This is a genomic window from Enterobacter sp. R-1.6.2, from assembly GCF_035064085.1.
Lineage (GTDB): Bacteria > Pseudomonadota > Gammaproteobacteria > Enterobacterales > Enterobacteriaceae > Enterobacter > Enterobacter asburiae_B.
Map to the genome: position 1 here is coordinate 1 of NZ_JASEYI010000028.1, position 56,687 is coordinate 56,687.

Here is a 56,687-nt window from a genome sequence, read left to right on the forward strand (position 1 = left end):
AAATCGTGGTGTGCCCATACGCTCCTCCTATGCTCAAACTATAGGGCAGGATCGTCTACCGGGGCGGGGTCAGTCCAAACTATAGGGCAGGATCGTCTACCGGGGCGGGGTCAGTCCATAAATGACTCTGAGGTGTCTGTTAAACGCGTGGCGATTCATCTTTTGTTTCCAAAGCAGGTTACATCCCCCAGCTAAGAACCATCATAGCAGGAACGGGGGCAGGTGGATTTTCTAACACCTGGTTGCTTGAAGCATCAACCAGAATGGTCGTATCAGGTATACAAAATCTCAATTATCATACATCGGCCTGTCTAAGGAGGCTGTGGAAACAATACAAGCATGACCATGCAATTCCCTCTTCTTCAACGGTGACAACCAGTGTTTATCAGTTCGCAATTTGCGAGGAAACAGGAAATATCGTTTCGTTCGCCTATCGCTCAGTCCATGATTTCGAATCAGAGCAATTACAATACGGAACAGGAGTAAAACCTGAGTGCCAAATCTTGGATGGGGATTTGTTGCAGACAATTCCTGTAATGATGAATGAACAAAGGGCTATACAGGCGACATACCCACACCCGGAACGGATCCATATTGGCGGTGAGATGATTGCGCATTATCTGACATCATCTATGTATCAATGCTTTAAGATTGGGGAATTTGAGGATTTCAGAACTCAGGGAGAGTATATATTGAGCAGGATTTAGGCAAAACGCGGTTCAGATAAAGTGCTTTTAACAGGCTTGCTGAACATTAAAAGGATATCTCTCAATTACGATGAATAGCTTGAATTCTAAAAATAGAAAAGTAGAGTTTAACTCTAAATACATAAAAACAAGAGTAAACGAACAGCCGCCGAAGCAGCCGCGCATGATGTTGATCGAGAAGCGGATCATCTCATACGCCGGGATACGGGCGTTACCGTACGCCGGGTGCGGCACGCGCTTGTACGGCAGCGCAAAGACGCTGTCCATCTCTTCGGTGGAGAGCGGGATCGCCGGCGGGTTGATCCAGATAAAGCGCTCGCCGTGCTTCTGCATCAGCGCGCGGGCGCAGCCCGGGTTGGTTTCATGGTGCAGAATACGGGACGCGTGCGCGTAGAGCACCTTGTCGGCTTTCACCTTCTCGTAGGACGGCAGCAGCACGTAGGTCTTTTCCCACGGTTTCGGGCGCGGCGGCTGCACAACGATTGACTTCGCTTCCGCTTTTTTCGGCTCAACCGGCTTGTTATCGGCACACGGCAGATCTTCACCGTACGGGTGCGGGATAGGGTCGATTTTGCCCGGCATATCAATGATGCGGGAATCCACCCCGCTCCAGCCCGGCAGCGCCTCTTTCACCATAATGGCGGTATTGCGCACGTCGCGGATGCTGCTCACCGGCTCACCCTGCGACAGACGGTGCGCCACTTCCACCAGCGGACGCTCGCCGTTACCGTAAATCAGCATGTCGGCTTTGGAATCCACCAGCACCGAGCGGCGAACGGTATCTGACCAGTAGTCGTAGTGTGCGGTGCGGCGCAGGCTCGCCTCGATGCCGCCCAGGATCACCGGGACGTCTTTCCAGGCTTCTTTACAGCGCTGGGTATAGACCAGGGTCGCGCGGTCGGGGCGTTTACCCGCCACGTTATCCGGCGTGTAGGCGTCGTCATGGCGCAGCTTGCGGTCGGCAGTATAGCGGTTGATCATCGAGTCCATGTTGCCTGCGGTCACGCCGAAGAACAGGTTCGGTTTACCCAGACGCATAAAGTCGTCTTTGCTGTTCCAGTCAGGCTGGGAGATGATCCCCACGCGGAAGCCCTGCGCCTCAAGCATACGGCCACAGATGGCCATGCCGAAGCTCGGATGGTCAACGTAGGCATCGCCCGTGACCAGAATGATGTCGCAGCTGTCCCAGCCCAGTTGGTCCATCTCTTCCCGGGACATCGGCAGGAATGGCGCCGGTCCAAAGCAGGCCGCCCAGTACTGGGGCCAGGAGAAGAGGTCACGATCCGGCTGGATCAGGGAAATTGCGCTCATAATGCTTCCGAAGAAAAAATAGACAAAAGGAGCGGGATTATACGCTGTTCATCCGCCAGATTTGAAGAAAAGGATGCAGGAAGCAGGCAGATATTCGTGGAAGTCGTTAAAATACGGCGCCCTGATAATTTTGAATCATAATATTCACTATATTTTCCGGTGAGTTGCCCCGGAACGTGTTATTGCGCGGAGCTCTGTCGTGAAGCCCAACGATTCGTTACATGTATCCCAGCTGCGGGTTGTCCTTCACCTCTGCGGTTTTCTGGTTCTGCTGTACAGCCTTTCCATGCTGCCGCCGATGGTGATCGCCCTGCTGAATAAAGAGCGGACCTACTTTGCCTTCCTGACCACCTTTTTAACCTTTTTTACTCTCGGAGGGCTAACCTGGCGGGCAACACGTCACGCCGGCATACAGCTTCGCACCCGCGACGGGTTTGTGATTATCGTGCTGTTCTGGCTGCTGTTTTCATTCATTAGCGCCATGCCGCTCTGGATGGATGACGGGCTACAGCTCTCCTTTGCCGACGCGCTCTTTGAAGGGGTTTCCGGGATCACCACCACCGGGGCAACGGTGATCGGGGACGTCAGCGCCCTGCCTAAGTCATACCTTTATTACCGCGCACAGCTGAATTTTATCGGCGGGTTAGGCGTCATCGTGCTGGCCGTCGCGGTCCTGCCGCTGCTGGGCATCGGCGGCATGAAGCTCTATCAGTCAGAGATGCCGGGGCCGTTCAAGGAGGAGCGTCTGACTCCCCGCCTTGCCGATACCGCGCGGACGCTGTGGGTGACCTACTTCGCGCTGGGCGTGGCATGCACCCTGGCCTACTGGCTGGCGGGAATGTCATTTTTTGACGCCCTCTGTCACGGGCTGTCGACCGTGTCGTTGGGCGGGTTCTCCACCCGCAGCGAGAGCATTGGGTTTTATGACAGCCACGCGATTGAGCTGGTCGCCGGGGCGTTTTCACTGCTCTCCGCGTTCAACTTCACTCTCTGGTACGTCGCCATTGTCAGACGCACCCTGAAACCGATTCGCCGCAGCCCGGAGGTTAAATTCTTTCTGAGCGCCGCCGCGGTGATTATTGTCATCACCGCCTGGCAGGTCTGGCATGCCGGGATGTACAACGCCACGGATAGCCTGGTGCACGCCTTCTTCCTTGCCAGCTCGATGATGACCGATAACGGCCTTTCGACCGCCGACTATGCCCAATGGCCCGCACACACTATCTTCCTGCTGTTGAGCGCCAGCTTTTTTGGCGGCTGCGTAGGCTCGACCTGCGGCGGGATCAAAGCCCTGCGTTTTCTCATTATGTTCAAGCAGAGTATTCAGGAGATGAACCAGCTGGCGCATCCGAGAGCGCTGCTGAGCATTAAGGTGGGCAAAAGCGTGGTGAATGAACGCGTCCTGCGCTCGGTATGGAGCTTCTTTTTTCTCTACGTCATGATCACGGGCTTTTTTGTCTGGTCGCTCAATCTGATGGGCTACGACCTGTTTACCTCATTCGCAACGGTTGCCGCCTGCATCAACAACATGGGGCTGGGGTTTGGCGAGACGGCGTCGACGTTTGGCACGTTAACCGAGGGGGCAAAAATGCTGATGTGTGCGGCGATGATCTTAGGGCGTCTGGAAATTTACCCGGTACTGATTCTGTTCTCGCGCTTTTTCTGGCGGGCATAAAACATTCCCGGCGAACCGGGAATGTTGGGGTTAAGGTGCGGGGTTGATCAGCATCTGCCCCACGGAGCCCCTGTCCATCATCTCCAGCGTCTGGCTGTGGAACAGGAACGGGAAGTGCGGCCACGAAGGCTGACCGTAATAGACAAGCAGTTCAACCTGGCCGTCCACCCAGACGGTATCTTTCCAGCCGCGATCTTCCGGGAACGGCATCGCGCCGTTGACGTTGCGGATCAGGAATGCCACCCCTTCAATATGGAACGACTGCGGCATATCTGAACGGACCGTCCAGCGCTCCCAGGTGCCCTGCTGCGCGGTAATGTCGATGCGGTTAACGTCCCACAGCGCGCCGTTGATGCCCGGGTCATCGCCCAGGCTGATATCACGGCTGCGCACCGGCGAGCCGCTCATGATCTCCTGCGGCAGCAGGCGCATTGGCAGGCTATCGGTCACCAGCGGCAGCAGGCCGGTCGGGCGCAGGGTCAGCACCAGAGTCGAGACAAGAATACTCGACGGTTCAAAGAACCCGCGAATGCGGTCCACAATGCTGGCCGCTTCACCGCAGGTGACAGACACTTCATCCCCATTGGTCATATCAATGAGAACTTCGCGACGTTCGCCCGGCGAGAGCGCCAGCTGTTTGACGGAAACCGGCGCCGGTAAAAAGCCCTGGTCGCCGGAGATCACGTGCAGCGGACGGCCATCGCTCATTTGCAGCTGATAGCGGCGCGAGTTGGACGCGTTGAGCAGGCGCAGGCGCACCCAGCCTCGCGAGACCTCGACATACGGGCTTTGCGCGCCGTTGACCAACAGCGTATCGCCGACGAAGCCACCGCTGCCCGGCTCGCTGTATTCCGGCGTACCGAAATTATCCAGACGCTTGTCCTGGATGATAACCGGGAAGTCATCCACGCCGTAGTGGTTCGGGATCGGCAGGGATTTGCTGACCTCATCTTCCACCAGCCACATTCCGGCCAGGCCATTATAAACCTGCTGCGCCGTGCGGTTAGGCGTGTTGGCGTGATACCACAGGGTGGCCGCGCTCTGGCGAATCGGCAGAACGGGCGCCCAGTCGGCGCTGGGAGACATCATTCGCGCCGCGCCGCCAATTAACGGGCCAGGCACCTGCAGGCCGCTGATGGTCATGGCGACATTTTCAGGGGTACGGTTACTGTAGATGAGCTTTACGTCATCGCCATTCCACACGCGTATGGTCGGCCCAAGGTAACGTCCGTTAATGCCCCAGACCGGCGCGCGCGTCCCCTGGGTAAAGGACCAGTGGCTACGCTGCAGCGTCAGGAAAAGCGGCTGACCGCGACGGGATTCAATTAATGGCGGAATGGGCAGCGGCTGTTGCTGCCCGGCGGCGCTGGCTGTCAGCGGCATCGCACCCGCACAAAGGGCGATCCCGGAAGCCTGAATAAACTGACGCCGACTGAGTGACATATAAGCTCCATCTGAAACGACTAACAACGCGGGAATTCGTTTTCCCTTCAACGCCGGATTAAATCTTACCGGCGGCTTCTCTCTCTGCGACTTCTTTGTCGAGCTGCGCAATATGCTGAGCCATCAGCTCACGGCAGTGCGCTGCCAGCTCGCGCACCTGGTCTTTACCGTATTTGCTGGTATCGACGGGTGGCAGCATTTCGACAATCACCAGCCCGTTATTCAGGCGGTTAAGATTAATCTTATTCGAAGTATTGGAAACGCACACAGGAATAATTGGAACACCTGCCGCAATTGCGGCATGAAACGCACCGGTTTTAAACGGCAGCAGGCCGCGGCCGCGGCTGCGCGTTCCTTCCGGGAACATCCAGATTGAGATTCTGCGCTTTTTAAAATGATTGACCACTTCCGCAATGGTGCTGTGCGCTTTCGCACGGTTGTTACGGTCGATCAGCAGGTTACCGGTCAGCCAGTACAGCTGGCCAAAAAACGGGATCCACAGCAGGCTTTTTTTCCCCACCGTCACGGTCGGTGGCAAAACGATATTTGCGGCGGTCACCATATCGTAATTGTTCTGATGGTTGGCGATATAGATGGCGTTACCGAAATTCTCCGCCCCTTCAGGCAGACGTTTTTCAACCTTCAGACCAAACAGCGGCGCAAGGCGACCGAACATATGGCCGAAGGTGGCAACATGCTTAGGATTACGCGGACTGAACAGGCAATAGATGCAGCCGAAAATACAGACCAGAATGCAGTAGATAACGGTAAGAATAAGACGAACAATATATAGCATAGCGACCTCTGAAGCCCCAACAGCTGACAATTATACTTCACCTGTGGCCAGGTAAGGACTTTATTACGAGCGCGTATTGTTAATCGCAACGCACGAATTAACAACGATTTTACGGGAAATTTTATTGAAACTCCCCCTCCGGGCAGAGGGGGATATCACGACATTACTCTTCGCTGTCACCCGCAGCGCTGCGTGCAGGAGAGTCAATCTCCACGCGGTCGATGCGCTGCAGGCCGCGCATCAGCGAGCCGCGGCGACCGCGCTCACCCACCACTTTCTGCAGCTCTTCCGGACGAAGCTTGATCTTACGCTTGCCGACGTGAATGGTCAGCGTGCTCTGCGGCGGCAGGAGGAAGAGGTGCGCCAGGCCATCTTCGCCTTTCGCGGCTTCCGCCGACGGGATGTTGATGATCTTGTTGCCCTTGCCTTTCGACAGCTCCGGCAGATCGCTGACCGGGAACATCAGCATACGTCCGGCGGTGGTGATCGCCAGCAGCATGTCGCTTTCGTTCTCGATCACCAGCGGCGCCATCACGTGGGCGTTGTCCGGCAGGCTTATCAGCGCCTTACCGGCACGGTTACGGGAGACCAGATCGTTAAAGGTACAGATAAAGCCGTAGCCCGCATCGGACGCCAGGAGCAGCTTCTGGTCATCGGCTTCCATCAGCATATGGTCAACCGTCGCCCCCGGCGGCAGCGTCAGCTTGCCGGTGAGCGGTTCGCCCTGCCCGCGCGCGGAAGGCAGCGTGATCGGGTCGATGGCGTAGCTGCGGCCGGTGGAGTCGATAAACGCCACCGGCTGGTTGCTCTTGCCTTTCACCGCCGCTTTGAAGCTGTCGCCCGCCTTGTAGCTCAGGCCCGGCGCGTCGATATCGTGGCCTTTGGCGCTGCGCACCCAGCCGCTCTGCGACAGAACAATCGTGACCGGCTCGGACGGCTGCATGTCGTGCTCGTTCATCGCCTTCGCTTCTTCGCGCTCGTGCAGCGGAGAACGACGGTCGTCGCCGAAGGCGTCGGCATCGGCCTGCAGCTCTTTCTTCAGCAGGGTATTCATCTTGCGCTCGGACGCGAGGATCGCCTGCAGCTGATCGCGCTCTTTTTCCAGCTCGTTCTGCTCGCCGCGGATCTTCATCTCTTCCAGTTTGGCGAGATGGCGCAGCTTCAGTTCGAGGATCGCTTCGGCCTGGGTTTCGCTGATGCCAAAGCGCGACATCAGCGCCGGCTTCGGCTCGTCCTCGGTACGGATGATCTCAATCACTTCGTCGATATTGAGGAACGCCACCAGCAAACCTTCGAGGATATGCAGGCGCTTAAGCACTTTCTCCAGACGATGGTTCAGACGACGGCGGACCGTATCGCGGCGGAACGTCAGCCATTCGGTGAGGATCTCCAGCAGGTTTTTCACCGCCGGGCGTCCGTCGAGGCCAATCATGTTCAGGTTGATGCGGTAGCTTTTTTCCAGATCGGTGGTGGCGAACAGGTGGTTCATCACCTGCTCCATGTCCACGCGGTTGGAGCGCGGCACGATCACCAGACGGGTCGGGTTCTCGTGGTCGGATTCGTCGCGCAGGTCGTCCACCATCGGCAGCTTTTTATTGCGCATCTGGGAGGCGATCTGCTCCAGCACTTTGGCACCGGAAACCTGGTGCGGCAGCGCGGTGATCACCACGGCGCCGTCCTCTTTATTCCACACCGCGCGCATGCGCACGGAGCCGCGACCGTTCTGGTAGATTTTGCGGATTTCCGCGCGCGAGGTGATGATCTCGGCTTCGGTCGGGAAATCTGGCCCCTGCACGATATCCAGCAGCTCGTCGAGCGTCGCTTTCGGCTGCTCAATCAGGGTAATAGCGGCTTTCGCCACTTCACGCAGGTTGTGCGGCGGAATGTCCGTCGCCATACCGACCGCGATACCGGTGGTGCCGTTCAGCAGAATGTTCGGCAGACGCGCGGGCAGCATCTTCGGCTCCTGCATCGTACCGTCGAAGTTCGGCACCCAGTCAACGGTTCCCTGACCCAGCTCGCCCAGCAGCACTTCGGCATATTTAGAGAGGCGGGATTCGGTATAACGCATCGCCGCGAAGGATTTCGGATCGTCCGGCGCCCCCCAGTTCCCCTGCCCGTCCACCAGCGGATAGCGGTAAGAGAACGGCTGCGCCATCAGCACCATCGCTTCATAACAGGCGCTGTCGCCGTGCGGATGGTATTTACCCAGTACGTCGCCGACGGTACGGGCGGATTTCTTGAACTTGGCGGTGGCGTTCAGCCCCAGTTCGGACATCGCATACACGATGCGGCGCTGAACGGGCTTCAGGCCATCCCCGATAAACGGCAACGCCCTGTCCATGATGACGTACATGGAGTAGTTCAGGTAGGCGTTTTCCGTGAATTCATGTAGCGCGAGGCGCTCTGCCATATCGCTCATTACGTGTGATTCCTCAACTCAGAAACCGAAGGGTTTCAGGCAATATTGCCGCAGATACTACCTCATCTGATGAATTGAGTCACAAAGAAAAAGGGCCGCACAGGCGGCCCTTTTCGGGTTATTTGTTCAGCTTAATAACCTGCTTCACGTCGATTTCAAACTCGTTCCAGTCTTTATCGACTTTACCCTGCAGTTCAACTTTATCCTGCGGAGTGACGGTCACGCCGTTCCAGCGCTTGTGGTCAATCTCAACTACGACCGTGCCGGATTCATCGCGGAAGGTGTAGCGGTCATCGGACAGGCGCTCGGTGATGTTCCCGCGCAGCTTCACCCAGGCATCGTCCTTCAGGTCTTTCACGTTTGCCGCGGTGGTGAGGTTGGCGTTGTTATCGACAAAACCGCCCTGCTGAGTTTGCGTCTGGGTCTGTGTGGCCGATGGGCCAGTAAAACCGCCCTGAGCAGCAAAGACCGGCGCGGTGGTCATCATCATGATGGCAGCAATTGCAGCGAATTTTTTCATCTTCATCTCTCCCTTTAATGTCGTTTCGCAGTCCATTTAACAGGGTAATCCTTAACAACTTCTTAAGGGAAAAATTTATTTATTATTGCTGTACAGCAGGCGCTTACAGAGGGTTTACTGACGACATCAAGGAGGGAACATGCGCATTTTACTGGTAGAAGACGACAGGTTAATCGGCGACGGTATCAAGGCGGGGTTGAGCAAAATGGGCTTTAGCGTGGACTGGTTTACCGACGGTAAAACCGGCCAGGCCGCGCTGTCCTCTGCACCCTACGATGCCGTGGTGCTGGATCTGACGCTGCCGGAAATTGACGGTCTGGACATTCTGCGCGCGTGGCGCGAGAGCGGGCGCAGCGAGCCGGTACTGATTCTGACGGCGCGGGATGCGCTTAACCAGCGCGTCGAAGGGCTACGTCTTGGCGCGGATGATTATCTCTGTAAGCCGTTCGCGCTGATCGAAGTGGGTGCCCGCCTCGAAGCGCTGGTCCGCCGCAGCCACGGCCAGGCGAGTAGCGAGCTGCGTCACGGGAAGGTCACGCTCGATCCGACCCGTCTCATCGCCACGCTGGACGGTGAGACGCTGACGCTCAAGCCGAAAGAGTTCGCGCTGCTGGAGCTGTTAATGCGTAACGCCGGTCGGGTGCTGCCGCGAAAGCTGATCGAGGAAAAACTCTATACCTGGGACGACGACGTCTCCAGCAACGCCATCGAGGTTCACGTCCATCATTTGCGCCGCAAGCTTGGGAGCGAGTTTATCCGCACCGTGCACGGCATCGGCTATACCCTGGGTGACGCATGAAACTGAGCCTGAAGCTGCGCCTGACGCTTCTCTTTTTACTTCTGTCTCTGACGGCCTGGTTTGCCGCCAGCCTGGTTGCCTGGCAGCAGACGACCCACAAGCTCGACAAGCTGTTCGATACCCAGCAGATGCTGTTTGCAAAACGGCTGCTGACGATGGATCTGGACGAGATCCGCGCCCCCGAACGCATGCGCGAGATCCCGAAAAAAGTGAAGCACGGTCGTCTGGACGACGACGCGCTGGCTTTCGCCATTTACGCCGTCGACGGCAAAATGCTCCTCAACGACGGTGAAAACGGACGCGATATTCCGTACCACTATCGCCGCGACGGGTTCGATAACGGGCAGCTGCAGGGCGACAACGACGAGTGGCGTTTTTTATGGCTAACCTCACCCGACGGGAAGTACCGCGTGGTGGTCGGCCAGGAGTGGGAGTACCGCCAGGAGATGGCGCTGGACGTGGTCAGCTCGCAGCTGACCCCCTGGCTGGTGGCGCTGCCCGTGATGTTGCTGCTGCTGATCGTCCTCCTGAGTCGGGAGCTGAAGCCGCTGAAAAAGCTGGCGCAGACCCTGCGCTCCCGCTCGCCGGATGCCACCGATAAACTGCCGACTGAGGGTGTCCCTACGGAAGTGCGCCCCCTGCTCGACTCGCTGAATCATCTCTTCGCGCGCACCCAGGAGATGATGACCCGCGAGCGCCGCTTTACGTCCGATGCCGCCCACGAGCTGCGCAGCCCGCTGGCGGCCCTGAAGGTGCAAACTGACGTGGCCCAGCTCTCTCATGACGATCCGCAGGCGCGGGAAAAGGCACTGATGCAGCTGCATGCGGGCATCGACCGCGCCTCCCGGCTGGTGGATCAACTCCTCACGCTGTCGCGTCTGGACTCGCTGGATAACCTTGACGATGTCGAACCGATTCCCCTGGCCGACTTGCTGCAGTCGGCCGTGCTGGATATCTGGCATCCGGCGCAGCAGGCGGGCATTGATATTCGCCTGAACATCCATGCACCAGAGGTGACACGCACGGGCCAGCAGCTGCTCCTGAGCCTGCTGGTGCGCAACCTGCTGGATAACGCGATTCGCTACAGTCCGCGCGGCAGCGTGGTGGACGTGACGCTGGACGCGCGTGGCTTTACCGTGCGCGACAACGGCCCAGGCATTTCACCTGACGCGCTGGCGCGCATCGGCGAGCGCTTTTATCGCCCGCCGGGTCAGGATGCCACGGGCAGCGGGCTGGGGTTATCCATTGTAAAACGCATCGCCGCCCTGCACGGGATGCGCGTTTCGCTGGGCAATGCCCATGAAGGCGGTTTTGAAGTGAAGGTCAGCTGGTAAGGGATTATTGCGTTTAACGCAAAAGACTTTGCACATTTTGCTCATTTTACCGCACCGTCCTCGCGCGTAGAATACTGGCCATACTCTCATCATCGAGGACAAATAATGAGCAATATCCTGATTATCAACGGTGCAAAAGAATTTGCGCACTCTAAAGGCCAGCTGAATGACACCCTGACCGAGGTCGCGGACGGTTTCCTGCGCGACGCCGGGCATGATGTTAAGGTCGTGCGTGCAGACAGCAACTACGACGTGAAGGCCGAAGTGCAGAACTTCCTGTGGGCTGACGTGGTGATCTGGCAGATGCCAGGCTGGTGGATGGGCGCGCCGTGGACCGTAAAAAAATACATGGACGACGTGTTCACAGAAGGTCACGGTTCGCTGTATGCCAGCGATGGCCGCACCCGCTCTGACGCCTCCAAAAAATACGGCTCGGGCGGCCTGATTCAGGGCAAAAAATATATGCTCTCCCTGACCTGGAACGCCCCGCTGGAAGCCTTCACCGATAAAGATCAGTTCTTCGAAGGCGTGGGTGTCGACGGCGCGTACCTGCCGTTTCACAAGGCTAACCAGTTCCTGGGCATGGATCCGCTGCCGACCTTTATCGTCAACGACGTGATTAAAATGCCTGACGTCCCGAGCTATATCGCAGAATATCGCAAGCATCTCGCGGAAATTTTTGCTTAACTGGTAGCCTGGAATTAAAGGAGTAGTAAACATGCTTACCGTAATCGCAGAAATCCGTACTCGTCCAGGTCAACATCACCGTCAGGCGGTGCTGGATCAGTTCGCGAAAATTATCCCGACCGTACTGAAAGAAGAAGGCTGCCACGGCTACGCGCCGATGGTGGATGCCGCCACTGACGCCAGCTTCCAGGCGACCGCGCCAGACTCGATCATCATGGTTGAGCAGTGGGAAACCGTCGCGCATCTTGAAGCGCACCTGCAGACCGCGCACATGAAAGCGTGGAGCGACGCGGTGAAGGGTGACGTGCTGGAAACCCACATCCGCATTCTGGAGCAAGGGGTTTAAGTTTCCCCTCCCCCGCCCTCTCCCGAAAGGAGAGGGAGAACAGATCCAGGCCCGGTGAGCGTCAGCGCTACCGGGCTTTGTTTTTAGGTGCTTTTCTTCCCCGGCTTTAACCCACGGTGTAACTCGTTGATGCGCTTCATCGACTTGATGGTGCGCTGCGGCTCGGTGGAGGCGACGGATAAAATGATCATCTCCAGACACAGCAGCACAGTGCCGTGGAGCGGGATTTTGCCTTTTTCGCCGCCGCGCGGAACGTGGATCACCACGCTGGCCTCCTTGCTGAAACGCGAATCGAGGGCGTTGGTCAGCAGGATGGTGGGAATGCCCAGCCGTTTTGCTTCACGCAGCGTGGTTTGCCCCTCCCGGTGCGCGGATTTCTGCGCCATCATCACCAGCACGTCGCCGCGCTGAAGCGCAATCAGCTGCTCGGCAAGCCCTATTCCGGTACGGTTAAGCGGCGTGGCGGGTAACCCCATACGACTGAACAGCCTGGCGGTGTACTCGGCCAGAATGCCGGAGGCGCCAATGCCAAATATGGCGACCTGCCTCGCCTGCGCCAGCAGAGAAACCGCCTGGGCCATCGCGTAGCGGTTGTGGGGTTCGGATAACACCTCGCAGGTGTGCTGATGCCCCTCCAGCACGAAATCAATGCTCGCGTTGACGTCGCTGGCGAGCGTATTCACCGTGGTGGACATCTTTTCGCTGGAGGTGACCACCGGACCAAACCACTGCTCCAGCGTTTGCTTGAGATCGCGCAGCCCGGCGAAACCCAGCGCCTGAATGGCGCGGACTACCGTGGCATCCGAGGTTTTCAACAGCGTCGCGATCTCCATTGCGGTCTGTTCCATCACCGCTTCGCGGTTGTCATGGATATAGCGTGCAACCTGCAGCAGACGAGGCGTCAGCTGATGCGCACGCGCGCGAAAGCGGTCGCCATAGACATCCACGCGCCCTTTCTCTTTGCGGATCACCGTGACGCCTCCGGCAGCGGACGCCCGGCAATCTGCGACTGCACCTGCGCGGCCATCAGCCCTAACGAGGCGTACGAATTCGAGATGGCCTCTTCACGCGAGATCAGCACGTAATGCCCGGTTCTGCAGGCATTCAGGAACTGACACCAGCCCGGCATGACCGCATCCATCGCCGCCAGCTCGTCCTGCGGTTTACCGCCCGTATCCCCGCGCCAGGTGGCGAAGACGAAATCGGCATCCAGCTCCGGCAGGCGCTCGGCGCTGACGTCGATGCGCCCTCCGTCCGGGATGGACTCAATCAGCGGCGGGAAGGTGAACCCGGCGTCGCGCAGCACGCGGCCCAGCGAGTGGTAGCTGTGCATGGCGTTAATCTTTCCCTGATTCGCCTGAATCACGGACACGGTCACCTTGCGGGTATCAATAGTCGCCTTCAGCGCCTTAATCTGCTCCTGATAGCGCCGCTCCAGAACCTTGAGCCGCGCCTGCGTTCCCGTCAGCTGAGCCAGCTTGCGGTAGATCTCCGGCGCGCCGCCGTCGAGATGATCGATGCTCACCGTCGGGGCAATTTTCGCCAGCTGTTCCACCGGGGTGTTGCGGGTCGGCTCGGTAACGATCAGGTCAGGCTTTGCGGCGGCGATGGCTTCAATGTCGATATCGGCCGTGCCGATAAATGTAATGTCGGAATTATCGAAGTCGACGCCGGTCAACATGCCGCTGGAGCGCAGAAAGTGGCTGCCGTCCGGCCGCGTGCGGCCATGGCTCGCCACCGGCGGCACGCCAAGCTCAATCAGCGGAATGGTGATATCCAGATCGTGTAAGGAGACAATCCGTTTCGGATGAACCGGCACCACCACTTTTCGGTTCAGATCGTCAGTAAACGTCTGCGTCGGCTCCGCCGCACCCACCGCGAACCCCACCAGCAACAGCATCGAAAATACTACGCGCATTTTAGTCCCCTAAAATCTGTCCCGACGCTGCCAGAGCAGCAGCAGGAAAAACGGTCCGCCAATCAATGAAATCACAATTCCCGCCGGCAGCTGCAGCGGGAGGAACGCCAGACGTCCGACGTTATCCGCCAGCAGCACCAGCAGCGCGCCCAGCACGGCGCTTCCCGTCAGGAGCGCGGTTTGCCCACCGCGCAGCAGCAGGCGCGCCATATGCGGGGCAATCAGCCCCACGAAACCTATACTGCCCACGCACGAGACGCAGGCCGCCGTCAGCACCACCGGGGCGAGAACCCGCAGCAGCGCCAGCCGGGTTATGCGCACGCCAAGGCCCGCTGCGGCCTGATTGCCGAGCAACGCCACGTCCGCTGCCCGCGCGGTAAACAGCAGCAGCGCAAACGCGGGGGCAGCCCAGAGCGCGGCTAACCCCACCAGCGTCCAGTTTGCCGCATGCAGGCTTCCCGCCAGCCACAGCATCGCCGTCTGTACGTCGCGCACGTCGGCGGTGGTGATAAAGACGCCCATTGCGGCGGCAAACGCCCACGACACGCCGATGCCGATCAGGATAAATCGCGGGCGCGAGATATCGCGCGCCAGGGCGATAACCAGCAGCGCGGTAAGCAGCCCACCGGCCATGCCGACCAGAGGACGCCAGGCCAGGCCCAGCGCCGGGAACTGAAAAATCAGCAGCAGTACCGCCGCGCTACAGCCCTCCTTCACGCCGATAAGCCCGGGATCGGCCAGACCATTGCGGGTGATGGACTGCATTGCCGCCCCCGCCATGCCGAGCATCGCGCCGCACAGCACCGCCATCAGCAGGCGCGGCAGGCGGATATCCATCACGATGTAGCGCGTCTCCGCCGTCAGGCTCTCAGGAGAAAACAGCGCGCGCCCGATGGCGGAGATGGGAACAGGCAGAGAACCGTGCGTCAGGCCAAAGCCCAGCAGGCTTAACGCCACCAGCGCTAAAAGCGTCAGGCACGCCAGCGCCCGCGGGCGAACCAGCGCCGATACACGGCCAATTCGGAGCGCGCGGAATCCGGCCCGGTTCATTTGAACATCCTCGACGCCATAAAGATGAATACGGGCGCGCCGACCAGGGCCGTCATGATGCCGGTTGCCAGCTCCCAGGGCGTAAACAGCGTGCGGGCGGCGATATCCGCCAGCAGCAGAACCAGCGCGCCACACAGGGCAGACAGCGGAACCATCACGCGTAAATCGACCGACACCAGACGGCGAATGAGCTGCGGCACGACCAGGCCGATAAAGCCAATCGGCCCGGCAATTGAGACGGCCGCGCCGCAGAGCAGCGCGATGGCCAGCAGGGCAAGCAGGCGGGTTTTAAGCAGCGACACGCCAAGCCCCTGCGCCATTCGGTCTCCCAGCGCCAGCATGTTGAGCGAGGGCGACAGCCCGATGGCGAGAACAAAACCGGCTGTTGCAGCCCAAAGGGCGCTCCGGAGCGTCTGCACGTTGATCCCGGCCAGGTCCCCTGCCAGCCATGTGCGCATGGCGAGCAGCGTCTGTTCATCGAGAATTAACACCGCGGCGGTAATCGACGAGGCAAACGCCGACATCGCCACGCCGCAAAGCGTGACCTTCATCGGCGTAAGCCCGGTGCGACCGGACGAGGAGAACATCAGCACCAGCAAAAACAGCGCGGCGGCACCGGCGGCGGCAACGAGCGGGCGCCCAAACGGCAGCGACAGCCCAAGCGCGCTGGTAATCACGACCGCCAGCGCGGCCCCGGCGTTGAGCCCCAGAATATGCGGCTCGCCGAGCGGGTTGCGGATCACGGACTGCAGCAGCACGCCCGCCACGCCGAGCGCGGCGCCCGTCACCATCGCGGCGCAGAGGCGCAGCAGTCTTAATTTGATAATGACGTTATGGTCGAAATTGCGCGGATCGAAATGGAAGAATGCCTCCACCACCGTCTGCGGGGCGATGAAGCGTGCGCCGATGCCCAGGTGCATAATCGCGCCCAGCGCCAGCAGCAGTGCGAAGATCGGAAAGGCCAGAGAGGAGCGCATCATGGCTGAACGGTACTCTGGCGAAACGGCATAAAGAACGGCTTGCCGGTCAACGGGTTTATGGACATATGCACGTCGACATCAAACACCGCTTTGATCAGCTCCGGCGTGCAGACATCGCCCTCATGCAATACGCCTTCAACTTTCCCCTGGCGTAAAAAGACCAGCGAATCGCCGTAGTTTACGGCGAAGTTGAGATCGTGCAGCACCACCACGACGGTACGTCCGTGCCGGCGGGTCAGGGTGTGCAGCAGTTCCAGAATCTCCACCTGATAGCGGAGATCGAGAAACGTCGTGGGCTCGTCAAGCAGGATATACGGCGTTTGCTGCGCCAGCGCCATGGCGATCCAGCAGCGCTGACGCTGGCCGCCGGATAAGCTTTCCACCGGCATATGGGCAAACTCCGCCGTGCCGGTCAGGCGCAGGGCCTCTTCCACCGCCAGCTCGTCCTCGTCGCTCCACTGGCGCATAAAGTTTTGCCAGGGAAAACGCCCGCGCGAGACCAGTTCAAAGACGGTCAGCCCTTCCGGGAGCAGCGGAGACTGCGGCAGGATACCCAGCTGGCGGGCGACGGCTTTGGTCGGCTGCTCGTGGATCGCCTTGCCGTCGAGAACTGCCGCGCCGCCAAGCGGCTGAAGCAAACGCGCAATGGTGCTCAGCAGCGTGGATTTTCCGCAGCCGTTCGCCCCTACCAGCACGGTCATTTTCTGCTGTGGGATCGCAAGGGAGATATCATCAACGATGATTTTTTTCTGATAGCCCGCAGAGAGGTTCTCCAGAACCAGTCCCGGTTTTTTTGTGTTGTGAGCCACGTGAATGCCAACGTAATAAAAAAGCGCAACAAATATAAATAAAAATCATTCTCTTTTGAGAGTTTGACGCTGCGCCATGTAGTAGTCAAGAGAAGAAACACCCTGATAAAACCAGGGATAAGCCTGAGGGGAAATGAACAAGAAATGACTTTCAAACCCATTTAATTCAATAAATTAATAATCTTCCCGCTGCGCTTATACGCCCGGCTAAACGTTGTAGTCGATTTTTTCTTTTTTCCATTTACTACTACATTCGCGCATGATTGAATGATTCTCAATTACATGTCCGATGCCCACCGTGGCTAACGGACAGACCGTAAAGGGCAATGACTCACACATTTTTCCGCGAAACGTCATTCGCGGGATATTTCGGGATAACAGATGTAATGGCTACGTTCACACCTTCACTCTCTGGGGTAAAAGGGCGCGCGCTCTTTTCACTGCTGTTTATGGCGCCGCTGGTGCAGGCAGCAGATAACACCGCGACTAAAGACGGCGAAACGCTTACCGTCACCGCCGATCCAAATACGACGGCGGAGGCCACGAATGGCTATCAGCCGTTGAATACCTCCACCGCGACGTTAACCAACATGCCGATGCTGGATATCCCGCAGGTGGTCAATACCGTCAGCGATAAAGTGCTGGAGGATCAGCATGCCACCACGCTGGACGAAGCGCTCTATAACGTCAGCAACGTGGTGCAGACCAACACCCTGGGCGGTACGCAGGATGCCTTTGTGCGCCGCGGGTTTGGCGCGAACCGCGACGGCTCGATCATGACCAACGGCCTGCGCACCGTGCTGCCGCGCAGCTTTAATGCCGCAACCGAGCGCGTGGAGGTGCTGAAAGGCCCGGCCTCGACGCTCTACGGCATTCTCGATCCGGGCGGCCTGATTAACGTCGTCACCAAACGCCCGGAGAAAACCTTCGGCGGTTCCCTTTCCGCTACCTCTTCCAGCTTTGGCGGCGGCACCGGACAGATCGATGTTACCGGCCCGATTGACGGCACGCGCCTGGCGTATCGCCTGACGGGCGAATATCAGGACGAGGATTACTGGCGTAATTTCGGCACCGAACGCAGCACCTTTATCGCTCCGTCGCTGACCTGGTTTGGAGACGACGCCACCGTGACCGTGCTCTATTCGCATCGCGACTATAAAACGCCGTTCGATCGCGGAACGATCTTCGATCTCAACACTAAAAAAGCCGTCGACGTCGATCGCAAAACCCGCTTCGACGAACCGTTTAACGTGACCGACGGCCAGTCCGATCTCGCTCAGCTCAACGCGGAGTATCGCCTTAACAGCCAGTGGACCGCGAAGTTCGACTACAGCTACAGCCAGGATAAATACAGCGATAACCAGGCCCGCGTGATGGCCTACGATTCAAAAACCGGCAACCTGACCCGCCGCGTGGATGCGACCCAGGGCTCGACCCAGCGTATGCACACGACGCGCGCGGATCTACAGGGAAACGTGGACATCGCGGGCTTTTACAATGAGATCCTGACCGGCGTGTCGTATGAGAATTACGATCTGCTGCGTACGGACATGATCCGCTGTAAGAACGTTAAGGATTTCAATATTTACCACCCGAGCTACGGCAGCCTCGGCAAGTGCACCACCGTCTCGGCATCCGACAGCGATCAAACCATTAAGCAGGAGGGCTACTCCGCCTACGCGCAGGACGCGCTGTATCTGACCGATAAGTGGATCGCCGTCGCCGGAATGCGCTATCAGTATTACACCCAGTACGCGGGCAAAGGCCGTCCGTTTAACGTGAACACCGACAGCCGCGACGACCAGTGGACGCCGAAGCTGGGTCTTGTTTATAAGCTCACCCCGGCGGTCTCGCTGTTTGCCAACTATTCCCAGACGTTTATGCCGCAGTCGTCCATTGCGAGCTACATCGGCGACCTGCCGCCGGAAACATCAAACGCGTATGAAATAGGCGCTAAGTTTGACCTGTTCGACGGCATTACCGCCAATATTGCGCTGTTTGATATCCACAAGCGCAACGTGCTGTACACCGAGAGCGTGGGTGATGAAACCGTCGCCAAAACAGCGGGCCGCGTGCGCTCGCAGGGCGTGGAGGTGGATCTCGCCGGGTCGCTGACCGAGAACACCAACATTATCGCCAGCTACGGCTATACCGACGCGAAGGTGCTGGAAGATCCGGACTATGCGGGCAAACCGCTGCCGAACGTGCCGCGCCATACCGGCTCCCTGTTCCTGACCTACGATATTCACAATGCGTTTGCCGGCAATACCCTGACGCTGGGCGGCGGCGGGCACGGCGTAAGCCGTCGCTCAGCAACCAACGGTGCGGATTATTATCTGCCGGGCTATTTCGTGGCGGACGCGTTTGCGGCGTACAAGATGAAGCTACAGTATCCGGTGACGCTGCAGGTAAACGTGAAAAACCTGTTTGATAAGACCTACTACACGTCGTCCATTGCGACCAACAACCTGGGCAACCAGATTGGCGATCCGCGCGAAGTGCAGTTTACGGTGAAGATGGAGTTTTGATGTAAAAAAGCCCGGTGGCGCTAATGCTTACCGGGCCTACGATCCATTCCCTCTCCCGGCGGGAGAGGGTTAGGGTGAGGGCATCAGGCCTCAATATCCGCCATATCGCCTTTCTCCTGCAGCCAGTTGCGTCGGTCTTCCGAACGTTTCTTGGCAAGGAGCATATCCATCATGGCGTTGGTTTGCTGCTCGTCTTCATCGCTGATCGTCAGCTGCACCAGACGGCGCGTGTTCGGATCCAGCGTCGTTTCGCGCAGCTGCATCGGGTTCATTTCGCCCAGCCCTTTAAAGCGCTGCACGTTCGGTTTGCCCTTCTTGCGCTTCAGCTGTTCCAGCACGCCCGCTTTCTCTTCTTCCGTCAGCGCGTAGTAAACCTCTTTGCCGAGGTCGATACGGTAGAGCGGCGGCAGCGCCACGTGGACGTGGCCGTTTTTCACCAGCGTTTTGAAGTGCTTCACGAACAGCGCGCACAGCAGCGTGGCGATGTGCAGCCCATCGGAATCCGCATCCGCGAGGATACAGACCTTGCCGTAACGCAGCTGGCTCAGATCGTCGCTGTCCGGATCGATGCCGATCGCCACCGAGATATCGTGCACTTCCTGCGAGGCCAGCACTTCATCAGAAGAGACCTCCCAGGTGTTCAGGATCTTACCCTTGAGCGGCATGATCGCCTGATATTCACGATCGCGCGCCTGCTTGGCCGATCCGCCCGCCGAGTCCCCTTCCACGAGGAACAGTTCGGTACGGTTGAGATCCTGCGCGGTACAGTCCGCCAGCTTGCCCGGCAGCGCAGGGCCGCTGGTCAGCTTTTTACGCACCACTTTCTTCGCGGCGCGCAGACGACGCTGAGCGCTGGAAATGGCCATTTCGGCCAGCATCTCTGCCGCCTGAACGTTCTGGTTCAGCCACAGGGTAAACGCATCTTTCACCACGCCGGAGACGAACGCCGCGCACTGACGTGACGACAGGCGCTCTTTGGTCTGACCGGCAAACTGCGGATCCTGCATCTTCACGGAGAGCACGTAGGCGCAGCGATCCCAGATATCTTCCGCCGACAGCTTCACGCCGCGCGGCAGGATGTTGCGGTATTCGCAGAACTCACGCATCGCGTCCAGCAGCCCCTGACGCAGGCCGTTGACGTGGGTACCGCCGAGCATGGTTGGGATCAGGTTAACGTAGCTTTCGGTCAGCAGTTCGCCGCCTTCCGGTAGCCACAGCAGCGCCCAGTCCACGGCTTCGGTATCGCCGCTAAAGTTACCGACAAACGGTTTTTCCGGCAGCGTTGGCAGGCCGTTTACCGCTTCGCACAGGTAGTCGTTCAGACCGTCGGCGTAGCACCAGGTTTGTGCGGTATTGTTAACGTGGTCTGTAAAGGTAATTTCCACGCCGGGGCACAGCACCGCTTTGGCTTTCAGCAGGTGCGTCAGGCGAGAAACGGAAAAACGCGGGCTGTCGAAGAAGCTTTCGTCAGGCCAGAAGTGGACGCTGGTGCCGGTGTTGCGTTTGCCGCACGTGCCGACAACCTGCAGATCCTGCACCTTATCGCCGTTTTCAAACGCGATGTTGTAAACCTGACCGTCGCGACGGACGTTCACTTCCACGCGTTTGGACAGGGCGTTTACCACGGAAATGCCCACGCCGTGCAGACCACCGGAGAACTGGTAGTTCTTGTTGGAGAACTTACCGCCCGCGTGCAGACGACAGAGGATCAGCTCAACGGCAGGCACGCCCTCTTCCGGATGGATATCCACCGGCATGCCGCGCCCGTCGTCGATGACTTCCAGCGACTGATCGGCGTGCAGAATGACGTCAACGCGTTTGGCATGGCCCGCCAGCGCTTCGTCAACACTGTTATCAATAACTTCCTGGCCCAGATGGTTTGGGCGCGTCGTATCGGTGTACATCCCCGGGCGGCGGCGAACCGGCTCAAGCCCGGTGAGGACCTCAATGGCATCAGCGTTATAGGTTTGCGTCATGATTTAAACTAGCAATTCGCATTGATTGTCAGTGGCTGTGCAGTCCAAGAAAATCGACAATCTGGGTGAAATGATTCTCAAAGCCCGTGAAAGCATGGTTTCCGCCCTCTTCTATAGTCTGGCGGCAGGAGGCGTAATACGCCACTGCCTGGCGGTAATCCAGCACTTCATCACCCGTCTGTTGTAGCAGCCAGATGAGATCCGGTGCCTCAAGCGGGTCGACCTGCATAACTTTGAGATCGTAAATATGGCGTGACTCTAGCACATATTGCTGCCCGGTGTAGGGGTTCTCGTTTTCGCCAAGAAAGTCCCTCAGCAGCTCAAATGGCCGTACCGCCGGATTAACCACAACGGCGGGCAGCATGAAGCATTGTGAGAGCCAGGTGGCGTAGTACCCGCCCAGCGATGAACCGACCACACCGAAGGTTTCGCCGCCGTGCGCAAGCACAATAGATTCCAGCATCTCCGCGGCCTCTGCCGGGTAAGGCGGCAGCTGCGGGATAATCATCTCAACGTCGGGGTGATGCTCGCTCAGCCACTGGCGAAACTGTGTCGCTTTTGCGGAGCGCGGCGAGCTGTTGAATCCATGCAGATAAAGGAGCGTAGACATCAATAGCCTTCTGAAGCGGTATCCGGGCGGAATTTTGCACCGGTCAAACGGCAGACTTCCGTGGTCAGCGTGCCGTCGGCATGCAGTTCCAGCCAGCGCCAGCCTGGCGCGATGGTGTCAAGCGTAAAGTTGGCGCAGTGCGGCTTAAACTGAACGCAGGTCGATGGCGTCGCCAGCATGCGGCGTCCGTTCCAGTCGAGATCCTGTTCCTGATGAATATGTCCACACAGCAGATTTTTCACCCGCGGGAACTTCGCCAGCACGCGATCCAGCGCCGCGGAGTTGCGCAGGCTGTGCTGATCGAGCCAGCTGCAGCCCGCCGGCAGAGGATGATGATGAAGCAACAGCAGCGTGTGACGTTCAGGTTCAGCAGCCAGTTTGGTCTCAAGCCAGTCGAGCTGAAACTCGCTTAACTCACCGTGCGGGACGCCAAACACCTGGCTATCAAGCAGCAGGATCTGCCACTGTTCACCCGCAAAAACACATTTCGCCGGAGAAATTCCCGCATCCTGAAGAGAGCTGTACATGGCGGGCTGGAAGTCATGGTTTCCTGGCAGCCAGACGCAAGGCACGCTAAAGCTCGCGATGCCTTCAGCAAAATGCTGGTAGGCCGCGGAGGACTGATCCTGCGCCAGATCGCCCGTTGCGACAATCAGATCGCATGCACGGTTTTCAGCGTGAATGGCGCAAAGTATCGCCTGATAACTCTCCCAGGTGTTGACCCCCAGTAGCGTTTCATGCTTTTCGGCAAAAAGGTGGGTATCGGTGATTTGTAATATCCTGACTGGCGCCCCACCAGCAACAGTCAGGTTCAACAGGCTTTCCAAATGGTGTCCTTAGGTAGGTTTATGACGCTAACAAACCGGAATCGCCATTGCTCCATGTGCTAAACAATATCTTAGCCAGTCGGCTAAAAACTGGTTAATTTGATGCTTTTCGTCGCGTTGATGCAACTTTTTATTCGGGTAATCATACCGCGCCTTGAAGCGAAAGATCTGCTGGCTTGAACACACTTCAGCGACCATCGCGTCGTGATAGAGACGCACCGTCATCGACGGCAGGCTCCAGTAGCTAATGCTGGGTGCCGTTTGCTCAATCTCCACCAGCGTAGTGTAGCGCGTTGATTCTGTTATCGTTAACCGATACTGCGCGTTGCTCACCTGATAGCTTACCGTTTCGCCGGGTGCGTCGTTTCGCGGCAGCAGGCGGCGCAACTGTGCGAAATTGGTTTCGCACAGGCGCATCATTTCTGGGAAGTCAGGTGTATAGCGCTTCATTTTTTCCACTCGTTTCGTAATGTCTGATAATGCAGCTGCAGCCATTGCAGGGCGATGACAGACGCTGCGTTGTCGATTTTCCCCTCTTCTACCCACTGATAAGCCTGTTCCCGGCTCACCACATGAACCCGAATATCTTCGTTTTCATCTGCCAGACCGTGGATCCCTTCCGCCGTCGTGGCGTCCACTTCGCCCACCATTATGGACAAGCGCTCGCTGGTACCGCCCGGGCTTGCCAGATAGCTCAGCACCGGTTTTGTACGGCCCACCACCAGTCCGGCCTCTTCCAGCGCCTCGCGACGGGCGACGTCTTCAACAGACTCACCTTCTTCGATCATCCCGGCCACCATCTCCAGCAGCCACGGGCTCTCACTGACGTCATAAGCGGCGATGCGGATCTGCTCCACCAGCACAACTTCGTCACGCACTGGGTCAAAGGGTAGCAAGACTGCCGCATGCCCGCGCTCAAAAATTTCGCGTCTGATTTCGCCGCTCATTTCCCCGTTAAACAGGCGATGCCTGAAACGGTAAAGATCCATTGAAAAAAAACCGCTATAAAGCGTTTCTCGTGCAATAATTTCTACATCGTTTTTGGCGAATGTCACGGGCAACTTTTCTGGTTTTTGCATGAGTCGAGTCCTGGTAGCAATGGTGATGAAATTGTGAATTTCAAGGCTGTTTGGCTGCCGTTTGTAAGGCTATATGGTAGATTGGTGCAAATTACCGCCAGATGGCACGTTACGCCAACCTTTTGGTATGGAAGATTCTGTTAGAATCGGCAATTATTTTTTAATTAGATCAGCGCTAATACTGCTTCACAACAAGGAATGCAAATGAAGAAATTGCTCCCCATCCTTATCGGCCTGAGCCTGACGGGCTTCAGTGCAATGAGCCAGGCGGAAAACCTGTTACAGGTCTACCAGCAGGCACGTCTGGGCAACCCTGATTTACGTAAATCAGCGGCCGATCGTGATGCTGCGTTTGAAAAGATTAACGAAGCGCGTAGCCCCTTGCTGCCACAGTTAGGTTTAGGTGCAGATTATACCTACAGCAACGGTTTCCGCGACGCTAACGGCGTAAACTCCAATGCTACCAGCGCCTCACTGCAATTGACACAGACGCTGTTTGATATGTCCAAATGGCGCGCCCTGACCCTGCAGGAAAAGAGCGCGGGTATCCAGGATGTGACCTATCAGACCGACCAGCAGACGCTGATCCTGAACACCGCCACGGCGTACTTCAACGTGCTGAGCGCGATTGACGCACTCTCCTACACCGAAGCGCAGAAACAGGCGATTTACCGCCAGTTAGATCAAACCACCCAGCGTTTCAACGTGGGCCTGGTCGCGATCACCGACGTGCAGAACGCCCGTTCACAGTACGATACCGTGCTGGCTAACGAAGTGACCGCGCGTAACAACCTCGACAACGCGCTGGAATCCCTGCGTCAGGTCACCGGGAATTACTATCCTGAGCTGGCGTCGCTGAACGTGGACAGCTTTAAAACGGATAAACCGCAGGCCGTTAACGCCCTGCTGAAAGAGGCGGAAAACCGCAACCTGAGTTTGCTGCAGGCGCGTCTGAGCCAGGACCTGGCCCGCGAGCAAATTCGTCAGGCGCAGGACGGCCATCTGCCAACCCTGAGCCTGAGCGCGTCTACCGGCGTCTCTGATACGTCCTATAGCGGCTCTAAAACCAATACGTCCCAGTATGACGACAGCAATATGGGTCAGAATAAAGTGGGTCTGAGCTTCTCCCTGCCGCTGTATCAGGGCGGTCAGGTCAACTCTCAGGTGAAACAGGCGCAGTACAACTTTGTTGGCGCGAGCGAGCAGCTGGAAAGCGCCCACCGCAACGTGGTGCAGACCGTACGTTCCTCCTTCAACAACGTGAACGCCTCGATCAGCAGCATCAACGCCTATAAACAGGCCGTTGTGTCTGCGCAGAGCTCCCTGGATGCGATGGAAGCGGGCTACTCGGTCGGTACGCGTACTATCGTTGACGTGCTCGACGCGACCACCACGCTGTACAACGCGAAACAGCAGCTCTCAAGCGCGCGTTACCAGTACCTGATTAACCAGCTGAACATCAAACAGGCTTTGGGTACGCTGAACGAGCAAGACCTGCAGATGCTGAACAGCGCGCTGGGCAAACCGGTCTCCACCTCTCCGGACAGCGTTGCGCCGGAGAACCCGGAGCAGGTTGCCGCGGTTGATAACTTCAACGCTAACAGCAGCACCCCTGCGGCACAGCCGGCCGCTGCGCGTACCACTACATCCGCCAGCAAAGGCAATAATCCGTTCCGTAACTAAGAGTGTCATCAGGCCCACTGCGGCCTGATGCCCTCCCCCCCGCCCCTCTCCCAAAGGGAGAGGGGCGCATCTGAATCACATCCGAACGTAAGCCAACGTAAAGATCCCCCTGATTCCGCCCCTCTTCGCTTCATTTTCAACCACTCATCCTCTATCCTGAGCGTTATTACCACTGGGTCCTGGAAGACAAACATGAAACGGACAAAATCCATAAATCACGCTTCGTTCCGCAAGAGCTGGAACGCGCGTCACCTCACCCCTGTTGCGCTGGCGGTCACGGCTGTCTTTATGCTGGCAGGCTGTGAGAAAAATGACGAAACGGTTTCGCTGTATCAAAACGCAGACGACTGCTCCGCCGCAACCGGCAAAGCCGCCGAATGTAAAACGGCTTACACCAGCGCGCTGAAAGAAGCGGAACGTACTGCACCGAAATATGCCTCACGTGAAGACTGCGTGGCGGAGTTTGGTGAAGGTCAGTGCCAGCAGGCACCGGCTCAGGCAGGCACAGCACCTGAAAATCAGGCGCAGGCGCAGTCCAGCGGCAGCTTCTGGATGCCGCTGATGGCAGGCTACATGATGGGTCGCCTGATGGGCGGCGGTGCGGGCTACCAGCAGCAGCCGCTGTTTAGCTCGAAAAACCCGGCCAGCCCGGCTTACGGTCAATATACCGATGCCAGCGGCAAAGGCTACGGCGCAGCGACCCCTGGCCGCACCGTGAACGTTCCGAAAACGGCGATGGCGCCGAAGCCTGCGACCACCAGCACCATCACCCGCGGCGGGTTTGGTGAATCTGTGGCGAAGCAGACCAGCATGCAGCGCAGTGCGACAGGCACCTCCTCTACTCGCTCAATGGGCGGCTGATCATGGAACGAGTCAGTATCACCGAGCGCCCGGACTGGCGCGAAAAAGCCACCGAGTACGGTTTTAACTTCCACACCATGTACGGCGAGCCGTACTGGTGTGAAGACGCCTATTACAAGCTCACGCTGGCTCAGGTGGAAAAACTGGAAGAGGTGACGGCCGAGTTGCACCAGATGTGCCTGAAGGTCGTGGAAAAGGTCATCGACAGCGACGAGCTGATGGCAAAGTTCCGCATTCCGAAGCACACATGGGGCTTTGTGCGCCAGTCGTGGAAAACGAATCAGCCTTCGCTTTACTCTCGCATGGATCTGGCGTGGGACGGCAAAGGTGAACCGAAGCTTCTGGAAAACAACGCCGATACGCCAACCTCTCTGTATGAAGCGGCGTTCTTCCAGTGGATCTGGCTGGAAGACCAGGCCAATGCCGGAAACCTGCCGGAAGGCAGCGACCAGTTTAACAGCCTGCAGGAAAAGCTGATTGAGCGTTTTGCCGAGCTGCGTGAACAGCATGGCTTTAACCTGCTCCATCTCGCCTGCTGCCGCGACACGGAAGAAGACCGTGGCACGGTTCAATATCTGCAGGACTGCGCCGCCGAAGCGGAAGTGGCGACCGAGTTCCTCTATATCGAGGATATCGGCTTGGGTGAAAAAGGTCAGTTTACGGATATGCAGGACCAGGTGATAAGCAACCTGTTCAAGCTCTACCCGTGGGAATACATGCTGCGCGAGATGTTCTCCACCAAGCTGGAAGATGCTGGCGTACGCTGGCTGGAGCCGGCCTGGAAGAGCATCATCTCTAACAAAGCCCTGCTGCCGATGCTCTGGGAGATGTTCCCGAACCACCCGAACCTGCTGCCAGCCTATTTTGCGGAAGATGATTACCCGCAAATGGAAAAATACGTTGTTAAGCCGATCTTCTCCCGCGAAGGCGCAAACGTCTCGATTATCGAAAACGGCAAGACGCTGGAAGCGGTTGAAGGGCCATACGGCGAAGAAGGGATGATCGTCCAGGAGTTCTATCAGCTGCCGAAATTTGGCGACAGCTATACGCTGATTGGCAGCTGGCTTATCAACGATCAACCGGCCGGGATTGGCATTCGCGAAGATCGCGCGCTGATCACGCAGGATCTTTCACGCTTTTATCCGCACATTTTTGTCGAATAGGCCGCAGCCTGATGCCCTCACCCCGCCCCTCTCCCACAGGGAGAGGGTGCAAACACTAAAAACGGCAACCTGAGGTTGCCGTTTTGCTTTTATTATCCCACCTGCACCGACAGCATACTCAGACTGCCCATCTCAATACCGTCGACCGGGATCGTCACCGGTTCCTGACCATCCCACGCGCCAAGAACGTACAGCAGCGGCAGGAAGTGTTCCGGCGTCGGGTTAGAGAGCGAACCGCCATCATGATCCAGATAGTTCACCAGCGGATGCTCCTCGGCCGGGCCTTGCCAGGTCAGGTTCGCTTTGACGTAGTCGTTAAAAGAGGTTGCCCACGGGTACGGCGTGTTCTCACCGTGCCAGCGTGCGGTACGCAGGTTATGCACCACGTTGCCGCTCGCCACCAGCATGATGCCTTTATCACGCAGGGTTGCCAGCTTACGCCCCATCTCCAGATGCCAGGCCGCCGGTTTAGTGCTGTCGATGCTCAACTGCACCATCGGGATATCCGCGTCAGGATACATTTTAATCAGCACTCCCCAGGAGCCATGGTCAAAGCCCCAGGCTTCTTTATCCAGCGTCACAGGGACAGGTGCCAGCAACTCTACCAGCTTTTGCGCCAGCTCAGGCGAGCCGGGGGCCGGATAATGCGTGTCGTACAGCGCCTGCGGGAAGCCGCCAAAATCATGAATGGTTTTTGGCGCTTCCATGGCGGTCACGCCCGTCCCGCGGGTAAACCAGTGCGCAGACACCACCACGATCGCTTTCGGACGCGGCAACGTCTCGCCCAGATGACGCCAGGCGCGGGTATAGACGTTGTCTTCCAGAACATTCATAGGGCTACCGTGGCCTAAAAACAGGGCTGGCATACGGGAAGAAGTCATGGTGATATCCTTACAGAAGGTGTCAATTTAATGGTGCTACATTACGCGCAATCCGGCAAAGATGAACGCAGATAAGCGTGAAGATCATCATCAGGAAATTTGAATGTAAGGAATGTGTAAAGCCGGGTTTTCACCCTCGCTTTGCCAGAAATGAATCATTTATATTAATGAGAATGATTATCATAAGGAGCAATGCATGTCAGTCCCCCTGATCCTGACCATACTGGCGGGCGCCGCGACCTTTATCGGTGCGCTCCTCGGCGTGCTCGGCCAAAAGCCCTCTAACCGCGTACTGGCCTTCTCACTGGGCTTTGCTGCCGGGATCATGCTGCTCATCTCCCTGATGGAGATGCTGCCTGCCGCATTGGGCACGGAAGGCATGTCTCCGCTGCTGGGCTACGGCATGTTTGTCTTTGGCCTGCTGGGATACTTTGCCCTCGATCGGATGCTACCGCACGCGCATCCGCAGGATTTAATGCAGAAAAACGTGACGCCCATGCCGCGCAATATCAAGCGTACCGCCGTGCTGTTAACGCTTGGCATCAGCCTGCACAACTTCCCGGAAGGGGTCGCTACCTACGTGACGGCCAGCAGCAATCTTGAGATGGGCTTTGGCATCGCGCTGGCGGTCGCCTTACACAATATTCCTGAAGGACTGGCCGTCGCCGGACCCGTGTATGCCGCAACGGGATCGAAACGCACCGCGGTGTTCTGGGCGGGCATTTCCGGGATGGCCGAAATCCTTGGCGGCGTACTGGCCTGGCTGATCCTTGGTAGCCTGGTCTCTCCGGTGGTGATGGCGGCGATTATGGCCGCGGTAGCCGGGATCATGGTTGCGCTTTCGGTGGATGAACTGATGCCGCTGGCGAAGGAGATCGATCCTAACAACAACCCCAGCTATGGCGTGCTGTGCGGAATGTCGGTGATGGGATTAAGTCTGGTTCTGCTGCAGACCGCAGGAATCGGGTAAAAAAACGCCGGGATATCCCGGCGTTTTTATTTTCAGCTGGCTTTGCGCTCTTGCGCCTGGCGATACTCAACCAGATCTTCAATCGTGACCACCGGCATGTTGTGCAGGCGGGCAAAGGTAATGCATTCCGGCGCGCGCGCCATGGTGCCGTCATCGTTGGTCAGTTCGCACAGCACGCCAGCAGGTTTGAAGCCAGCCAGCGTCACCAGGTCGATCGTCGCTTCGGTGTGACCACCGCGGGTCAACACGCCGCCCGCCTGCGCACGCAGTGGGAAGACGTGGCCTGGACGGTGCAGATCGGATGGCTTCGCACCATCAGCAATCGCTGCACGTACGGTGGTCAGACGGTCAGCCGCAGACACACCTGTGGTCACGCCATGCGCCGCTTCAATGGTCACGGTAAAACCGGTACCAAAGGCGCTGGTGTTGTTTTCGACCATCATCGGCAGATCGAGCTGCTTACGACGATCTTCATTAATACACAGGCATACGATGCCGCTGCCGTGACGGATGGTCAGCGCCATCTGTTCAACGGTCATGTTTTCGGCGGCGAAAATCATGTCGCCTTCGTTTTCACGGTTTTCATCGTCAAGCACCATCACACCGCGGCCTTCGCGCAGTGCATCCAGTGCATGTTCAACACGTTGAGTTGAAGTGCCAAAAGAGGAAAGTAGCGTCTGATTCATGGTAAAAAAACCTCATTAACATTATGGTTACCAGAATCAGGGCAGTCTTAGGAGCGCCGTATAAGCGGCAAAAAGATAACGTGAGCGGGCCCATGCCCGACTTGATCGTTACTCTCTCCCATCCGGACTCTAACCGTCGGCCCCGGAATTACACCGGATCTGCTGACCTTTGAGTATTCACCCAAAGCGCTCGCGGGCTTTCAGCGTCACGCTGATTTACCGCCGGTGGGGAATTTCGCCCCGCCCTGAGAATAAGCGAGATAACTATAACGCTATTGATTATCCTGGGCAATGCATAAGCATCAAACAATTTTGTTTACCCCGGGCATGACGCGCTACAATGGACACTAACACTTTTCCATCAAGGGAAACGCCAATGATTGACCCGAAAAAAATTGAGCAGATCGCGCGTCAGGTTCATGAATCTATGCCAAAAGGCATTCGTGAATTTGGTGATGACGTAGAAAAGAAAATCCGCCAGACGCTGCAGGCGCAGTTGGTTCGCCTTGATTTAGTCAGCCGCGAAGAGTTTGACGTGCAGACCCAGGTTCTGCTGCGCACCCGCGAGAAGCTGGCGCTGCTGGAACAGCGTCTGAGCGAGCTGGAAAACCGCCATGCGCCGGAAGAAGTGAAGCCGGCACCGGCCATTCCACCGGTGGATGACCAGGAGTAAGTGCGGCCTGATGCCCTCACCCCAGCCCTCTCCCACAGGGAGAGGGAGAAAAAAACGGGCCAGCTGGCCCGTTTTTTACTGACTGTCTTTCTGGATCTTCTTGATGATGTTGGTGGTTGAGCACCCGTCCTCAAAGTTGAGCACCATCACCTCGCCGCCGTTGGCCCAGACCTCTTCGCTACCCGCGATTTGCTCCGGCTTGTAATCCCCACCTTTTACCAGCAGGTCCGGCAGAATTCCGGCAATCAGGCGCTGCGGGGTATCTTCTTCAAACGACACCACCCAGTCCACCGCTTCCAGCGCGCCGAGCACAATCATGCGCTGCTCGAGCGGGTTCACCGGACGCGTTTCGCCCTTCAGGCGTTTCGTCGATGCATCGCTGTTAACCGCCACAATCAGGCGATCGCCCAGCTTGCGCGCGTTCGCCAGATACGAAACGTGGCCCGCGTGCAGAATGTCGAACACGCCGTTGGTCATCACCACTTTTTCACCACGCTTGCGCGCGGCGGCGACGGCCACCTTCAGCTCGTCTTCGGTCATGACGCCAAAACCGGTATCCGCACGACCGCGCACCGCGTTTTCCAGCTCGATTGGCGAAACGGTTGAGGTCCCGAGCTTACCGACGACCACGCCCGCCGCGGCGTTAGCGAAGTAGCACGCCTCTTCCAGCGAGTTTCCTGCTGCCAGCGTCGCTGCCAGCACGCCGATCACCGTATCACCGGCACCGGTCACGTCGTACACTTCCTGCGCCTGGGTTGGCATATGCAGCGGCGCTTTGCCCGGCTGCAGCAGCGTCATCCCCTGCTCGGAGCGGGTCACCAGCAGCGCGGACAGCTCGAAATCGGCAATGATCTTCATGCCGCGCTCAACCAGTTCGTCCTCGGTTTTGCACTTACCCGCCACCGCTTCAAACTCGGAGAGGTTTGGCGTCAGCAGCGTCGCGCCGCGATAGCGCTCAAAATCGGTCCCTTTCGGGTCGATCAGCACCGGCACGCTGGCTTTACGCGCCAGCTGAATCATCGTTTGCACGCTCGCCAGCGCGCCTTTGGCGTAGTCGGAAAGCACCAGCGCGCCAATATTGCCCAGCGCCTGGTTGATACGCTCGTGCAGCGGCTCAGGATCAACGCCTTCGAACCCTTCTTCAAAGTCGAGGCGGATCAGCTGCTGGTTGCGCGACAGCACGCGCAGTTTCGTAATCGTTGGGTGGGTCGGAACAGAGACGAAGTCGCACTTCACGTTCACGTCCGCCAGCGACTTGCTCAGCGCGCGCGCCGCATCGTCGATGCCGGTCAAGCCCACCAGACGCGACTGCGCGCCCAGAGAGGCAATGTTCATCGCCACGTTTGCCGCGCCGCCGGGACGCTCTTCAATGGTGTCGACCTTAACCACCGGTACCGGTGCTTCCGGAGAGATGCGGCTGGTAGGCCCATACCAGTAGCGATCCAGCATCACATCCCCAACAACCATTACCCCAGCACGTTCAAACTCTGGCAGTGTTACTTTCATTCCTGACTCCAGAAAGATTCACAATTTGCGCGCGATAATATCACACTTGATTTGTTACGCACGGTTCCACCAGCCACTTCTGCCAGCTGGCCGTAACCTGAGCACGTTCATGAGCAAAACAGTCCAGCGCCACGTGCCCCGGTTGCTCCTGCAGCGCCAGGTGATGAAGCTCATCGCGAAGCGTCGTGTAGGCGCGGGTTAAAGCCTGCGCCTCCTGCTCGTCCATGATGTCGTTTTGCGCCAGCAGCTCCAGAATGCGCACGTTATCGGACCAGCGCGTCAGCTTCGGCTTATCGTGGGCGTGCAGCAGCACCAGATACTGGGTAATGAACTCAATATCGGTAATCCCGCCCTCGTCGGCTTTAATATCAAAGCGATCGCGGTGTTTATTGCCGAGATGCGCGCGCATTTTCTCGCGCATTTCGCGCACTTCAGTTTGTAATGTGGCGCCCTCTCGCACCGTCGTCAGAACGTCCTTACGGATGACGTCAAACTGCGTTTTGAGCTGCGGATCGCCGTACACCACGCGAGCGCGCACCAGCGCCTGATGCTCCCACGTCCAGGCTTCATTCTTCTGGTAATCGGCGAAGGACTCCGTCGAGGTCACCAGCATGCCCGCCGCGCCGGACGGACGCAGGCGCGCATCCACTTCATACAAAATGCCCGACGAGGTGCGGGTACTGAACAGGTGCATGATGCGCTGCGCCAGGCGAAGGTAGAACTGGCGCCCGTCAATTTCACGCTCGCCGTCGGTCATTACGTCAACCGGGCAGTCGTGCAGGAAGATTAAATCCAGATCGGAGCTATAGCCCAGCTCCCAGCCGCCAAGCTTGCCGTACCCCACGACCGCAAAGCCGCGTCCTTCACGTTCGGCCAGATGTTTCGGCTGGCCGTAGCGCGCCACCATCTGCACCCACGCCTGATGGACCACCGCGTCGATGATCGCCTCTGCAAGCCAGGTTAAGTGATCGCTCACTTTCATCACCGGCAGCGTTCCGGCGATGTCAGCCGCCGCCACGCGCAGCATCTGCGCCTGCTTAAACTGGCGCAGCGCCTCCAGCTGTTGCTCTTCGTCCTCTTCCGGCACGCGCAGCAGATACTGACGCAGCTCGTCCCGGTAGGCATCCGTCGCCGTGGGCTGATACAGCGTGTTTGGGTCGAGCAGCTCATCCAGCAGCAGCGGGTAACGCGCCAGCTTGTTGGCCACCATCGGCGACGCGGCGCAGAGCGTAATCAGGTGCTTCAGCGCCCCCGGAAACTCGCTCAGGAGTTCCAGATAGGTGGTACGCGTGATGATCCCGCTCAGCAGCGGCATCATGCGCGACAGCGGCACCGGCGCGTCCGCCCGCGAGCAGACCTCGCTCAGCAGGTGCGGCATCAGGTGATCCAGCACCTGACGGCCGCGCGGGCCGATGGCGCGTTTGTTCAGCTCAAGACGAAAATCAGCGATCAGCGCCACCACGCGATGGCGCGCGTCGTCGGTTAAGTGCGTCAGCACCGGCGTAGTGTCATCTTCCTGGAGCGCATCCTGCCACAGCTCGCGCCAGTGCTCGGAAAGGGCATCGTCCGGTGATTCACTTTCGTCATCACCGATCAGCTCGTTAAAGATGCGGCGCACGCCTGCCATATGGGCATCCAGCCGTTCGGTTAACGCCGCCCAGTCGTCCACGCGCATGCCCCAGGCCAGGCGCGCCCGGTTAAGGTCATCGCCCGGCAGGGTCTGGGTCTGTTCGTCGTTGATGCTTTGCAGCAGGTTTTCCAGACGGCGCAGGAAAAGATAGGCCTCGCGCAGGGTTTGCGCGTCGCCGTCCGGCAGCAGGTGCAGCTGCTCGATGGCGCTCAGCGTCGGTAACAGCGAGCGGGACTGCAGGGACGGCTCACGGCCACCGCGAATAAGCTGGAAGACCTGAACGATAAATTCGATTTCGCGGATGCCGCCCGCGCCGAGCTTGATGTTGTCTTTCAGCCCTCGACGGCGCACCTCACGGGCGATCATCCCTTTCATATTACGCAGGGACTGGATCACGCTGAAGTCGATATAGCGACGGAACACGAACGGGCGCAGCATGGCGCGCAGCTCGTTGGCGTAAGCGTCGTCGCTGTCGCCCATGATCCGCGCTTTAACCATCGCATAGCGCTCCCAGTCGCGCCCCTGCTCCTGGTAGTAATCCTCCAGCGCGGCAAAGCTCAGCACCAGCGGTCCGCTGTCGCCAAACGGGCGCAGGCGCATGTCCACGCGGTAAACAAAACCGTCCTGCGTCGGCTGATCCAGTGCCTTAATCAGACGCTGACCGAGGCGGGTAAAGAACTGGGCGTTGTCCAGCTCGCGACGGCCGCCGCGCGTGGAGCCGTTCTCGGGCCAGGCAAAAATCAGGTCGATGTCGGAGGAGAAGTTCAGCTCGCAGCCGCCCAGCTTGCCCATCCCCAGAATCAACAGCGGCTGAGGAACCCCTTCCTCGCTGCACGGCGTGCCCCACTCTTTACAGCAGGCGGCGTAGAGCCAGTCGCGCGCGGCGACAATCAGCGTTTGCGCCAGCTCGCTTAGCTGCTGCAGCGTGCTCTCTTCGCTCACCAGCTCCAGCGCCTGAGCCCAGGCAATGCGCACCATCACCCGACGGCGGAACTGGCGCAGGACGCGCATCAGCGTGGCTTCATCCGCAACGTCTTCGAGTGCGGTTTGCAGCCAGCCGGCGTAATGCCGCCACTCGTCCGCCTGCGGCGGCGCGTTCTCAAGCTCTGCCAGCCAGTCCGGGTTGGCGGTGATGCTTTCCTGCACAAAATCACTGAAGGCGAGCACGCTCTTCGCCTGCTCGCTTAACGATGACGCCGGTAATGACTCAGGCAGACGTTCGCAAACGGTCTGCCACTGCTGCTGTAACGGTGAAGAAAGCGGCATTATAGGGGTTCCTTGCCAGAGTTAACGTTTTCCGCTGTGCAGCCAGAACGGCTCCTGCGAAATGGCCTCATTACGGAAATGCTCAATCTCAATATGCTGGCGGGTTTCAATGGCATGCTTCAGACCCTGCCAGTTCTCCAGCCAGGCCTGCGCCTTCACGCCGTCATAGGCACCGGACAGCAGCACCATGCTGTCGATGTTGCGCGACAGACGGGGAAGCTGATCGCCATACTGGTCGCCCAGCGGGTAAGCAAACGTAGTCTTCAGTTCGGCGGCATGACGGGAAAGATGAATATCCGCGAAACGCTTAAAGTTTTCCGCGATTTTGGCCTCTGCTTTCGCATCCAGGAAGGCGCGCCAGCCGCGCGTCACCAGGAACTCGGTCAGCGCCAGTTTTGCCGTCGCGGCTTGCGGGCTGTAGATCGCCGTTTGCGCCGATACGTCGGAGAGCATCAGCGTTTCGGTTTGCGTCAGCAGGTCACGTAAGTGAGCGCTCGCTTTGCGAGGGACAATACCGCCGAACAGCGTCAGGGTATGGCGTACCAGGGCAATCGCCGCCAGCACGTGGGATTTCGCGTTTTTCACATTTCGCACCCACAGCTCTTCATGGTACTGCCACTGAGAAAGCGCCAGCTCCAGCGCGGCTTCCAGGCCCTGTTCAACGCTGGCTTTCGGCGCAACGTGCAGGATGGTCGTCTCTTTCAGCACGCGCGGCGCATTTCCGGCGGCCAGATGGTAACCCCGCGCGGCTTTACTCAGGCTTCCCTGACGTAACCCGGACTGGTTCACCAGCCTGCGCGCCAGCTTCAGCACGTCATTTACGTTCCCTTCCAGCAGCTCAAGCTCGAGTTCGCAAATCGGTTCCTGGAACTCACCCGCCTTCACTTCCCCCAGATCGAGGGCGATTTCGATGCGGCTTTTGCCTTCCGTCACCAGCCATTTTTCGCGCCAGAAATCAGTGCTGAACAGCGGCTGTACCTGCTCCGCCAGCGTGGAAGGCAGCTCGCCTTCCGGCCAGACTTCCGCCGGGAAACGGTCCAGCTCAAGTTCTGGCTTACTGATGTCGATATTGTATTCCGGGCGCTGGTGTAAACCGCCGACCACGCGGCCGGCAATTTTCATCGTCATCTCGTAGCGCCCGCTCGCGCCGCGGATGCGCAGCCCCATATCGTGGCGGCGAAGCCAGTTGTCTGGCGTTTCGTAATAGATATTAAGCAGTTGTACCGGTGCATGGTGTTCGCCGGAAAGCGTATGCAGATGCTGGCGGAGTGCGTCAACGCTGTCTTTTTCGACGATAAACTTTAATTCGATTTCTTGTGCCATAGCCTTGTACTTTTGCGTGCGTCACAGACGCGTCAATGAGGGCGAACTTCCTCGCCATTTGTTTGTCAGTACATAGTATTTTGCGCCAAATTGCCATGCAATGAGCAATTTGTCGGGCGTAAATGTATAGAGTCGTGACACAGATGATTCTGATTGCTGACGAATGCTTTGCGTAGAGACACTGTTGCCACTACTATCGTTCCACTATTTATGAAAATAACGACTAATGATGCTTAAATTACGCCTGATTGGACTTACTTTACTCGCTTTTAGCGCCGCAACCGCAGTGCACGCTGAAGAGAAGCGTTACGTTTCTGACGAACTGAACACCTGGGTACGCAGTGGCCCCGGAGATAATTATCGCCTCGTGGGCACGGTGAATGCCGGCGAGGAAGTCACCCTGTTACAGACCAACGCGGACACCAATTACGGTCAGGTGCGCGACAGTACCGGTCGCACTTCCTGGATCCCGCTGAAAGAGCTGAGCACCGTGCCAAGCCTGCGCACGCGCGTTCCCGATCTGGAAAACCAGGTGAAGACCCTGACCGACAAGCTGAACAACATCGACGGCACCTGGAACCAGCGCACCGCTGAAATGCAGCAGAAAGTGGCGCAAAGCGACGGGGTGATTAACGGTCTGAAAGAAGAGAACCAGAAACTGAAAAACGAGCTGATTGTCGCGCAGAAGAAGGTGAATGCCGCCAATCTGCAGCTCGACGACAAACAGCGCACCATTATCATGCAGTGGTTTATGTATGGCGGCGGCGTGCTGGGCGTGGGTCTGGTACTGGGTCTGGTGCTGCCGCATCTGATCCCAAGCCGTAAGCGTAAAGACCGCTGGATGAACTAATTCGTCTTCTCTGCCAGACTTACGTATTATTCTGGAAAAGAGAAAACGGGAGAGTTGGGCGTGAAGAGTTATCTGGTCGGTGGTGCGGTACGTGATGCGTTGTTAGGTCTGCCGGTCAAAGATAAAGACTGGGTTGTGGTTGGCGCCACCCCTGAAGAGATGCTCGACGCGGGCTACCAGCAGGTAGGCCGCGATTTTCCCGTGTTTCTGCACCCGAAAAGCCGTGAAGAGTATGCCCTGGCGCGTACCGAGCGGAAATCGGGCTCGGGCTATACGGGCTTCACCTGCTATGCCGCGCCGGACGTGACGCTGGAGCAAGATCTCCTGCGCCGCGATCTCACCATCAACGCGCTGGCGCAGGACGAGCACGGGCAGATCGTTGACGCCTATGGCGGTCAGAACGATCTGCGCAACCGTCTTTTACGTCACGTCTCCCCGGCGTTTTCTGAAGATCCGCTCCGCGTGCTGCGCGTGGCGCGCTTTGCCGCGCGTTACGCCCATCTCAGTTTCCGTATTGCCGATGAGACAATGGCGCTGATGACCGCCATGACCGAGGCGGGCGAGCTTGAACACCTGACGCCAGAGCGCGTCTGGAAAGAGACGGAAAATGCGCTCACCACGCGCAACCCGCAGGTCTTTTTCCAGGTCCTGCGCGACTGCGGCGCGCTGAAGGTGCTGTTCCCGGAAATAGACGCGCTGTTTGGCGTGCCTGCCCCGGCAAAATGGCACCCGGAAATTGATACCGGCGTACACACGCTGATGACCCTGAGCATGGCGGCCATGCTCAGCCCTGACGTGGACGTGCGCTTTTCCACCCTGTGCCACGATCTCGGCAAAGGCTTAACGCCAAAAGAATTCTGGCCTCGCCACCACGGGCACGGCCCGGCGGGGGTGAAGCTGGTCGAGGGGCTGTGCCAGCGTCTGCGCGTGCCGAACGAGATCCGCGATCTGGCGAAACTGGTGGCCGAGTTCCACGATCTGATCCACACCTTCCCTATCCTGAAACCGGCCACCATCGTTAAACTTTTCGATAACATCGACGCCTGGCGCAAACCCCAGCGCGTCGAGCAAATCGCGCTCACCAGCGAAGCTGACGTGCGCGGTCGTACCGGTTTTGAAGCGTGCGATTACCCGCAGGGACGCTTACTGCGCAAAGCCTGGGACGTAGCGAAAGCGGTGCCCACGAAGGACGTTGTCGAAGCGGGATTCAAAGGGCCGGAAATTCGCGAAGAGCTCACGAAACGGCGAATTCAGGCGGTGTCGGACTGGAAGGAAAAGCATTGCCCTCAGCCGAAAGACTGAGGGCCATCGGTCAGAAGAAGACCACGTACACCGCAGCCGCCACGATAAAGCGATAGATCGCGAACGGAATAAACGAGATACGCTTAATCAGCTGCAGGAAGGTTTTAATGGCAATCAGCGCCACGATAAACGCGGTGATGAAGCCGACGGCGAACATCGGAATGTCGCCAGCCGTCAGGAAGTGATAGCTCTTATAGACGTCGAGTACGGTGGCGCCCATCATCATCGGCACCGCCAGCAGGAACGAGAACTCTGACGCGGCGTAACGGCTTACGCCCATCAGCATCCCGCCGGAGATGGTTGCGCCTGAACGCGAGAAGCCCGGCCACAGCGCCAGACACTGGAAGCAGCCAATGATAAACGCCTGACGATACGTCATATCGTCCAGACCTTCCGCCCGCGGCGTTTTTGGCTTCAGCACTTCCGCAGCGATGAGCAGGAAGCCCCCCACCACCAGCGCGTACATTACGTTAATCGGGTTAAACAGCGATTTGATGGCGTCGTGGAACACCAGGCCCAGCACCACCGCAGGGATCATCCCAAGCAGAATATGGATCAGTGACAGACGACCTTTACTGGCCCCCTCGTGCTGAGGCGGACGGCCAAAATGGATGCCGATCAGGCCAAACAGGCGACGCCAGAACATTACGACCACCGCCAGAATAGACCCCAGCTGGATCACCACTTCAAACGTTTTTGCGGTATCGCCTTCAAAGCCCAGCAGATGGCCAACGATAATCATATGGCCCGTACTGGAGACCGGCAAAAACTCCGTCAATCCTTCGACCACACCCAGTATTGCCGCCACCAGCAGCGAGTGCATATCGCTCATCTATAAACCCCTAAAAAGATATAAAAAAACGGTCGCCCCAACGGCTACCGTGAAAGATACAGCTTTAAGACCGGTATAACCTAAAATGGTTTAGCAATTATGACGTTAATTCTTGCCTTTCAGATTTGTGCCACGCTCAATAATGACGCCAACGTTGGCGGCGCGCGCCACCGCTCCCGGCTTGCTCAGCTTGATGCGCACCCACGGTGAGTTGAATTTTTTCAGCAGCAATTCTGCAACTTCTTCCGCCACCCGTTCGACCAGCGCAAAACGTTGCCCTTCAACGTGGGCGATGACCGCTTCACTGATATCGGCATAGCTCAGACAGTCGTTCACGTCATCGCTTTTTGCCGATTTGCGGTTATCCCATCCCATTTCGATATCGAACACCAGCTTCTGCTCGATGGTCTGTTCCCAGTCGTAAACACCAATTGTGGTGATTACCGAAAGTTGCTCTATAAATACAATATCCATCACGACCTGCCTGCTTTTTGGCTAAACCGGATACCACTTCCGGCGAATTATGCGTATTATCCACAGATGCTGAGAATACAGATACATTTTCAAAACGGAACAGCGTTATGAGTGCAATCGCGCCTGGAATGATCCTCCTCGCCTATCTTTGCGGCTCAATCTCCAGCGCCATTCTGGTCTGCCGCATTGCCGGGTTACCTGACCCGCGTGAAAATGGTTCCGGGAATCCGGGGGCGACCAACGTACTACGAATTGGCGGCAAGGGAGCAGCCGTAGCGGTTTTGATTTTTGATGTTCTGAAAGGGATGCTGCCCGTCTGGGGCGCCTATGCGTTGGGCGTTACGCCGTTCTGGCTGGGGCTCATTGCTATTGCTGCCTGCGTTGGCCATATCTGGCCCATTTTCTTTGGTTTTAAAGGCGGAAAAGGCGTTGCGACGGCCTTCGGTGCGATTGCACCTATCGGCTGGGATCTCACCGGCGTCATGGCCGGAACCTGGCTTCTGACCATTCTTCTGAGCGGCTACTCGTCGCTGGGCGCCATCGTCAGCGCGCTGATCGCCCCGTTCTACGTCTGGTGGTTCAAACCCCAGTTCACCTTCCCGGTGTCGATGCTCTCCTGTCTTATCCTGCTGCGTCATCACGACAATATCCAGCGCCTGTGGCGTCGTCAGGAGACCAAAATATGGACGAAGCTCAAGAGAAAGAAAAAAGACGCTCCGAAGGGTTAGTTATGCCTTATAGCCAAATGTGATTTTGGTCACCTTCTGCCTGTGGTAACTGTTAGAGACACAACACAACCACACAAAAAGAAAAATGGCAGAAATCACAGAACCAACTCCCCTTTCAACGGCAGGAAGCACCCCGGATGGCGACATCCAGTGGGTGCGCAGCGCGTCGGATGTATCACGCCTCGTTAATGACGGTTCTCAGGGCCGGACAAACGCCCGTATCGTGGTCGGAATCGCTTTGGGCGGCATTTTTCTCGATGCCTACGATCTGGGCGCGCTGGCGTTCGGCATTAAAGACATCACCCGCGAATTTAACCTGACGCCCGCCGGTACCGGCATGGTGGCCTCGGCCATTACCTTTGGCGCCATTGTCGGGGCGCTGCTCGGCGGTTACCTCACGGATAAAATCGGGCGCTACCGCGTTTTTATGGCTGATATGGTGTTCTTCGTGGTGGCAGCGATCGCCTGTGCGCTGGCCCCGAACGAATATGTGCTCGCGGGCGCCCGCTTTGTGATGGGGCTGGGGGTCGGGATCGACCTTCCCGTGGCGATGGCGTTTTTAAGCGAGTTCGCCAGGCTGAAAGGGCCCGGAAATAAGGCCTCCAGCGTCGCGATGTGGTGCCCCACCTGGTATGCCGCCATCAGCATCTCTTACCTGCTGGTGCTTTTCTTCTACGCCGTGCTGCCGGAGAGCCACAGCGACTGGCTGTGGCGTTTGATTCTCGGCTTTGGCGCGGTGCCCGCGCTGGTGATTATCGCCATCCGCAGCCGCTATATGAGCGAATCTCCGGTCTGGGCGGCGAATCAGGGCAACCTGAAAGAGGCGGCGTCGATTTTACGCCAGTCGTATAACATCAATGCCCACGTGCCGCAGGACGCGCTCGGCCAGCCCGCACCTGTCGTGAATAAAGCGAAATGGTCAAATTATCTGAACCTGTTCCGCGGCATCTACTTGCGCCGCACGACGCTCGCTACGCTGCTTTCCGTCGTCTCGTCGTTTGCCTATAACGCCGTGGCGTTTGGTCTGCCGGTGATCATCTCCAGCTTCTTTGTCCAGTCGATGCTCACCACCATTCTCATTTCTCTGGCGCTTAACCTGCTGTTTGCCTTCGTCGGCGGACTGCTGGCGGTACGCTACGTACCACGCTTCGGCGCCTGGCGGATGTCGCTTGCGGGTTATGCCTGCCAGCTTGTCGCATTGCTTGGCCTGGCGCTGATTGGCCGACCGGAAGGTGTCTCTGAAGGCGTGCTTGCTGTGGCGATGCTGGCGCTGTTCCTGTTCGGTCAGGGCTTCGGCCCGGGCGCGCATACCATGACGTTCGCCTCCCTGAGCTACCCGACCTCGCTGCGCGGCGTGGGCGTGGGCCTCAACCAGACGCTGATGCGCAGCAGCTCGACGCTGTCGCTGTTTCTGTTCCCGCTGCTGGTGGCGTCGCTGGATACCGCCGTCTTCTGGGTGATTGCGCTGGCGCCGTTTATCGGCCTGGCGTCGCTGCTGGCGATCCGCTGGGAGCCGTCCGGGTATGACGTGGATGCGGAGGACTACCGGTAACGACACATCACTTCGGTGGGTTCACCCCGCCGAAGGGTTCTTACAAATCGTCGAGCAGCGTCCGGGAGAGTTTTTTTAGCGTCTCAAGCTCATCGTCATTCATCCGCATGCTGCAGCGAATATGGTCCGGCAAAGCCATCACCCGTTTCTTCAGGTCTTTGGCCTTATCGGTCAGTACGACATTTTTCATCCTTTCATCACCTACAACCGCGATACGGTTGAGAAATCCTTTTGCCTCAAGCTTTTGTACAAGCGGGGTCAATGTGCCCGAATCAAAAAACGTCTTATCGCTGAGATCGCGAAGTGGGATGTTGTCTTTCTCATAAAGCGCCATCAAAACAACGAATTGCGGATAGGTCAAATCCATCTCTTGCAGTAAAGGGCGATACTGGCGAACGAACGCGTTGGTGACCGAGTACAGCGAGAAGCAAAGTAAGTCGTCTAGCGTTTTGTTTTCTTTCATTTTTCTATCAACTCCGAATCGGTTTCCTGAAAAAATTATAAATAATGTTTGACTAAAAGTATCTTGCACGCAAGTATTATACCAACAACTAAGTAGCGCGCTATTTAGTTATCTCATCCAATCAAATACGCTTAAAGAGGCACTACCATGAAAACACTAACCGCCATCCTGGTTTCTTCCGTCTTCGCGTCAGCCGCGGCATCCGCACAAACCACCAATACCCCAGCCCCGACCGCAGGCGTACAGGCATTTCTGAATGTTTTGAATTCCGGCAAGGGTAAGCCAATGGAACAGATGACCCCGCAGGAGGCCCGCCAGGTACTGATTGGCGCACAGCAAGGCGCAAAACTGCCGCCCGCTCAGGTCTCTGAAAAAACGATCCAGGTAAATGGCCAGGCGATAAAACTGAAAATAGTGAAACCTGAAAACGCCAGCGGCACGCTCCCCGCCTTTATGTTCTTTCACGGCGGCGGTTGGGTGCTGGGTGACTTCCCTACCCACGAACGCTTAATCCGCGACCTCGTTCGCGCTTCGGGTGCCGCTGCGGTTTACGTCGATTACACTCCGTCACCTGAGGCCCATTTCCCGGTAGCAATTAATCAGGCCTATGAAGCGACAAAATGGGTCGCCGGGCACGGTCAGGAAATTGGCGTGGACGGTAGCCGTCTGGGTCTGGTGGGTAACAGCGTGGGCGGCAACATGGTGGCTTCGGTGGCGCTGCAGGCCAAACAGTTCAATGGGCCAAAAATTCGCTACAACGTCATGCTCTGGCCGGTTACCGATGCGAACTTTGATACTGCCTCGTATAACCAGTTCGAAAATGGCTATTTCCTGTCGAAAAACATGATGAAATGGTTCTGGGATAACTACACCACCAGCGCTGCCGATCGCAACAATATTCTTGCCTCTCCGCTTCGCGCCAGCACCGCGCAGTTGAAAGGCTTCCCCGAAACGCTGATCCAGACAGCTGAGCTGGACGTTCTGCGGGATGAAGGTGAAGCATTCGGGCGTAAACTGGATGCGGCTGGCGTCCCGGTGACCGTCACGCGCTATAACGGTATGATCCACGACTACGGCCTGCTTAACCCGCTGAGCCAGGAGCCAACGGTGAAAGTTGCCCTTGAGCAGGCAGGTGCAGCGTTGCATGAACACCTGAAGTAGGATCGTCATTGCTTATACAGAGCACGGCCCAGGCCGTGCTTTTTTATTTCTCCTGCCCGCCCATCCATAAGCGACTCGTATGACAGGCTTCATTTCCGCCAGGGCATACTGAAACGTATCCCGATGGTGTGGAAATGGATGCAGCATGTTAGCAGCTCAGGTCACTGATAATACGTATAAAGGCTGGCAGGCGTCGCTTGCCCTGCAGTTTTGTCACACCCCTGAGAAAACCCTCCTGTACTCTGCCCACCACGTCGGGCCGCTCACCGTTCAACGTCCGTTTTACCCCGAAGGGGAAACCTGCCACCTTTACCTGCTGCACCCGCCAGGCGGGATCGTGGGCGGCGATACGCTGGACATTTCCGTTCGGCTGGATGCCAAAAGCCACGCGCTCATCACCATGCCCGGGGCCAGCAAGTTCTATCGCAGCAGCGGCCCGCAGGCGCGTCTGAACCAGCATTTTTACCTCGATGAAGATTCCACGCTGGAGTGGCTGCCGCAGGACACCATTATCTTCCCCGGCGCGAATGCCGCGCTGCGCTCCGTCTTCCACCTGAAGGCCTCCAGCACGCTGCTTGCGTGGGAGCTGTACTGCCTGGGTCGCCCGGTGATAAGCGAGACCTTCAGCCACGGCGCGCTGGAGAGCCGCCTTGAAATCTGGGTTGAAGACGAGCCGCGCCTGATTGAGCGTCAGCATCTTAGCGACGGCGATCTCACGCCCGTCGCCGGGCGTCCATGGCTCGGCACGCTGCTGTTCTACCCGGCCAAAGAAGAACATCTCGACGCGGTGCGCGAACGGCTCGCGCCGCTGGAAAATTATGCAGGTGCAACGCTCGCTGACGATCTGCTGTCGGTGCGTTTTCTCTCCGACGACAACCTGATTTGCCAGCGGGTGATGCGCGACATCTGGCAGTCGCTTCGCCCGCTTCTCACCACCAAAAACGCCTGTTCGCCGCGTATCTGGCAGACATAAGAGAAACGTTATGGAACTGACCCCCAGAGAAAAAGACAAGCTGTTGCTGTTCACCGCCGCGCTGGTTGCCGAACGCCGCCTCGCGCGCGGGGTAAAGCTCAATTACCCGGAATCGGTCGCGCTGATCAGCGCCTTCATTATGGAAGGCGCGCGCGATGGCGAAACCGTCGCCTCGCTGATGGAGGCGGGCCGCCACGTCCTGAGGCGCGACCAGGTAATGGAGGGCGTCCCGGAGATGATCCAGGATATTCAGGTCGAAGCCACCTTCCCGGACGGATCGAAGCTCGTCACCGTCCACAACCCGATCGTCTAAGGAGCGCGTGATGATCCCAGGTGAATACCAGATCCAGCCCGGAACGATTGCCCTCAACGTCGGGCGTGAAACCCAACGTGTGGTTGTCGAAAACCACGGCGACAGGCCGATCCAGGTCGGATCGCACTATCACTTTTACGAGGTCAACCCGGCGCTGAAGTTCGATCGGGAAGCCACCAAAGGCTTCCGACTGAACATCCCGGCGGGCACCGCCGTGCGCTTTGAGCCCGGCCAGAAGCGGGAGGTGACGCTGGTTCAGGTCACGGGGGCGCAGCGCATTTTCGGCTTTCGCGGCGAGGTGATGGGCGAGGTGAAACATGGCTGAGATTTCGCGCCGGGCGTATGCCGATATGTTCGGCCCCACCACCGGAGATAAAGTGCGGCTTGCCGACAGCGAGCTGTGGATCGAAGTGGAAGACGATCTCACGGTCTACGGCGAAGAGGTCAAATTCGGCGGCGGAAAGGTGATCCGCGACGGCATGGGCCAGGGGCAGATGACCGCTGACGGCTGCGTGGATCTGGTTCTTACCAACGCGCTAATCGTCGATCACTGGGGGATCGTAAAAGCCGATATCGGCGTCAAGGACGGGCGGATCTTCGCCGTCGGCAAAGCCGGGAACCCGGACATTCAGCCCGGCGTGACGATCCCGATTGGCGCGGCAACGGAAGTCATTGCCGCCGAGGGGAAGATCGTTACCGCCGGCGGGATCGACACCCACATCCACTGGATCTGCCCGCAGCAGGCGGAAGAGGCGCTGGTTTCCGGCGTCACCACCATGATCGGCGGCGGCACCGGACCGGCGGCGGGCACCAACGCCACCACCTGCACGCCGGGGCCGTGGTATATCGCCCGCATGCTGCAGGCTGCCGATACGCTGCCGGTGAATATTGGCCTGCTCGGCAAAGGTAACGGTTCCAGCCCGGACGCCCTGCGCGAGCAGATTGCCGCGGGCGCCATCGGGCTGAAGATCCACGAAGACTGGGGCGCGACGCCTGCCGCCATCAACTGCTCGCTGGAAGTCGCGGAAGAAATGGATATTCAGGTGGCGCTGCACAGCGACACGCTGAACGAGTCCGGTTTTGTCGAAGACACGCTGGCGGCTATCGCCGGGCGCACCATCCACACTTTCCACACCGAAGGCGCGGGCGGCGGCCACGCGCCGGATATCATCACCGCCTGCGCGCACCCAAATATTCTGCCCTCCTCCACCAACCCGACGCTGCCCTACACGGTCAATACCATCGACGAGCATCTCGACATGCTGATGGTCTGCCACCACCTCGATCCGGATATCGCCGAGGACGTAGCGTTTGCCGAATCCCGCATTCGTCGTGAAACCATCGCCGCTGAAGACGTGCTGCACGACATCGGCGCGTTCTCGCTCACCTCGTCAGATTCGCAGGCCATGGGCCGCGTCGGGGAAGTGATTATCCGCACCTGGCAGGTGGCGCACCGCATGAAGGTCCAGCGCGGCGCCCTGCCGGAAGAGACCGGCGATAACGACAACTTCCGCGTAAAGCGCTATGTCGCCAAATACACCATTAACCCGGCGCTCACCCACGGCATCGCCCATGAAGTCGGTTCGATTGAGGCGGGCAAGCTGGCGGATCTCGTGGTCTGGTCTCCGGCGTTCTTCGGCGTCAAACCCGCCACCATCGTCAAGGGCGGGATGATCGCCTGCGCGCCGATGGGCGATATCAACGCCTCGATCCCTACGCCGCAGCCGGTGCATTACCGCCCGATGTTTGGCGCGCTGGGCGCCGCGCGCCACGCTACCCGACTGACGTTTATCTCGCAGGCCGCCAGTACGAACGGCATCCCGCAGCAGCTCAACCTGCAGAGCGCCACCGCGGTGGTGAAAGGCTGCCGGACGGTGAAAAAGGCGGACATGATCCACAACGGCCTGCAGCCGAATATCACCGTCGACTCGCAAACCTACGAGGTGCGCGTCGACGGCGAACTGATAACCAGCGAACCGGCTGACGTTCTGCCGATGGCGCAACGCTATTTCCTGTTTTAAGGAGTGATGATGATCTATTTAACCCAACGCCTGGACCACGCGCATCCGATTACCGCCAGCGTTACGCTGCCGATTGACGTGCGGGTGAAAAGCCGCGCCCGCGTAGCGCTGAACGACGGCCGCGAAGCCGGGCTGATGCTGCCGCGCGGCCTGCTGCTGCGCGGGGGCGACCTGCTGACGACCGACGACGGCAGCGAGGTCATCGAAGTGATCGCCGCCCCGGAGTCGGTTTCCGTGGTGCGCTGCGTCGATCCGTTCCTGCTCGCCCGCGCCTGCTACCACCTGGGCAACCGCCACGTGCCGCTGCAGATCATGCCCGGCGAGCTGCGCTATCACCACGACCACGTTCTCGACGACATGCTGCGCCAGTTCGGGCTGGAAGTGGCCTACGCCAGCCTGCCGTTTGAACCGGAAGCGGGTGCTTACGCCAGCGATGCCCACAGCCACAGCCATTCTCACGCTCATTCACATTAAGGATCCATCATGCGCAAGTATTTACCGCTGTTACTGCTGGCTTTTTCCGTTCCCGCGCTCGCGCATCCCGGCCACGGCACGGACAGCTTCCAGGCAGGATTTCTTCATCCGCTGACCGGGCTCGATCACCTGCTGATGCTGGCGGGCGCAGGCGTACTCTCGGCGCTGAGCGGTCGCAAACTCCTGCTGCCGTTTGCCACCCTCGGGATGATGCTTGTCGGCGCCATTGCGGGCAGCCTGCTCGGCGGCTTCAGCGGTATGGAGATGCTGATTATCGCCTCGCTGGCGGTATCCGGCGTGATGATGTTTAAAACTGAAAACCGTCTGCTGCTGGCGGTACCTGCCCTGGCGATGTTCCACGGCTGGGCGCACGGCGTGGAGATGTCCGGCCACAGCTTCTGGCTCTTCACCAGCGGCTTTATGCTCGCCAGCGCCACGGTGCTGTGCGCCAGCTTTGCCGCGGGGCTGCTGCTGCGCCGTCACGACGGCCTGCGTAAAACCTTCGGCGGCGGGCTGATTGTCTCCGCCCTGCTGGCGCTGATGAGCTGATGGAGCACGCCCGCCAGAGGCTGCGCCTGATGCAGCTCTCCAGCAGCAGCCTGCCGGTCGGGTCGTTTACCTGGTCGCAGGGGCTGGAGTGGGCCGTTGAGGCAGGCTGGGTCACCGACGCCGACGCGTTCAAACGCTGGCAAATCCAGCAGATGGAGCAGAGCTTTTTCTGCGTCGATCTGCCGCTGTTTATCCGTCTTTATCAGGCCTGCGAGCAACGCTCTCTTACAAATGCAAAACGCTGGACGGCATACCTTCTCGCCTGCCGGGAAACGCGCGAGCTGCGCGAAGAGGAGCGCAACCGTGGAGCGGCGTTTACGCGGCTGATTAAGAGCTGGGAACCTGACTGTCCGCACGAATGGCTGCCGCTGTTTATGCAAAGCCAGCTCTGCGGCATGGCCTGGCTCGGCGTGCGCTGGGGCATTAGCGCGCGCGAGCTGGCGCTCAGCCTCGGCTACAGCTGGATGGAGAGTGCTGTGATGGCGGGCGTCAAGCTGGTGCCGTTTGGGCAACAGGCCGCGCAGCAGCTGATTATCGAACTGGGCGACCATTACGCCGCCGGACTTGAACAGGCATTTTTGCGTAACGACGACGCGCTGGGGGCAGCAACGCCGCTGTCCGCCATCGCCTCCGCGCGCCACGAAACCCAATATTCACGACTATTCCGTTCCTGAGGAGTCAACATGGCTGATTACAAACATCCCCTGCGCGTAGGCGTGGGCGGCCCGGTAGGATCGGGCAAAACCGCGCTACTGGAAGCGCTCTGCAAGGCGATGCGCGATGCCTATCATCTTGCGGTGGTGACCAACGATATCTACACCAAAGAGGATCAGCGCATCCTCACCGAGGCGGGCGCGCTGGAGCCGGAGCGCATCGTGGGCGTGGAGACGGGCGGCTGCCCGCATACTGCCATTCGTGAAGATGCGTCGATGAACCTGGCGGCGGTGGAAGCGTTAAGCGAGAAGTTCGGCAATCTGGATCTGATCTTCGTTGAAAGCGGCGGCGATAACCTGAGCGCGACGTTCAGCCCGGAGCTGGCGGATCTGACCATCTACGTGATCGACGTGGCCGAAGGGGAAAAAATCCCGCGCAAGGGCGGGCCGGGGATCACCAAATCCGATTTTCTGGTGATCAACAAAACCGACCTCGCGCCGTACGTCGGTGCGTCGCTGGAGGTGATGGAGCGCGACACCAACCGCATGCGCGGCGAGCGCCCGTGGACCTTTACCAACCTGAAGGCGGGTGACGGGTTAGCGACGATTATTGCGTTTCTGGAAGAGAAAGGGATGTTGCGGGTTTAGGGCCATAATACCCTCTCCCTGTGGGAGAGGGTTAGGGTGAGGGATTACGCCTCCGGCAGTTCCGCCAGCGGCCAGCGCGGACGCACGGACACGCTGAGGTCGGACGTTGCGCCCGCGTTCAGGCGCACCATTCCGGCGTAAGCGATCATCGCGCCGTTGTCGGTGCAGAATTCCGGACGGGCATAGAACACTTCCCCGCGACGCTTTTGCATCATCTCGGCGAGCTTCGCGCGCAGCGTGCGGTTAGCGCTCACGCCACCCGCCATCACCAGACGCTTAAAGCCGGTCTGATCCAGCGCGCGCTTGCACTTGATCATCAGCGTGTCCACCACCGCATCTTCGAACGCGCGGGCGATATCGGCGCGGGTCTGCTCGCTGTCATCGTTATTGCGAATCGTATTCGCCGCGAAGGTTTTCAGCCCGGAGAAGCTGAAATCCAGCCCTGGACGGTCGGTCATCGGACGCGGGAAGACAAAGCGCCCTTCCGTTCCCTGCGACGCCATTTTTGACAGCATCGGGCCGCCCGGATAATCCAGCCCCAGCAGCTTGGCGGTTTTATCGAACGCTTCACCGGCGGCGTCGTCGATCGACTCGCCCAGCAGCTCGTACTTGCCAATCCCCGTTACGCTAATCAGCTGCGTATGACCGCCGGAGACCAGCAGCGCCACAAACGGGAACTCAGGTGGATTCTCTTCCAGCATCGGCGCCAGAAGATGCCCTTCCATATGGTGAACCGGGATCGCCGGCACATCCCACGCAAACGCCAGCGAACGGCCAACCGTCGCGCCGACCAGCAGCGCGCCGACCAGGCCCGGGCCTGCGGTATAGGCCACAGCGTCGATATCGTTTGAACTCAACCCGGCCTCTTTCAGCGCCGCCTGAATCAGGGGAACCGTTTTACGCACGTGGTCACGAGAGGCCAGTTCAGGTACGACGCCGCCGTAGTCAGCGTGCAATTTCACCTGACTATACAGCTGGTTGGCCAGAAGCCCTTTTTCGTCGTCGTAAATGGCGATGCCGGTTTCATCGCAGGATGTTTCAATACCCAGTACACGCATGACTTGTTTTACCTCGTTTCAATACCGCGCAGTGTAGAGCCTGGGCGGGTTGATGTAAAACTTTGTTCGCCCCAGGAAGAAGGCTCGTGTATACTCCTCACCCTTATTAAAGTCCCTTTCAAAATCGCATCGGTGCTTTACAAAGCAGCAGCATTTGCAGTAAAATTCCGCACCATTTTGAAATAAGCTGGCGTTGATGCCAGCGGCAAACCGAATTTATTAAAGGTGAGAGTTACATGCCGGTAATTAAAGTACGTGAAAACGAGCCGTTCGACGTAGCACTGCGTCGCTTCAAACGTTCATGCGAGAAAGCAGGTGTTCTGGCTGAAGTTCGTCGTCGTGAGTTTTATGAAAAACCAACGACCGAACGTAAGCGCGCTAAAGCTTCCGCTGTGAAACGTCACGCGAAGAAACTGGCTCGCGAAAACGCACGCCGTACTCGTCTGTACTAATTGGTTGAGGGCCTCAGCCCTCAATTGACAGACAGAGTAATAGTCGTAAGGCCGTGCTTCCGGAAGGAATGCGCGGCTTGTTTTCGTTTATGAGTCACTAAAAATAACGGGGCATATGGCCGGAAGAATCCCACGCGTTTTCATCAATGACCTGCTTGCCAGAACCGACATCGTCGATCTCATCGACGCGCGGGTAAAGCTAAAAAAGCAGGGCAAGAACTACCATGCGTGCTGTCCGTTCCATAACGAAAAAACCCCCTCCTTCACCGTAAACGGTGAAAAGCAGTTCTACCATTGCTTCGGCTGTGGCGCACACGGTAATGCCGTCGATTTTTTGATGAACTACGACAAGCTCGAGTTCGTTGAAACCGTCGAAGAGCTGGCGGCGATGCATAACCTTGAAGTGCCGTATGAAGCAGGCAGTGGGCCAAGTCAGATCGAGCGCCATCAACGGCAAACGCTGTATCAACTGATGGATGGCCTGAATTCGTTTTACCAACAGTCTCTTAAGCACTCTGCGGCTGAGCCTGCGCGTCAGTATCTGAACAAGCGCGGACTGAGCGACGATGTCATTGCGCGTTTCGCTATTGGTTACGCCCCGCCCGGCTGGGACAACGTGTTAAAGCGTTTTGGCGGCAATAGCGAAGATCGTAAGTCTCTCATCGATGCAGGCATGCTGGTCACCAACGACCAGGGACGAAGCTACGACCGCTTCCGCGAACGGGTGATGTTCCCGATCCGCGACAAGCGTGGCCGGGTAATTGGTTTTGGTGGTCGCGTGCTGGGTGATGCCCTGCCGAAATACCTCAACTCCCCGGAAACCGATATTTTCCATAAGGGCCGCCAGCTGTACGGCCTTTATGAGGCGCAGCAGAATAATGCGGAACCTCCGCGTCTTCTGGTCGTCGAAGGCTATATGGACGTCGTGGCCCTGGCGCAGTACGACATCAACTACGCGGTTGCGTCGTTAGGGACGTCCACCACCGCCGATCATATTCAACTGCTGTTCAGGGTGACCAACAACGTCATCTGCTGTTACGACGGTGACCGCGCAGGGCGCGACGCCGCCTGGCGCGCGCTGGAAACCGCGCTACCCTATATGACCGACGGGCGTCAGCTACGCTTTATGTTTCTGCCCGACGGTGAAGACCCGGATACGCTGGTGCGTAAAGAGGGCAAAGCGGCGTTTGAAGCGCGGATGGACCAGGCTCAGCCGCTCTCCACGTTTTTGTTTAACAGCCTGATGCCGCAGGTCGATTTGAGTACCCCTGACGGGCGCGCGCAGCTCAGTACGCTGGCGTTGCCGTTAATCAGCCAGGTGCCCGGCGAAACGCTTCGCATCTATCTGCGTCAGGAGTTAGGCAACAAGCTCGGCATTCTGGATGACAGCCAGCTTGAACGTTTAATGCCAAAACAAGCTGAAAACGGTGCGGTTCGGCCCGCGCCTCAGCTAAAACGCACAACCATGCGTATACTGATAGGGTTGCTGGTCCAAAACCCCGAGCTTGCGCCGCAGGTGCCGTCGCTGGCGGGTTTAAACCACGAAAAATTGCCCGGACTTGGCTTATTTTCAGAACTGGTCAATACGTGTTTGTCTCAGCCAGGTCTGACCACCGGACAACTTTTAGAGCATTATCGCGGCACAAAAGAGGCCGCTACCCTTGAAAAATTGTCGATGTGGGACGATATAGCAGATAAGGACATTGCAGAAAAAACGTTCACCGACTCACTCAACCATATGTTTGATTCGATGCTTGAGCTGCGCCAGGAAGAGTTGATTGCTCGCGAGCGCACACACGGTTTAAGCAGCGAAGAACGCCGGGAGCTCTGGATGATTAACCAGGAACTGGCGAAGAAATAAAAAATTTAACGGCTTAAGTGCCGAATATCGATCGGGAAGCCCCCGGCAGCCGCACTGAGAGGCAGCGGCAAAAATATAAGTACGCCCTCGCTTTAAAGGTTGGCAGCCCCATCGCCGACACCAATCAAACGAATTAAGTGTGGATACCGTCTTATGGAGCAAAACCCGCAGTCACAGCTGAAACTTCTTGTCCAACGTGGTAAGGAGCAAGGCTATCTGACCTATGCCGAGGTCAATGACCATCTGCCGGAAGATATCGTCGATTCAGATCAAATCGAAGATATCATCCAAATGATCAATGACATGGGCATTCAGGTGATGGAAGAAGCACCGGATGCCGATGATCTGTTGCTGGCTGAAACCTCCAACAACACTGACGAAGATGCGGAAGAAGCTGCTGCACAGGTACTGTCCAGCGTGGAATCTGAAATCGGGCGTACCACTGACCCGGTCCGCATGTACATGCGCGAAATGGGTACCGTTGAACTGTTGACCCGCGAAGGCGAAATTGACATCGCAAAACGCATCGAAGACGGGATCAACCAGGTTCAGTGCTCTGTTGCCGAGTACCCGGAAGCGATCACCTATCTGCTGGAGCAGTACGATCGCGTTGAAGCGGAAGAAGCGCGCCTGTCTGACCTGATCACCGGTTTTGTCGACCCGAACGCTGAAGAAGATATGGCGCCTACCGCCACTCACGTCGGTTCTGAACTGTCTCAGGAAGAGATGGATGATGACGAAGACGAAGATGAGGAAGAGAGCGACGACGACACCGCGGACGATGACAACAGCATCGACCCGGAGCTGGCGCGTGAGAAGTTTGCCGAGCTGCGTACCCAGTACGAAGTGACGCGTGACACCATCAAAGCGAAAGGCCGCAGCCATGCCGCCGCTCAGGAAGAGATCCTGAAGCTGTCTGAAGTCTTCAAACAGTTCCGCCTGGTGCCAAAACAGTTCGACTACCTGGTGAACAGCATGCGCGTGATGATGGATCGCGTACGTACCCAGGAACGCATCATCATGAAGCTGTGCGTTGAGCAGTGCAAAATGCCGAAGAAGAACTTCATCACCCTCTTCACCGGCAACGAAACCAGCGAAACCTGGTTCAACGCGGCTATCGCGATGAACAAGCCGTGGTCCGAAAAACTGCACGACGTGAAGGACGATGTGCATCGCGGCCTGCAGAAACTGCATCAGATTGAAGAAGAGACCGGCCTGACCATCGAGCAGGTTAAAGACATCAACCGTCGTATGTCCATCGGTGAAGCGAAAGCCCGCCGTGCGAAGAAAGAGATGGTTGAAGCGAACTTGCGTCTGGTTATCTCTATCGCCAAGAAATACACCAACCGTGGTCTGCAGTTCCTGGATCTGATTCAGGAAGGCAACATCGGTCTGATGAAAGCGGTAGATAAGTTTGAATACCGTCGTGGTTACAAGTTCTCCACCTACGCAACCTGGTGGATCCGTCAGGCTATCACCCGCTCTATCGCGGATCAGGCGCGCACCATCCGTATCCCGGTGCATATGATTGAGACCATAAACAAGCTCAACCGTATCTCCCGCCAGATGCTGCAGGAGATGGGCCGCGAACCGACGCCGGAAGAGCTGGCCGAGCGCATGCTGATGCCGGAAGACAAGATCCGTAAAGTGCTGAAGATCGCCAAAGAGCCAATCTCCATGGAAACACCAATCGGTGATGATGAAGATTCGCATCTGGGTGATTTCATTGAGGATACCACCCTCGAGCTGCCGCTGGACTCTGCGACCACCGAGAGCCTGCGCGCTGCGACGCACGACGTTCTGGCTGGCCTGACCGCCCGTGAAGCAAAAGTCCTGCGTATGCGTTTCGGTATTGATATGAACACCGACCACACGCTGGAAGAAGTGGGTAAACAGTTCGACGTTACCCGCGAACGTATCCGTCAGATCGAAGCGAAGGCGCTGCGTAAGCTGCGTCATCCAAGCCGCTCTGAAGTACTGCGTAGCTTCCTGGACGACTAATCGGTCCTGACAGTGAAAAAGCTCCCTTCGGGGAGCTTTTTTTTTGTTTATTCCCTCTCCCTGTGGGAAAGGGTAAGGGTGAGGGCATCAGGCCTCAGAGGATTACAGCCCCCGCACCATCAGCGCCTCATCCAGCTCGCGATACGCTTCCACCAGCTTATCCAGCGTCGCCCTGTTGAGCCCGCTCGGGTTCGGCAGCACCCAAACCTGCGTAACGCCAATCATGATGCTCTGCTTGCCCCACTGCGTTCCACGCTGGCTAAACGCCTGCTCGTAGGCCTGCTTGCCGAGGATCGCCAGCGCGGCGGGCTGATAATCCTCTATCTTCTTGATCAGCTCCCGCCCGCCGCTGCGCAGCTCATGCAGGTTAACCTCACTCGCCTGTACCGTAGGCCGCTCGACCAGCATGGTAATTCCGCAGCGCGTGTCCAGCAAATGCTGTTCCTCTTCGGGCTTGAGTAGCCTGTCGGTAAACCCGGCCTGGTAGATCACCTTCCAGAAGCGATTGCCCGGATGGGCAAAGTGAAAACCGGTGTGCGCCGAGGACTTACCCGGGTTGATTCCGCAGAACACCACCCGCAGGCCAGGGGCCAGAATATCGTTGATCATCTTTACTCCCGCTCGATACATCGTCAGGGAAGTATAAAGGATTGATTATGCATTGTTTATAAAAACAGCAGGCAGGTGTGAATGGCTGGATTGCTGCGGGGAGTTACTTTATAATTCACCGCCACGGCCCCTTAGCTCAGTGGTTAGAGCAGGCGACTCATAATCGCTTGGTCGCTGGTTCAAGTCCAGCAGGGGCCACCAAATTTTAGTTTTAGAATCATATGATTAAGCCACTCAATTGAGTGGCTTTTTTATTGATTTTTTGAGCCGGCAACGCAGCCGCTAACCGTGGTTTAGCGAAGCCGTTCGGACACGCTCAGAGGCGCCCGGGGTCGCGATCAGGCGCTCCACGGACTCCATCGTCACGAACGTACAGCTGCAGTCTACATTGGTGCACTGGTGATAGCGCTCTTTGGTATTTTCACTTAGATAGCGACTGGTACGCGCATGCGCAGAGTGCTTGCACTTAGGACAATGAAACATGTACCCCTCCACTTGATTCACATTTTGTGAATCAATAATACCCAAAATAAAACCAATAGCAACTACATTACTCACTATCAACAGTAAATTTTTCGCCGCTGACGTTCAGCTCAAGCTTAAGCTGCGTGGTAAATCCGCTATCGTTGAGGGTATGCACCACCTCGCTGATGATCCACGCCTGCTCGTCGATGATGCGTTTAAAACCGTTTACCAGTACCGGCGTTTCGGGGAACAGATCGGCGCGTCCCAGGGCAAGCTGGATGGAAAACTCTACGGTTCCCCGCTGAAGCGCGCGCCACTTCGCCTCTGCAGCCCTGAGCGCCTGCTCTTCAGAGGCATAAACCGTGGTGAGCTCAAATACGTTCTCCGCCGATCCCACCAGCCTCTCTTGTGGTTTCTGCTCCTTGCCTGCTGCTCCTGCTACCGGTGCGGCGGCATTCGGGTGCTGCAGTGCTTCTGTCTGCTGCCCTCCGGACTGACGAGCAATACTCAATTGAGGATTTTGTTGTTTGGGGTCACGCGTTTGCAGCCATTTGGCCGTTACGCCGGAATAATTTTCACGGTCAGCTATGGAAAAAAGGTGCTTATCGCCATCCCCACGTTCAATCACCATTAAGGAAAGCGGAGTGCCGCTGGCCGTCACGGCCTGGCCCGCTTTCATAAAGATAATCTTCCCGGCTTTGATTGAAACAAATGCTCCATTACGTTCAGCAAGGCGGGAGAGGAACGCCGCGTCTGTCTCCTGAGACTGGTCAATATGAGAGATGGCGA

Annotated in this window: 52 protein-coding genes, 1 tRNA gene, 2 pseudogenes and 1 riboswitch (1 of these 56 running past the window's edge); of the genes and pseudogenes, 28 read left to right on the plus strand and 27 right to left on the minus strand. The window is 57.9% G+C overall.

All coding sequences use genetic code 11. The features are described from left to right. Positions 1–842: 842 nt before the first annotated feature. Positions 843–2,018, minus strand: a pseudogene (locus QMN93_RS22050) (YgiQ family radical SAM protein); the annotation flags it as partial. A gap of 199 nt (positions 2,019–2,217) precedes the next feature. On the opposite strand from QMN93_RS22050, the gene QMN93_RS22055 reads away from it, so the two are divergent. After that, positions 2,218–3,693: a TrkH family potassium uptake protein gene (locus QMN93_RS22055; protein ID WP_087823199.1), complete on the plus strand. Its 1,476-nt coding sequence runs from the start codon at positions 2,218–2,220 to the stop codon at positions 3,691–3,693. 30 nt (positions 3,694–3,723) lie between these two features. Here QMN93_RS22055 and ftsP read toward each other — a convergent pair whose 3' ends face one another. From ftsP to QMN93_RS22075, 4 genes are all read right to left on the minus strand, one after another. Further along, the gene (gene ftsP, locus QMN93_RS22060) at positions 3,724–5,136 is read right to left on the minus strand and encodes a cell division protein FtsP (protein ID WP_033146650.1); all 1,413 of its coding nucleotides are present in this window, start codon (positions 5,134–5,136) and stop codon (positions 3,724–3,726) included. 58 nt (positions 5,137–5,194) lie between these two features. Then, the gene (plsC, locus tag QMN93_RS22065) at positions 5,195–5,932 is read right to left on the minus strand and encodes a 1-acylglycerol-3-phosphate O-acyltransferase (protein WP_023333413.1); all 738 of its coding nucleotides are present in this window, start codon (positions 5,930–5,932) and stop codon (positions 5,195–5,197) included. Positions 5,933–6,095: 163 nt separating this feature from the next. After that, on the minus strand, positions 6,096–8,354 hold the full coding sequence (gene parC / locus QMN93_RS22070; protein WP_032659942.1) for a DNA topoisomerase IV subunit A: 2,259 nt from the start codon (positions 8,352–8,354) through the stop codon (positions 6,096–6,098). Between the two features lie 118 nt (positions 8,355–8,472). Next, on the minus strand, positions 8,473–8,874 hold the full coding sequence (locus QMN93_RS22075) for a YgiW/YdeI family stress tolerance OB fold protein (protein ID WP_182382681.1): 402 nt from the start codon (positions 8,872–8,874) through the stop codon (positions 8,473–8,475). Between the two features lie 139 nt (positions 8,875–9,013). Here QMN93_RS22075 and qseB point away from each other — a divergent pair, with 139 nt between their 5' ends. The 4 genes from qseB (at position 9,014) to QMN93_RS22095 (ending at position 12,040) form a co-directional block, all read left to right on the plus strand. Next, positions 9,014–9,673, plus strand: coding sequence for a quorum sensing response regulator transcription factor QseB (qseB, locus tag QMN93_RS22080; protein WP_193140023.1), 660 nt, complete (start codon positions 9,014–9,016; stop codon positions 9,671–9,673). Continuing rightward, the gene (gene qseC, locus QMN93_RS22085; protein ID WP_193140025.1) at positions 9,670–11,007 is read left to right on the plus strand and encodes a quorum sensing histidine kinase QseC; all 1,338 of its coding nucleotides are present in this window, start codon (positions 9,670–9,672) and stop codon (positions 11,005–11,007) included. The genes qseB and qseC overlap by 4 nt, the downstream gene beginning before the upstream one ends. A 105-nt stretch (positions 11,008–11,112) precedes the next feature. Next, positions 11,113–11,694: an NAD(P)H-dependent oxidoreductase gene (locus QMN93_RS22090; RefSeq protein ID WP_023333418.1), complete on the plus strand. Its 582-nt coding sequence runs from the start codon at positions 11,113–11,115 to the stop codon at positions 11,692–11,694. 31 nt (positions 11,695–11,725) lie between these two features. After that, a complete protein-coding gene (locus QMN93_RS22095; protein WP_008502984.1) occupies positions 11,726–12,040 on the plus strand; it encodes a putative quinol monooxygenase in 315 nt (104 codons plus the stop codon). A gap of 83 nt (positions 12,041–12,123) precedes the next feature. Here QMN93_RS22095 and QMN93_RS22100 read toward each other — a convergent pair whose 3' ends face one another. From QMN93_RS22100 to QMN93_RS22120, 5 genes are read right to left on the minus strand one after another with little or no spacing between them, the layout of a single operon-like run. Next, positions 12,124–13,011, minus strand: a complete 888-nt coding sequence (locus tag QMN93_RS22100) for a MurR/RpiR family transcriptional regulator (protein WP_033146656.1) — start codon at positions 13,009–13,011, stop codon at positions 12,124–12,126. Next, positions 13,008–13,958 carry an iron-siderophore ABC transporter substrate-binding protein gene (locus QMN93_RS22105; RefSeq protein ID WP_087823195.1) on the minus strand — a complete coding sequence of 317 codons (951 nt, stop codon included), beginning with the start codon at positions 13,956–13,958 and terminating at the stop codon, positions 13,008–13,010. The genes QMN93_RS22100 and QMN93_RS22105 overlap by 4 nt, the downstream gene beginning before the upstream one ends. Before the next feature lie 9 nt (positions 13,959–13,967). Beyond that, on the minus strand, positions 13,968–15,008 hold the full coding sequence (locus QMN93_RS22110) for an iron ABC transporter permease (protein ID WP_193140027.1): 1,041 nt from the start codon (positions 15,006–15,008) through the stop codon (positions 13,968–13,970). Continuing rightward, positions 15,005–15,988, minus strand: a complete 984-nt coding sequence (locus QMN93_RS22115) for an iron ABC transporter permease (RefSeq protein ID WP_047060368.1) — start codon at positions 15,986–15,988, stop codon at positions 15,005–15,007. The genes QMN93_RS22110 and QMN93_RS22115 overlap by 4 nt, the downstream gene beginning before the upstream one ends. Then, complete coding sequence (locus QMN93_RS22120; RefSeq protein ID WP_048979118.1) at positions 15,985–16,797, minus strand: ABC transporter ATP-binding protein; 813 nt, start codon at positions 16,795–16,797, stop codon at positions 15,985–15,987. The genes QMN93_RS22115 and QMN93_RS22120 overlap by 4 nt, the downstream gene beginning before the upstream one ends. A 386-nt stretch (positions 16,798–17,183) precedes the next feature. On the opposite strand from QMN93_RS22120, the gene QMN93_RS22125 reads away from it, so the two are divergent. Next, complete coding sequence (locus tag QMN93_RS22125) at positions 17,184–19,325, plus strand: TonB-dependent siderophore receptor (protein WP_182382686.1); 2,142 nt, start codon at positions 17,184–17,186, stop codon at positions 19,323–19,325. Between the two features lie 83 nt (positions 19,326–19,408). Here QMN93_RS22125 and parE read toward each other — a convergent pair whose 3' ends face one another. The 5 genes from parE to nudF are packed head-to-tail and all read right to left on the minus strand — an operon-like array spanning position 19,409 to position 23,817. Then, a complete protein-coding gene (gene parE / locus QMN93_RS22130) occupies positions 19,409–21,301 on the minus strand; it encodes a DNA topoisomerase IV subunit B (protein WP_193140030.1) in 1,893 nt (630 codons plus the stop codon). A 28-nt stretch (positions 21,302–21,329) separates the two neighbouring features. After that, positions 21,330–21,911: an esterase YqiA gene (yqiA, locus tag QMN93_RS22135; RefSeq protein ID WP_008502976.1), complete on the minus strand. Its 582-nt coding sequence runs from the start codon at positions 21,909–21,911 to the stop codon at positions 21,330–21,332. Continuing rightward, the gene (cpdA, locus tag QMN93_RS22140) at positions 21,911–22,738 is read right to left on the minus strand and encodes a 3',5'-cyclic-AMP phosphodiesterase (protein ID WP_193140032.1); all 828 of its coding nucleotides are present in this window, start codon (positions 22,736–22,738) and stop codon (positions 21,911–21,913) included. Before cpdA ends, yqiA begins: the two co-directional genes overlap by 1 nt. A 27-nt stretch (positions 22,739–22,765) precedes the next feature. Then, a complete protein-coding gene (locus QMN93_RS22145; RefSeq protein ID WP_003862516.1) occupies positions 22,766–23,188 on the minus strand; it encodes a DUF1249 family protein in 423 nt (140 codons plus the stop codon). After that, entirely contained in the window at positions 23,185–23,817 is a 633-nt protein-coding gene (nudF, locus tag QMN93_RS22150) for an ADP-ribose diphosphatase (RefSeq protein WP_023333429.1), read from the minus strand. Before nudF ends, QMN93_RS22145 begins: the two co-directional genes overlap by 4 nt. Positions 23,818–24,021: 204 nt before the next feature. Here nudF and tolC point away from each other — a divergent pair, with 204 nt between their 5' ends. The 3 genes from tolC (at position 24,022) to QMN93_RS22165 (ending at position 27,524) form a co-directional block, all read left to right on the plus strand. Continuing rightward, positions 24,022–25,500, plus strand: a complete 1,479-nt coding sequence (tolC, locus tag QMN93_RS22155) for an outer membrane channel protein TolC (protein WP_033146662.1) — start codon at positions 24,022–24,024, stop codon at positions 25,498–25,500. A 192-nt stretch (positions 25,501–25,692) separates the two neighbouring features. Then, entirely contained in the window at positions 25,693–26,361 is a 669-nt protein-coding gene (locus QMN93_RS22160; protein WP_029740695.1) for a DUF1190 family protein, read from the plus strand. A gap of 2 nt (positions 26,362–26,363) precedes the next feature. Continuing rightward, positions 26,364–27,524 (plus strand): glutathionylspermidine synthase family protein, encoded by a 1,161-nt coding sequence (locus tag QMN93_RS22165; RefSeq protein ID WP_193140034.1) that lies wholly within the window; start codon positions 26,364–26,366, stop codon positions 27,522–27,524. 92 nt (positions 27,525–27,616) lie between these two features. Here QMN93_RS22165 and ygiD read toward each other — a convergent pair whose 3' ends face one another. Further along, entirely contained in the window at positions 27,617–28,405 is a 789-nt protein-coding gene (gene ygiD, locus QMN93_RS22170; RefSeq protein WP_193140036.1) for a 4,5-DOPA dioxygenase extradiol, read from the minus strand. Between the two features lie 196 nt (positions 28,406–28,601). Here ygiD and zupT point away from each other — a divergent pair, with 196 nt between their 5' ends. Then, positions 28,602–29,375 carry a zinc transporter ZupT gene (zupT, locus tag QMN93_RS22175; RefSeq protein WP_033146665.1) on the plus strand — a complete coding sequence of 258 codons (774 nt, stop codon included), beginning with the start codon at positions 28,602–28,604 and terminating at the stop codon, positions 29,373–29,375. Positions 29,376–29,407: 32 nt separating this feature from the next. On the opposite strand, the gene ribB is transcribed toward zupT, so the two are convergent. Continuing rightward, a complete protein-coding gene (gene ribB / locus QMN93_RS22180; RefSeq protein WP_323620016.1) occupies positions 29,408–30,061 on the minus strand; it encodes a 3,4-dihydroxy-2-butanone-4-phosphate synthase in 654 nt (217 codons plus the stop codon). Between the two features lie 106 nt (positions 30,062–30,167). Next, positions 30,168–30,318, minus strand: a riboswitch (FMN riboswitch). A 119-nt stretch (positions 30,319–30,437) separates the two neighbouring features. Here ribB and ubiK point away from each other — a divergent pair. Then, a complete protein-coding gene (ubiK, locus tag QMN93_RS22185) occupies positions 30,438–30,734 on the plus strand; it encodes a ubiquinone biosynthesis accessory factor UbiK (protein WP_064673321.1) in 297 nt (98 codons plus the stop codon). A 75-nt stretch (positions 30,735–30,809) separates the two neighbouring features. Here the strand turns inward: ubiK and hldE are convergent, their stop codons facing one another. Genes hldE through QMN93_RS22200 form a run of 3 tightly spaced genes read right to left on the minus strand, consistent with a single transcriptional unit; the run spans position 30,810 to position 36,459 of the window. Further along, positions 30,810–32,240, minus strand: a complete 1,431-nt coding sequence (gene hldE / locus QMN93_RS22190; protein WP_033146667.1) for a bifunctional D-glycero-beta-D-manno-heptose-7-phosphate kinase/D-glycero-beta-D-manno-heptose 1-phosphate adenylyltransferase HldE — start codon at positions 32,238–32,240, stop codon at positions 30,810–30,812. 40 nt (positions 32,241–32,280) lie between these two features. Beyond that, on the minus strand, positions 32,281–35,136 hold the full coding sequence (glnE, locus tag QMN93_RS22195; RefSeq protein ID WP_193140038.1) for a bifunctional [glutamate--ammonia ligase]-adenylyl-L-tyrosine phosphorylase/[glutamate--ammonia-ligase] adenylyltransferase: 2,856 nt from the start codon (positions 35,134–35,136) through the stop codon (positions 32,281–32,283). A gap of 21 nt (positions 35,137–35,157) precedes the next feature. After that, a complete protein-coding gene (locus QMN93_RS22200; protein WP_193140040.1) occupies positions 35,158–36,459 on the minus strand; it encodes an inorganic triphosphatase in 1,302 nt (433 codons plus the stop codon). Between the two features lie 229 nt (positions 36,460–36,688). Between QMN93_RS22200 and QMN93_RS22205 the strand changes: the two genes are divergently transcribed. Next, positions 36,689–37,309 carry a TIGR04211 family SH3 domain-containing protein gene (locus QMN93_RS22205; RefSeq protein ID WP_024906484.1) on the plus strand — a complete coding sequence of 207 codons (621 nt, stop codon included), beginning with the start codon at positions 36,689–36,691 and terminating at the stop codon, positions 37,307–37,309. A 60-nt stretch (positions 37,310–37,369) separates the two neighbouring features. Continuing rightward, entirely contained in the window at positions 37,370–38,611 is a 1,242-nt protein-coding gene (locus tag QMN93_RS22210; protein ID WP_064673389.1) for a multifunctional CCA addition/repair protein, read from the plus strand. Between the two features lie 10 nt (positions 38,612–38,621). Here the strand turns inward: QMN93_RS22210 and bacA are convergent, their stop codons facing one another. After that, positions 38,622–39,443 carry an undecaprenyl-diphosphate phosphatase gene (gene bacA / locus QMN93_RS22215; protein ID WP_033146670.1) on the minus strand — a complete coding sequence of 274 codons (822 nt, stop codon included), beginning with the start codon at positions 39,441–39,443 and terminating at the stop codon, positions 38,622–38,624. A gap of 105 nt (positions 39,444–39,548) precedes the next feature. Beyond that, on the minus strand, positions 39,549–39,917 hold the full coding sequence (gene folB, locus QMN93_RS22220) for a bifunctional dihydroneopterin aldolase/7,8-dihydroneopterin epimerase (RefSeq protein ID WP_045888206.1): 369 nt from the start codon (positions 39,915–39,917) through the stop codon (positions 39,549–39,551). A gap of 107 nt (positions 39,918–40,024) precedes the next feature. Here folB and plsY point away from each other — a divergent pair, with 107 nt between their 5' ends. Both plsY and QMN93_RS22230 read left to right on the plus strand, forming a co-directional pair. Further along, the gene (gene plsY / locus QMN93_RS22225) at positions 40,025–40,645 is read left to right on the plus strand and encodes a glycerol-3-phosphate 1-O-acyltransferase PlsY (RefSeq protein WP_048974922.1); all 621 of its coding nucleotides are present in this window, start codon (positions 40,025–40,027) and stop codon (positions 40,643–40,645) included. An 85-nt stretch (positions 40,646–40,730) separates the two neighbouring features. Further along, positions 40,731–42,197, plus strand: a complete 1,467-nt coding sequence (locus QMN93_RS22230) for an MFS transporter (protein WP_047060359.1) — start codon at positions 40,731–40,733, stop codon at positions 42,195–42,197. A 40-nt stretch (positions 42,198–42,237) separates the two neighbouring features. On the opposite strand, the gene QMN93_RS22235 is transcribed toward QMN93_RS22230, so the two are convergent. Further along, positions 42,238–42,660, minus strand: a complete 423-nt coding sequence (locus QMN93_RS22235) for a MarR family winged helix-turn-helix transcriptional regulator (protein WP_069303320.1) — start codon at positions 42,658–42,660, stop codon at positions 42,238–42,240. Positions 42,661–42,807: 147 nt separating this feature from the next. Between QMN93_RS22235 and QMN93_RS22240 the strand changes: the two genes are divergently transcribed. The 9 genes from QMN93_RS22240 (at position 42,808) to ureG (ending at position 49,452) form a co-directional block, all read left to right on the plus strand. Next, a complete protein-coding gene (locus QMN93_RS22240) occupies positions 42,808–43,821 on the plus strand; it encodes an alpha/beta hydrolase (RefSeq protein WP_064673324.1) in 1,014 nt (337 codons plus the stop codon). A 145-nt stretch (positions 43,822–43,966) separates the two neighbouring features. Further along, a complete protein-coding gene (locus QMN93_RS22245; RefSeq protein ID WP_193140042.1) occupies positions 43,967–44,794 on the plus strand; it encodes an urease accessory protein UreD in 828 nt (275 codons plus the stop codon). Positions 44,795–44,804: 10 nt separating this feature from the next. Next, positions 44,805–45,107: an urease subunit gamma gene (locus tag QMN93_RS22250; RefSeq protein WP_069303322.1), complete on the plus strand. Its 303-nt coding sequence runs from the start codon at positions 44,805–44,807 to the stop codon at positions 45,105–45,107. A gap of 10 nt (positions 45,108–45,117) precedes the next feature. Further along, on the plus strand, positions 45,118–45,432 hold the full coding sequence (locus tag QMN93_RS22255; protein ID WP_045404057.1) for an urease subunit beta: 315 nt from the start codon (positions 45,118–45,120) through the stop codon (positions 45,430–45,432). Beyond that, on the plus strand, positions 45,425–47,128 hold the full coding sequence (ureC, locus tag QMN93_RS22260) for an urease subunit alpha (protein ID WP_193140044.1): 1,704 nt from the start codon (positions 45,425–45,427) through the stop codon (positions 47,126–47,128). The genes QMN93_RS22255 and ureC overlap by 8 nt, the downstream gene beginning before the upstream one ends. Before the next feature lie 9 nt (positions 47,129–47,137). After that, positions 47,138–47,602 carry an urease accessory protein UreE gene (ureE, locus tag QMN93_RS22265; protein ID WP_193140153.1) on the plus strand — a complete coding sequence of 155 codons (465 nt, stop codon included), beginning with the start codon at positions 47,138–47,140 and terminating at the stop codon, positions 47,600–47,602. Positions 47,603–47,611: 9 nt separating this feature from the next. Next, on the plus strand, positions 47,612–48,151 hold the full coding sequence (locus tag QMN93_RS22270) for a HupE/UreJ family protein (protein ID WP_032659887.1): 540 nt from the start codon (positions 47,612–47,614) through the stop codon (positions 48,149–48,151). Beyond that, complete coding sequence (locus QMN93_RS22275; RefSeq protein ID WP_193140046.1) at positions 48,151–48,825, plus strand: urease accessory protein UreF; 675 nt, start codon at positions 48,151–48,153, stop codon at positions 48,823–48,825. The genes QMN93_RS22270 and QMN93_RS22275 overlap by 1 nt, the downstream gene beginning before the upstream one ends. 9 nt (positions 48,826–48,834) lie before the next feature. Next, positions 48,835–49,452, plus strand: coding sequence for an urease accessory protein UreG (gene ureG / locus QMN93_RS22280; RefSeq protein ID WP_193140049.1), 618 nt, complete (start codon positions 48,835–48,837; stop codon positions 49,450–49,452). Positions 49,453–49,496: 44 nt separating this feature from the next. Here the strand turns inward: ureG and tsaD are convergent, their stop codons facing one another. Further along, positions 49,497–50,510 (minus strand): tRNA (adenosine(37)-N6)-threonylcarbamoyltransferase complex transferase subunit TsaD, encoded by a 1,014-nt coding sequence (tsaD, locus tag QMN93_RS22285; protein WP_029741753.1) that lies wholly within the window; start codon positions 50,508–50,510, stop codon positions 49,497–49,499. A gap of 236 nt (positions 50,511–50,746) precedes the next feature. On the opposite strand from tsaD, the gene rpsU reads away from it, so the two are divergent. The 3 genes and pseudogenes from rpsU (at position 50,747) to rpoD (ending at position 54,824) form a co-directional block, all read left to right on the plus strand. Further along, the gene (gene rpsU / locus QMN93_RS22290; RefSeq protein ID WP_001144069.1) at positions 50,747–50,962 is read left to right on the plus strand and encodes a 30S ribosomal protein S21; all 216 of its coding nucleotides are present in this window, start codon (positions 50,747–50,749) and stop codon (positions 50,960–50,962) included. A gap of 115 nt (positions 50,963–51,077) precedes the next feature. After that, a pseudogene (gene dnaG, locus QMN93_RS22295) lies at positions 51,078–52,881 on the plus strand (DNA primase). Positions 52,882–52,976: 95 nt separating this feature from the next. Continuing rightward, on the plus strand, positions 52,977–54,824 hold the full coding sequence (gene rpoD / locus QMN93_RS22300) for an RNA polymerase sigma factor RpoD (RefSeq protein WP_023309228.1): 1,848 nt from the start codon (positions 52,977–52,979) through the stop codon (positions 54,822–54,824). Between the two features lie 102 nt (positions 54,825–54,926). Here the strand turns inward: rpoD and mug are convergent, their stop codons facing one another. Continuing rightward, positions 54,927–55,433 (minus strand): G/U mismatch-specific DNA glycosylase, encoded by a 507-nt coding sequence (gene mug, locus QMN93_RS22305; protein WP_029741755.1) that lies wholly within the window; start codon positions 55,431–55,433, stop codon positions 54,927–54,929. A gap of 125 nt (positions 55,434–55,558) precedes the next feature. Between mug and QMN93_RS22310 the strand changes: the two genes are divergently transcribed. After that, positions 55,559–55,634, plus strand: a tRNA-Ile gene (locus QMN93_RS22310). Positions 55,635–55,715: 81 nt separating this feature from the next. Here QMN93_RS22310 and QMN93_RS22315 read toward each other — a convergent pair. Together QMN93_RS22315 and QMN93_RS22320 are read right to left on the minus strand one after the other, a co-directional pair. Further along, on the minus strand, positions 55,716–55,916 hold the full coding sequence (locus tag QMN93_RS22315; RefSeq protein WP_029741756.1) for an ogr/Delta-like zinc finger family protein: 201 nt from the start codon (positions 55,914–55,916) through the stop codon (positions 55,716–55,718). A 67-nt stretch (positions 55,917–55,983) separates the two neighbouring features. Then, positions 55,984–56,687 carry the 3' portion of a phage late control D family protein gene (locus QMN93_RS22320; protein ID WP_193140051.1) on the minus strand. Its footprint extends 451 nt past the window's final position, so 704 of the gene's 1,155 nt are visible here — the last part of the coding sequence; the start codon falls outside the window, past its right edge; its stop codon occupies positions 55,984–55,986.

Excerpts from the sequence above, each read along its gene's own strand:
- ftsP (WP_033146650.1), bottom strand. The coding sequence starts at position 5,136 with ATGTCACTCAGTCGGCGTCAGTTTATTCAGGCTTCCGGGATCGCCCTT.
- plsC (WP_023333413.1), bottom strand. The coding sequence starts at position 5,932 with ATGCTATATATTGTTCGTCTTATTCTTACCGTTATCTACTGCATTCTG.
- parC (WP_032659942.1), bottom strand. The coding sequence starts at position 8,354 with ATGAGCGATATGGCAGAGCGCCTCGCGCTACATGAATTCACGGAAAAC.
- QMN93_RS22075 (WP_182382681.1), bottom strand. The coding sequence starts at position 8,874 with ATGAAAAAATTCGCTGCAATTGCTGCCATCATGATGATGACCACCGCG.
- qseB (WP_193140023.1), top strand. The coding sequence starts at position 9,014 with ATGCGCATTTTACTGGTAGAAGACGACAGGTTAATCGGCGACGGTATC.
- qseC (WP_193140025.1), top strand. The coding sequence starts at position 9,670 with ATGAAACTGAGCCTGAAGCTGCGCCTGACGCTTCTCTTTTTACTTCTG.
- QMN93_RS22090 (WP_023333418.1), top strand. The coding sequence starts at position 11,113 with ATGAGCAATATCCTGATTATCAACGGTGCAAAAGAATTTGCGCACTCT.
- QMN93_RS22095 (WP_008502984.1), top strand. The coding sequence starts at position 11,726 with ATGCTTACCGTAATCGCAGAAATCCGTACTCGTCCAGGTCAACATCAC.
- QMN93_RS22105 (WP_087823195.1), bottom strand. The coding sequence starts at position 13,958 with ATGCGCGTAGTATTTTCGATGCTGTTGCTGGTGGGGTTCGCGGTGGGT.
- QMN93_RS22110 (WP_193140027.1), bottom strand. The coding sequence starts at position 15,008 with ATGAACCGGGCCGGATTCCGCGCGCTCCGAATTGGCCGTGTATCGGCG.
- QMN93_RS22115 (WP_047060368.1), bottom strand. The coding sequence starts at position 15,988 with ATGATGCGCTCCTCTCTGGCCTTTCCGATCTTCGCACTGCTGCTGGCG.
- QMN93_RS22125 (WP_182382686.1), top strand. The coding sequence starts at position 17,184 with ATGGCTACGTTCACACCTTCACTCTCTGGGGTAAAAGGGCGCGCGCTC.
- parE (WP_193140030.1), bottom strand. The coding sequence starts at position 21,301 with ATGACGCAAACCTATAACGCTGATGCCATTGAGGTCCTCACCGGGCTT.
- yqiA (WP_008502976.1), bottom strand. The coding sequence starts at position 21,911 with ATGTCTACGCTCCTTTATCTGCATGGATTCAACAGCTCGCCGCGCTCC.
- QMN93_RS22145 (WP_003862516.1), bottom strand. The coding sequence starts at position 23,188 with ATGAAGCGCTATACACCTGACTTCCCAGAAATGATGCGCCTGTGCGAA.
- nudF (WP_023333429.1), bottom strand. The coding sequence starts at position 23,817 with ATGCAAAAACCAGAAAAGTTGCCCGTGACATTCGCCAAAAACGATGTA.
- tolC (WP_033146662.1), top strand. The coding sequence starts at position 24,022 with ATGAAGAAATTGCTCCCCATCCTTATCGGCCTGAGCCTGACGGGCTTC.
- QMN93_RS22160 (WP_029740695.1), top strand. The coding sequence starts at position 25,693 with ATGAAACGGACAAAATCCATAAATCACGCTTCGTTCCGCAAGAGCTGG.
- QMN93_RS22165 (WP_193140034.1), top strand. The coding sequence starts at position 26,364 with ATGGAACGAGTCAGTATCACCGAGCGCCCGGACTGGCGCGAAAAAGCC.
- ygiD (WP_193140036.1), bottom strand. The coding sequence starts at position 28,405 with ATGACTTCTTCCCGTATGCCAGCCCTGTTTTTAGGCCACGGTAGCCCT.
- zupT (WP_033146665.1), top strand. The coding sequence starts at position 28,602 with ATGTCAGTCCCCCTGATCCTGACCATACTGGCGGGCGCCGCGACCTTT.
- ribB (WP_323620016.1), bottom strand. The coding sequence starts at position 30,061 with ATGAATCAGACGCTACTTTCCTCTTTTGGCACTTCAACTCAACGTGTT.
- ubiK (WP_064673321.1), top strand. The coding sequence starts at position 30,438 with ATGATTGACCCGAAAAAAATTGAGCAGATCGCGCGTCAGGTTCATGAA.
- hldE (WP_033146667.1), bottom strand. The coding sequence starts at position 32,240 with ATGAAAGTAACACTGCCAGAGTTTGAACGTGCTGGGGTAATGGTTGTT.
- glnE (WP_193140038.1), bottom strand. The coding sequence starts at position 35,136 with ATGCCGCTTTCTTCACCGTTACAGCAGCAGTGGCAGACCGTTTGCGAA.
- QMN93_RS22200 (WP_193140040.1), bottom strand. The coding sequence starts at position 36,459 with ATGGCACAAGAAATCGAATTAAAGTTTATCGTCGAAAAAGACAGCGTT.
- QMN93_RS22205 (WP_024906484.1), top strand. The coding sequence starts at position 36,689 with ATGCTTAAATTACGCCTGATTGGACTTACTTTACTCGCTTTTAGCGCC.
- bacA (WP_033146670.1), bottom strand. The coding sequence starts at position 39,443 with ATGAGCGATATGCACTCGCTGCTGGTGGCGGCAATACTGGGTGTGGTC.
- folB (WP_045888206.1), bottom strand. The coding sequence starts at position 39,917 with ATGGATATTGTATTTATAGAGCAACTTTCGGTAATCACCACAATTGGT.
- plsY (WP_048974922.1), top strand. The coding sequence starts at position 40,025 with ATGAGTGCAATCGCGCCTGGAATGATCCTCCTCGCCTATCTTTGCGGC.
- QMN93_RS22230 (WP_047060359.1), top strand. The coding sequence starts at position 40,731 with ATGGCAGAAATCACAGAACCAACTCCCCTTTCAACGGCAGGAAGCACC.
- QMN93_RS22235 (WP_069303320.1), bottom strand. The coding sequence starts at position 42,660 with ATGAAAGAAAACAAAACGCTAGACGACTTACTTTGCTTCTCGCTGTAC.
- QMN93_RS22240 (WP_064673324.1), top strand. The coding sequence starts at position 42,808 with ATGAAAACACTAACCGCCATCCTGGTTTCTTCCGTCTTCGCGTCAGCC.
- QMN93_RS22245 (WP_193140042.1), top strand. The coding sequence starts at position 43,967 with ATGTTAGCAGCTCAGGTCACTGATAATACGTATAAAGGCTGGCAGGCG.
- QMN93_RS22250 (WP_069303322.1), top strand. The coding sequence starts at position 44,805 with ATGGAACTGACCCCCAGAGAAAAAGACAAGCTGTTGCTGTTCACCGCC.
- QMN93_RS22255 (WP_045404057.1), top strand. The coding sequence starts at position 45,118 with ATGATCCCAGGTGAATACCAGATCCAGCCCGGAACGATTGCCCTCAAC.
- ureC (WP_193140044.1), top strand. The coding sequence starts at position 45,425 with ATGGCTGAGATTTCGCGCCGGGCGTATGCCGATATGTTCGGCCCCACC.
- ureE (WP_193140153.1), top strand. The coding sequence starts at position 47,138 with ATGATCTATTTAACCCAACGCCTGGACCACGCGCATCCGATTACCGCC.
- QMN93_RS22270 (WP_032659887.1), top strand. The coding sequence starts at position 47,612 with ATGCGCAAGTATTTACCGCTGTTACTGCTGGCTTTTTCCGTTCCCGCG.
- QMN93_RS22275 (WP_193140046.1), top strand. The coding sequence starts at position 48,151 with ATGGAGCACGCCCGCCAGAGGCTGCGCCTGATGCAGCTCTCCAGCAGC.
- ureG (WP_193140049.1), top strand. The coding sequence starts at position 48,835 with ATGGCTGATTACAAACATCCCCTGCGCGTAGGCGTGGGCGGCCCGGTA.
- tsaD (WP_029741753.1), bottom strand. The coding sequence starts at position 50,510 with ATGCGTGTACTGGGTATTGAAACATCCTGCGATGAAACCGGCATCGCC.
- rpsU (WP_001144069.1), top strand. The coding sequence starts at position 50,747 with ATGCCGGTAATTAAAGTACGTGAAAACGAGCCGTTCGACGTAGCACTG.
- rpoD (WP_023309228.1), top strand. The coding sequence starts at position 52,977 with ATGGAGCAAAACCCGCAGTCACAGCTGAAACTTCTTGTCCAACGTGGT.
- mug (WP_029741755.1), bottom strand. The coding sequence starts at position 55,433 with ATGATCAACGATATTCTGGCCCCTGGCCTGCGGGTGGTGTTCTGCGGA.
- QMN93_RS22315 (WP_029741756.1), bottom strand. The coding sequence starts at position 55,916 with ATGTTTCATTGTCCTAAGTGCAAGCACTCTGCGCATGCGCGTACCAGT.